This is a genomic window from Rahnella sp. NRRL B-41462, assembly GCF_003263525.1.
GTDB lineage: Bacteria > Pseudomonadota > Gammaproteobacteria > Enterobacterales > Enterobacteriaceae > Rahnella > Rahnella aceris.
Genome location: NZ_JYDF01000005.1, coordinates 57,672 through 115,342 on the forward strand (window position 1 = coordinate 57,672; position 57,671 = coordinate 115,342).

Consider the following 57,671-nt stretch of genomic DNA (forward strand, 5'->3'; position numbering starts at 1 on the left):
GAACGGATTGCGTTCACGTCGTTGCTCAGTTGGTCAACTTTAGAGTTCAGAGTAGAAACGTCTGAAGACAGTTGGTCGATTTTAGCATTGCTTGAACAACCAGCCAGCATAGTTGAAGCCAGGATTACAGCGCCCAGTACCAGTTTAGTGCGATTCATTATAAAACCCTCTAGATTAAGTTAATCTCCATGTAGCGTTACAAGTATTACACAAACTATTTTCTAATGAGAATAATTTTTTGCCGGTAGACGCTATATTTTGATCGTTCGCTCAAAGAAACATCTTTTTTTACGAAAAAGTTAAAAATTGCAGCGAAAACAGCCGTATTCCATGGGACTTATCCCAATTTTGCAGCTACTGCATTTAGCACTTTTTATGAAAGAAGATACTTTTTGAATAAATAAACGCCACATTTCGCGGCGTTCATTAATGCTCTTGGTCACGTTTTTAATTAAACAACATGCACCGATGAAGTATTGGTTGTACCGCTCTGTACCAGTGCGCCAGAAACCATCACTACGATATCACCTTTCTGTGCCAGACCGCTTTCAATCGCCGCTTCTTTACCGATACGGTAGAAGTCGTCAGTAGAAGCAATCTCTTTCACCAGTTGCGTCACCACACCTTTGGTCAGGATCAACTGACGTGCGGTGATTTCATTAGTGGTCAGGGCAAGGATAGTCGCATGCGGGAAGTATTTACGCACGGCTTTTGCTGATTTACCGCCGCTGGTGGCAACGACGATCAGTGGCGCGTCCAGTTTCTCTGCAGTTTCAACAGCACCACGACAAACCGCTTCTGTGATACGCAGCTTGCGGTTTTCGTTCTGGCCATCAATGCGGCTTTGCATTACGCGGTCAGTACGGTCACAGATGGTAGCCATGATAGTTACAGCTTCCAGCGGGTATTTACCTTTCGCACTTTCGCCAGACAGCATCACTGCGTCGGTACCGTCGATGATGGCGTTAGCGACGTCGCCAGCTTCTGCACGGGTAGGGCGTGGGTTTTTGATCATGGAATCGAGCATTTGCGTAGCGGTAATAACCACTTTGCGTGCACGGTTACATTTCTCAATCATCATCTTCTGCGCGAAGATAACTTCTTCAACCGGAATTTCAACACCCAGGTCACCACGGGCAACCATGATGCCGTCTGACGCTTCGAGGATTTCGTCGAAGTTATTCAGGCCTTCCTGGTTTTCGATTTTGGAGATGATCTGGATGTGTTCGCCACCGTGTGCTTTCAGGTGTTCACGGATTTCCAGAACGTCAGAACGTTTACGGATGAAAGAAGCCGCGACGAAGTCAACGCCTTGCTCGCAACCGAAGATCAGGTCACGTTTGTCTTTTTCAGCCAGTGCTGGCAGTGCGATAGAAACACCTGGCAGGTTAACGCCTTTGTTTTCGCCCAGGTCGCCGTTGTTCAGCACTTTACAGGTCACGTCGGTTTCGGTGACGTTGGTCACTTCCATACCAATCAGGCCGTCATCGACCAGAATGGTGTTGCCGATTTTCAAGTCAGCAGCAAAACCCTGATAGGTAACCGCAACACGTTCGGTGTTACCGATAACGCTTTGATCCGTGGTGAAAGTGTAAGTCTGACCCGCAACCAGAGAAGCGTCTTTGCCGCCTTCCAGTTTCATGGTGCGGATTTCAGGACCTTTGGTGTCCAGCAGAATTGCCGCTTTGTGACCGGTCTTCGCCATCACGTTGCGGATATTTTGAATGCGCTGACCGTGCTCTTCATAATCACCGTGAGAGAAGTTCAGACGCATAACGTTCATGCCTGCATCAAGCAGCTTGGTCAGCATTTCTTCGGATTCAGTTTTCGGTCCGATGGTACAAACAATTTTGGTCTTTTTCATGACGATTTTATCTACAAGTTGTGATGGATTGGAAAAGTGTTTGCCTGACAGCATCGCTGCCCGCGCGGAATTGAGGTGGTGCCTGATTGAAGCAAATCATTACTAAGCGTAGAAGACTGTGAAAGGAATGGTGTAGTAAGTTCAGCCAAAGCATAGCGATTTGTGCGATTTATCATCGCTACTGGAGTGGTGATGCTTTTGTAAGTGCGATATCGACAGATCAAGGGGCTGAAACCATTCAATCGAAGAGACGATGCGTATTATAGAGGGGAACAGGTTGGGAAACCAAATAAAAAACGTGATGCGGCGCAAGCTTAGGGCAGATTTTGGAACGTTGTTTTGAAATTATCCAATGCGGGCAGGGGTGAAAGCAGAAGTGATAACGGTTTGTTCACGCAAGTGTCAAAAATGATACATACGGGAAATAATCTTAAAAAATACAAACGGATGACTTAACGTAAATTTATCAGGGAAAATAAAAGCCAGCAGAGAGGTTCAGGTCGTTCCAGGGAGTTTGATGCACAAGGGAGAGTTCAGGAAGTTGCTTTGGTGCGTCCGAGTGGACTCGAACCACCGACCCCCACCATGTCAAGGTGGTGCTCTAACCAACTGAGCTACGGACGCATCGTTTTTCTTTTTCATCAGCCAGTGTTGGCGACGGGGACGAATATTAACGACCTCTCTGAATACTGGCAAGGGAAAAAAGACATTTTCCTGTCATATTGTGCGTGACTGCCGAGCTTATGTGCATTGCGTTGTTTTTTTAGACATAACAGCCAGCGCAATAGCTGAAAAATCCGCGCGCCGGAACAGATATTCACAGCACGCGGATGAAGCCGGGGGGATTAACGGCCCGCTTTTTGCAAAATGGTGTAAGACGGTTGCTTCTGTAACCAGCGCATCCGCAATGTCATCATCAGCGCTGCGAAGGTCAGCCCCAGAATAAATCCGCACCAGAAACCGCTGGGGCCCATCTGCGGAACCAGAATATCGGTCAGTCCGAGAGCGTACCCTACCGGCAGGCCCAGCACCCAGTAAGCGACAAACGTAATATAGAAGATGGAACGTGTGTCTTTATAACCCCGCAAAATGCCGCTACCGATAACCTGAATCGCATCTGAAATCTGAAACAGCGCAGCAAAGATCAGAAGATGGGAAGCCAGAGTGACGACTTCCGGGCTGTCATTATAAAGGGAGGCAATGTGCTCGCGGAAAATGATGGCCGTCAGACTGGTGCAACAGGCCATCATAATTCCCGTTCCTATACTGGTATAAGCCGCAATCTTCGCGCCTTCAACCGACGATTCCCCCAGCCGCGAACCCACTCGAATCGTGGCGGCGACACCTAAAGACAGCGGAATGACGAACATCAGGGAACCGACGTTGAGCGCAATCTGGTGACTGGCGACAGCCACGATCCCAAGTGGGGAGACGAGCAGGGCAACGATCGCAAACAGTGTCACTTCGAAAAATAATGCCAGTGCGATTGGCATACCGAGCTGGATCAGACGGCGCAATGTCGGCCAGTCGGGTTTCGCAAACCGCGAATGCGGCTGAGTATCGCGCAGGGCACGATTGCGACGTACGTAAATCCGCATGATGAAGAACATGACCCAATATACGGTCCCCGTGGCGACACCACAGCCGACGCCACCGAGCGCGGGCGCACCGAACTTGCCGTAAATAAAAATGTAATTCACGGGAATGTTCACCAGCAGACCGATAAAGCCGAACACCATGCCTGGCTTGGTTTTTGACAAACCTTCACATTGGTCACGCAGCACCTGGAAGAATAAATAGCCCGGAGCGCCCCACATAATGGCATGCAGATAGCCGACGGCTTTTGCTTTCAGTTCGGGATCAATATTATGCATCAGGCTAAGAATATGGTCGCACTGTGACAGCACCGCGATGATCAGCACCGAAACCCCCGACGCCAGCCAGAATCCTTGCTGAACCTGATGACCAATTTTATCGCGACGCCCGGCTCCATTTAAATGCGCGATGGTTGGTGTCAGTGACAAGAGTAAACCGTGTCCGAATAAAATCGCCGGCAACCAGATTGAGGTGCCGACAGCGACGGCAGCCATGTCCGTGGCACTGACCGATCCCGCCATTATTGTGTCCACAACGCCCATGGATGTCTGGGCTATTTGCGCAAGGATGACCGGGATGGCAAGCGCTAACAAAACCCGCGCTTCTGCAAGGTACTTCTGCACAGATACACCTTTTTTCTTGATTATATTGAATAAAAAACGCCACAACAGATGGCATTAAACAGAGAGAAATAGTCCGAAGATTGTACATTGTCGGTATTTTTAAGCAAACAAAGCTGTTAATAGCTGGTTAAATAATGGAATTGAAGCAGACGGTGCTATTTCTTCTTGCAGAGATTTGGCTTTCAATTAATTCTGCGGCAAACTGAACGGAGTGACGTTTTAATACAACAGATTCAAACATTGAGGAAAAGGCTATGTTTACCGGAATTGTACAGGGAACCGGCACGGTCGTATCGATCGACGAGAAACCCAATTTCCGTACCCATGTTGTTCGTTTACCTGAAGATATGCTGGATAACCTGCAACTCGGCGCATCGGTATCACACAACGGTTGCTGCCTGACGGTGACTGAAGTGAACGGTGACCTGGTGAGTTTTGATCTGATGAAAGAAACCCTGCGCCTGACAAATCTGGGCGAACTGAAAGAGGGCGACTCAGTTAATCTGGAACGTGCAGCGCGTTTTAATGATGAAATTGGCGGACATTTAATGTCTGGTCATATTATTTGCACGGCGGAAGTGGCAAAAATCCTGACGTCAGAAAATAACCGTCAGATCTGGTTCCGTATGCCGCATGAAGATTTGATGAAATATGTATTACATAAAGGTTATATCGGGATCGACGGTATTAGTCTCACCATCGGTGAAGTGACCCGCACCCGTTTCTGTGTACATTTAATTCCGGAAACCTTGCAACGCACGACGCTGGGCACGAAACGTCTGGGCGACAAAATTAATATCGAAATCGATCCGCAAACTCAGGCGATTGTCGATACTGTCGAACGCGTATTAGCCAGTCGTGAAGCGGCAATCGCTACGGCACAGGCGATGATCGATAAAGCCGAATAAGTTATCTCAGACCCTTTATTGACATAAAAAAACCGGACATTCAGTGTCCGGTTTTTTATTAGCTAACGCATACAACCATCAGCGTGGTACGCGCATTCCGCCATCAACGCCTTGCGGGCTAAAGACGACTTGCCACAACTGAATGTCCCGGGCGCGGAAAGCACCGGCGCAGGCATTCAGGTAGTAGGTGAACATGCGGTGGAAACGTTCACCGTATTTTTCCGCCAGTTCCGGCCAGTGTTTCTGGAAGCGTTCATTCCACGCCATCAGCGTGCGGTCATAATCAGCGCCGATATTGTGCCAGTCTTCCATTACAAATAATGACTCACTGGTTTGTGCAATTTGTTGAACCGACGGCAGGCAACCGTTGGGGAAGATGTATTTATCAATCCACGGATCGACATTAAGGTCTGTTTTATTAGAACCGATGGTGTGCAGCAGGAAAATGCCGTCAGGTTTGATATTGCGTTTGGCGACATTAAAATAGGTCTGATAATTTTTCGGACCCACATGCTCAAACATCCCGACAGAAACAATGCGGTCAAACTGATCATTAAGGTCACGGTAATCCTGCAGCAGGATTGTGACATCCAGCCCTTCACAGCGTTTTTGAGCCAGTTTTTGTTGTTCAGCAGAAATCGTGACACCCACAACGCTCACGCCATAATTTCTTGCCGCAAACTCTGATAATCCACCCCAGCCGCAACCGATATCCAGCAAGCGCTGTCCCGGTTTTAATTGCAGCTTGTCACAGATCATTTTGAGTTTTGCTTCCTGTGCTTCTTCAAGCGTAGTGGCCTCTTTCCAATAGCCGCAGGAATATTGCATGTACGGGTCGAGCATCAGAGTAAATAAATCGTTGCCCAGATCATAATGCTCTTTGCCAACAATCCACGCCCGTTTGCGGGATTGCAGATTGGTCAGGCGTGCTGCGGCGACACGTAAAGTATCTTTAAAATGGTGGGGGAGTTTACTTTCCAAACCGGCACGAATAACGCGCTGGAAAAAGATATCCAGACGGTCGCATTCCCACCAACCGTCCATATAACTTTCACCGAGGCCCAGAGAACCTTCCTGTAAAACACGCTTAAAGAAGTCAGTGTTTTTTACTTTAAGGTCGAAAGGACGATTACCGTTTACCTGAATATCTGCCATCGCCAGCATTTCACTGGCGATCCGGTACCACTGATTGTCCTGAATGCTTTGATCTTCTATACACGATGAACTCATAGCTTCTCCATCACTTTCTCTTCTGACTTATTAACCTGCCGGGAAAAGCAAAGGCTATTTTTGCAGGTCTTTATGAGAACAGACGACTAGCGCCTCGCCCGATATTCGACACCAACAGAGGAAATTAAGAAGAACGCCTGCGCGCCGTAAGACGTGCAGGAAAATCATCCTTGAAAAAGTACAAAAAAATAAGTGTGACACTGTCCGCGCGTCTGGCTTAAGTATGTGATAAAAGTTTTGTAAAAGTGCTATTTTATTTGGTTTTGTTGAGTATAGGCTCGCTGGCAGGCATTCTCAATAGTTAATCGTGATGAATGAAAATGCCCGTTAAGTGACTGTTACATCAGGGTATTATCACTATTAATTAGCATGCCTTGTCTGAGCTTCCTGCTCTGATTTCTGTCCATTGTCTTGCGTGATTTCATGCCGCAAAGAGAGCCAGCGACCCAAAACTACCAACAATAGTGTAGACAGCATGATCGTGACTGTCGCCATGAGCGGATGCACAATAAATGCGGAAACCAGCAAGCTGGCAAGGAAGCACAACCCGAGCTGCAGCGTATTTTGCAATGCTGCCGCCTTGCCTGTATTAGCAGGAAACGGCATTAATGCATTTGCGACAACAATTGGGTAGGTTGCACCATTCACCAAAGCCATCAGACAGAAAGGGATCAGCAGGCTAATCAGCCCGGCATCCGTGAACATGGCAACACAGAACAAAGTCACCATACTGACGCCGTAACCCGCCAGTAACCATGGCAGAATTTTATTACCGTCCAGCTTGCTGATCACAACACGGCAACCAAAACCACCAAGCAGGAAAGCAATAGTCTGCGGGACATAGCTCAGCCCGATGGCACCGGGTGAATAACCCATGTCGCTCAGGATAAACGGTGAACCCGTTAACCACGCAAAGAATCCGGCTGAACAGGCGGCATAAATCATGACATTCCCGCTGTAAACAGGCGATTTCAGTAACGTCGCAAACCCTGTTTTATCAGCCTTCGCTTGTTTTGCAGGTTTATTCTCACGCAGAGTCAGCGTCGTCAGCACCAGGACGACGGCGACTGCGGTCAGCAGAGCAAAAATGGCTTCCCAGTCAAAATGATTGAGCACCCACGCACCAAGTAATGGTGCCAGTGCCGGAGAAAGAGCTACTAACGGCATAATGCTGGCGAAGGTTTTTTTTGCCACATCGGCAGAGAAACGGTCAACAACGATTGCCTGCCAGGTGACTGCGGCGGCACAAACGCCCATCGCCTGTAAGAAGCGCAGGGCCAGAAGGGCGCGTACATTCTCAACCCAGATAACGCCCAGACAACCGACCGCAAACAGTGTCAGACCAAGAAGCAATACCGGTTTACGGCCGATCCTGTCTGACAACGGCCCCCATAACAACTGACCGAGAGCAAATCCGCCGAGAAAAATGCTCAGACTTGCGCTGATCATTCCGGGGCTGGTCATCAGACTGGTTTGCATGGCGCTGAACGCAGGCAGATACATATCAGTGGCTAAAAAGCCCAGCATGCTCAGTCCCGCAAGATAGAGCATAAATCCAAAGGAGGGTTTCATTATCGTCTCGTTAATTTATTTATTGCAGATGATGTGATGCAGATTACATACCGGAGGCGGAGTTTAACGCTTTGATAACAGGCTTGTGAAACGCTAATATTTGCACTCTGCTATCAAAAATATTGAAGGCTGAATTATGTGGTCAGAATACGCCCTTGAAGTGGTAGATGCCGTGGCAAGAACAGGTAGTTTTAGTGCGGCAGCGCAAGATTTGCACCGTGTGCCTTCTGCTATCAGCTATACCGTCCGTCAGCTTGAGCAGTGGCTGGCCGTGCCGTTGTTTGAACGTCGCCATCGTGACGTGGTACTGACGCCTGCGGGAAAGGTTTTTGTCGATGAAGCGCGGATTCTGACAAAAAAAATGATAGCCACGCGCCGGCAGTGTCAGCAGGTGGCGAACGGCTGGCGCGGCGAATTACGTGTGGCGGTTGACCGGATTGTAAAACCCGCACGGACACGGCGTCTGGTGCTCGATTTCTACCGCCATTTTGCGGACACCGAACTCATTATTCACTCAGAAGTGTTTAATGGTGTCTGGGATGCGCTGGTTGACGGGCGGGCAGACGTGGCGATCGGTGCTACACGCGCGATACCGGTTGGCGGGGGCTTCAGTTTTCGTGACATGGGATTTATGGACTGGCATTGCGTCGTCAGCCCGCAACATCCGCTGGCTCAGTTATCCGGCGCGCTGAATGATGATGAGTTGCGGCCTTATCCTGCACTCTGTCTGGAAGACACCTCCCGGACATTGCCTAAGCGGGATACATGGACGCTTGATAACCAGCGGCGGCTGGTCGTGCCAGACTGGACCTGTGCGCTGGAATGCCTGACCGAAGGCTTATGCGTGGGTATGATGCCGGTTCATCGCGTCACGCCGTGGATAGAACAGAAAAAGTTGCAGGTGCTGACGCTGGAAAATACGTTTCCCGACAGCCCGTGTTGCCTGACGTGGGATCAAAGCAATCCGTCACCCTCGCTGGCCTGGTTGCTGGAATATATGGGCGATACAGAAACCATGAATCAGGAATGGCTGCGTGATTAGAAAAAAACGCCTGCATCTGCAGGCGTTCGATATCTGTTAACGGCGGTAATCGCGGTACGGACCATCGGCTACGGAACGGCGTTCGACCAGTTTCGGATGCACCTCAATGGTCTGAGACTCTTCACGCTTACTGACAATTCTGTCCAGCAACATGGTAAAGGCCATTTCACCCAGACGTTCTTTCGGCTGATGCACGGTTGTCAGCGCGGGGGAGAAGTAACGGGCGTTACGCACATTGTCGTAACCGATCACGGAAATATCCTGAGGAACGCGCAGGCCCAGTTCGTCTGCGGCACAGATTGCGCCCATTGCCATCACATCGCCGCCACAAAATACGGCAGTCGGGCGGTGCTTCTGCATCAGAATTTTATGCATCGCCTGATAGCCCGATTCCGGCTCGAAATCGCCCTGAACCACCCATTCGTCACGCAGCGGAATATTGGCTTCAGTCAGTGCTTTCACAAAACCCTGGAAGCGGCCACCGCCGGTATTACGTGCCAGTTGGCCCGGGATCACCCCAATATCACGATGACCGCGTTCAATCAGATAACGCCCGGCCATGTAACCCCCTTCGAAAGCATTATCAATAATGCTGTCGGTGAAGTTCTTACGCGCTTCGCCCCAGTCCATGACCACCATTGGGATCGAACGGTGCTCCTCGAGCATATTGAGCAACTCATCAGGATATTCCGCGCACATCACCAGCAAGCCATCGACGCGTTTTTGCGCCAGCATTTGCAGGTAGGCTTGTTGTTTTTCCAGATTATTATGCGAGTTACACAAAATCAGCGTATAGCCTTTGGAGAAGCAGCTGTTTTCTACGGCTTCAATCACTTCGGCAAAATAGGGCGCTTCGCTGGAGGTGGCAAGCAGACCGATCGTTTTGGTGTTATTGACCTTCAGACTGCGGGCTACAGCACTCGGCGAGTAATGTAACTCTTTGATTGCAAGGAGAACCGCTTCTTTGGTTTCTTCGGCGACGAAACGTGTTTTATTGATGACGTGCGACACGGTTGTAGTGGAAACGCCAGCGCGCTTTGCGACATCTTTAATCGTTGCCATGTAAACAATGACTCCTGAACTCACGTGTTTCAGCACGTTAGCATTATGTTAATCGTTTGCTTGCGTGGATCTCACTGCTGGCTTCTAAAAGGGCAGTGAAATCGTTGGGTGGATTCTTCAGAATGAGGCGTGAAATGCTCTCGGGTGAAATCAACCGGCACACAGGCGTGTTAACCGACAATTTTCTCTTATAATGCAGGAAAGTGGAAGTAAAATTCTCAGGGATACATTGTCATTCAGCACAAGATTTTAAATGTTAATTATGCGAAAATGCGTTGGCACACAATTAGTGTGGCTTAAAAAATGCCACAATTTGATCCGAAAGGGGGGTTTGATGGACAGCAACCTGAAATTATCGTTGATCACCACGGTATGCGCTTTGCTTATGATTATCGCTTTCAGCTTCACTGCGGTGATGAACTGATTCAGTAAGTGAACCGCTATAAAAAAGGGCGATTCCTGTTACAGGAATCGCCCTTTTCAATTTTACGCAGTGGCCGTTACCGCCGATACTCTTCCCTGCAGAAACTCTTCGTTAAATGCTATTCAATGGCTGATTAGCGAAACTTCAGACTTAACGAATTGTTTATTATCGGATCGTTTTCGGCGTCATTACCCGGCGTGCACCCACATAATGATCTTGCCAGTAATCGTCGCCGAGAGAGGTGATTTTAATGTCTTCGCCCGTTCTTGGAGACTGAATAAACTTGCCGTTCCCCACGTAAACACCAACATGGTCTGCAGCGCCGCGGTTATTGATTCTGAAGAACACCAGATCACCGCTTTCAAGTTCGCCGCGTTTGACCGGAGCCGCATCGCGCAGGTGATACATTTCATTCGCTGTGCGTGGCATTTTAATACGGATCAAATCTTTGTAGGCGTAATAGACTAAGCCGCTGCAATCAAAACCGGTATTCGGCGAGGTTCCGCCCCAGCGATATGGTTTTCCTACCTGATGCATCAGTTTGGTCATCGCCGTTTGCTGGGCATGCTGATAGCGTTTTTTATGCGTTGCACTTAGCGTAATCGGTTTGCTGTCTTCTTCGGGCTTTTTACCTTTACGGTGCCGGCCATACGCTTCTTTTTTACTGACCCTTTCCGTGCTGTTTTTCGCGAGTGAACGGGTTTTGGCGTGTTTCTCTGTTTTGCTTTCGGCCCGCGTGGTCTTCAGTGTCTTTTCTTTTTTACTTTCGGCCCGGGTCGTTTTGACACTTTTCTCCGTCGTGGTCTTTCGTTTAGCCAGTTCGGTACTTTTAACTTTCTTCTTCGAATTCTTGTCCTGAATTTTTTGTTCTGTCACTGGCGCGATTTTAGTTTTTTTACTGGTTTTCGCGGCCACCGTTTTTCGCTTTCGCCGTTCTTCAGGTGCAGCCTGATTAACATGGCTTTTACGCTGATCGGCAGAAACACGTGTCTGCGGCGATGCATGTGCCATATTCAGAAATAGCTGGGTAAAGAGCAGCACAAAAAGCGTGAACAGTAAGCGCATAGCTTCGTTACCATGAGTGGTAGGTTAAACATCAGGGATGTCAGAGTATTGCCTAAAAGAACCTGACAAAAAAGCACGAATTGACTCGATTCTAGATCATATTGTGAGAAAAAGTTAATGGCTTTTTTTATGTCGAAATAACCGCCATTTTTAGTCAAAAAAATAACCACTTTTCATGGTGTTAATATTTGAGTTAAAGAATGGAATTTTGCAAATCTGGCGTTATCGGTGAACGCCAAAAATGTTATTCTCAATGAATGTTTAAAGATGTGAGCCTGAGCGCACACATTAAAGATTGTTAAACAAAATGCCAGTATTGAGAAAGACCCCACAAAAAATGGCGTTTTTATCTGATGGCTGCCATCGTTACAATAGAAGGTATTGTGATTGCGCACCGTCTCTTTATGCTGCGCGTGAAGAGTAATGATCGTGACAGCCTGTACCGGCTTGAGGAAGCAAGAAATGACCACTCCAACAATTGAAAAAATTCAGAAGCAAGTTTCTGAAAACCCGATTCTGCTGTACATGAAAGGTTCGCCGAAACTGCCAAGCTGCGGTTTCTCCGCTCAGGCTGTTCAGGCGCTTTCAGCCTGTGGCGAGCGTTTCGCTTACGTGGATATCCTGCAGAACCCGGACATCCGTGCTGAGATGCCAAAATTTGCTAACTGGCCAACGTTCCCGCAACTGTGGGTTGACGGTGAACTGGTTGGCGGCTGCGACATCGTGGTTGAGATGTTCCAGCGCGGCGAACTGCAGCAGTTGATCAAAGAAACCGCTGAGAAATACAAATCTTCTGAAGAGAGTAATACGACAGAAGACTAACGGTTTTTCGGCCGGAAAGTAAAAAGAGCGACATGATGTCGCTCTTTTTTTGTCTTCAGTTCGGTGCAAAAGTTGTTATTGCTGATTTTCTTCCGATGCTGTTTCGTCTTCGACTTCTTCGTCTGAAAGCGCCAGAGGCCAGCCGCCTAAGCGTTTCCAGCGGTTGACCAGCTCGCAGAACAACTCGGCTGTGCGCTCGGTGTCATACAACGCAGAATGTGCCTGGCTGCTGTCAAAGACGATGCCCGCGCTGATACAGGCTTTTGCCAGCACCGTTTGCCCAAGCACCAGCCCGCTTAATGCGGCGGTATCAAACGTGGCAAAAGGGTGGAACGGATTACGTTTCAGTCCGGCACGTTCAGCCGCTGCCATCAGGAAGCTGTGATCAAAATTGGCGTTGTGCGCCACGATGATCGCGCGGTTACAGTTTTGCTCTTTCATCCCTTTACGGATGACTTTGAAAATCTCGTGCAGGGCTTCATATTCACTGACTGCACCGCGTAACGGATTGGTCGGATCGATACCGTTAAACGCCAGGGCTTCCGGCACCAGTATCGCGCCTTCAAAGGGCTCGACGTGGAAATGCACGGTCTCATCGCTTTGCAGCCAGCCGTCCTCATCCATCTTCAGGGTGATGGCTGCAATTTCCAGCAGCGCATCGGTTTTGGCATTAAATCCGGCGGTTTCTACGTCGATAACCACGGGATAAAAACCACGAAAACGGCCTCTCAGGGCGTTAATGTCACTATTCTCGGCCATTAGTTTCTTATCTTCATCGAATTCAGCACGCATTATGGCAAATTTTGCCGCCACTTGCAGGGTTGTGGCAAAAATGGGTCAATAAAAAAGGGCGCGATTGCGCCCCTGTCAGTGTTCGGGGAAGATTAATTCCCCAGCCCCTGACCTGCGTGTTTGGATTCGATCAGCTCGATTTTATAGCCGTCCGGATCTTCTACAAACGCGATAATGGTAGATCCGCCTTTGACCGGGCCGGCTTCACGGGTCACTTTCCCGCCTGCATTACGGATGTCATCACAGGTTTGCGCGACGTTATCAACGCCCAATGCGATATGACCGTAAGCCGTGCCGATGTCATAGCTGTCGACGCCCCAGTTATAGGTCAGTTCGATCACTGCACCTTCACTTTCTTCGGTATAACCGACGAAAGCCAGAGAGTATTTATATTCAGTGTTTTCGCTGGTACGCAGCAAACGCATACCTAAAACATCGGTATAGAAGCTGATAGCACGTTGCAGATCGCCAACGCGAAGCATGGTGTGGAGTAAACGCATAGGTTCCTCTTTATTTGCAGGATGAGAGTTAACGGGTCAAGCCTAACTGATAGCCGCCGTTTTGTCTGTATTACGGCGACGGCTTGTTGAATGACTGACCAAAAAAAACAGCAGAAGGAGGGCCTCTTCTGCTGCAAGAAGTGAATCACTCTTTTTAATTATTACAGTGTCGGATAATCGGTATAGCCTTGCGCACCGCCGCCGTAGAAAGTTTCCGGTTTGGGTTCGTTGAGAGGCGCATGAGATTTCAGGCGCTCAACCAGATCAGGGTTCGCGATATAGCTGCGGCCAAATGCCACGGCATCGATATAACCTTTTTCGATCAGTTCTTCGCCTTTTTCTGCGGTGTAAGCACCAGCCCCCACAATCACACCCTGATAATGCGCACGGATCACCGCCCGGAATTCTGTGGAGTAAGGTTTGCCGCCAGCCCAGTCCGGTTCGGAGATATGCAGGTAAGCGAGTTTGCGCTTGTTCAGTTCATCGAGCAGGTAGATAGCCGCCTGTTCCTGATCTTCGCCGTTATCCAGCCCGTTGAAGGGACCCATCGGCGAAATGCGGATGCCCACACGTTCAGCGCCAATAGCCCCGATGGCAGCATCAACCACTTCCAGCGTCAGACGGGTACGGTTTTCAATGCTGCCGCCGTATTCATCTTCACGCAGGTTGGACGCCGGAGACATAAACTGATGCAGCAGATAGCCGTGCGCGGCATGCAGTTCGATGTAATCGAAACCAGCTTCGGCGGAGCAGGCGGCAGCATGACGGAAATCATTCACGATCCCCGGAATTTCGCTGAGCGCTAAGCGCGCGGTGTCGGGCAATCGACACGAATGGCGTGACCTTGCTCATCACGCAAGCTGGTCCGCGTGTTCGGGTTGACGGCCGAAGGCGCGACCGGTGTCTGGTTGTCAGGCTGAACGCTGTTATGCGAGATACGTCCGGTGTGCCACAGCTGAACCGCAATGCGCCCGTCTTTCTGATGTACGCCGTCCACGATTTTTTTCCATGCAGCGACTTGTTCCGGCGTATGCAGGCCAGGTGCGCCGGCATACCCTTTCGCCTGGAATGAAACCTGAGTGGCTTCAGTAATGATCAGGCCAGAACTGTGGCGCTGTGCGTAATATTCGCCCATGAGCGGTGTAGGGATGTCACCCGGTTCGATGCTGCGCAGACGGGTAAGCGGTGCCATAAAGACACGGTTAGACAACGTGTTTTTACCGACAACAATGGGGGTGAAAAGCTTGGTCATTTCAATAACTCCGACGTTAATGGACTGATCGGTAAGACGTTCATGGATAACTTTCACGTCAAACGACCCTTTCTTAATGCCACCTTTCTATCGCATCTGACCTGTTTGTGACTACGCGCACGGTGCTTTTTCACCAAACGCATCCTGATTTCAGGTTTGCATCCATACTTTAAGGGCAAAAAAGATTGAAAAAGAGCCGGCGGGTGCCGGCTGAGGTGAGGGCAAACCTCTGTTTTCTTGGTGAGGGCTTGCGAAACAGTAGGGCCATTTTCCGACAGGTGAAAACGGCTAAACGGACGGTAGCAGATCTGTGTTGCAGATATTTGAAGAATGAAACACAAGACGTAAATTACCTTGCGGGATAGCAGGAAAGCGTCTTGAATAAATGTTCACCATGATTTGCGGAGGGTGTGTGGCTCAGCAGCTCGAATTTTTTGACATCCCCAGTCCATGCCGTGGCATTTGTCAGGCTGATGAACGCGGTTATTGCCGTGGCTGCCTGCGCAGCCGCGAGGAGCGTTTCGGCTGGATAAAAATGACTGACACAGAAAAACGCCATGTGCTGCGGTTATGTCAGCAACGCCTGCTGCGCCAGCAACGTGCAGGAAAACAGCCGGACGAACCCTTGCCGCAGCAACCGGAGTTGTTCTGATTTCACCTGTCGTTTACCGCCATCGTGACGGCGGTCCGCTTCCTGACAATTCTTGCTCGTCGCATCAATACAGCACCACGGGCGTTGTGTATTCTGTGGGTCGAAAATCGAAAATATAAGGGATTCACAATGGAAGCACACACCCCGATTTCTCCGCAAGGGCCGGTATTTTCAACGCTGATTTGTGGTTACTGGCGGCTGATGGAATGGAACATGACGCCGCAACAGGTTCTGGCGTTCATGGAACAGCACATTGAAATGGGCATTACGACAGTCGATCATGCAGATATTTATGGCGGCTATCAGTGTGAAGCGGCATTTGGTGAGGCGTTGCGTCTTAACCCCTCTTTGCGCGAAAAAATGCAACTGGTCAGTAAATGCGGCATCGCCACCACGGCAGATCCCGACAACAAAATCGGTCATTACATTACGGATACGCAGTACATTGTGGATCGTGCGGAGCAATCACTGCGCAATCTGCGTACCGATTATCTGGATTTATTGCTGATCCACCGCCCGGATCCGCTGATGGATGCCGATGAAGTCGCTGAGGCGTTCACGCGGTTGCATAAAAGCGGCAAAGTAAAACATTTCGGTGTGTCCAACTTCACCCCGGCACAGTTCAGCTTGTTGCAATCGCGTCTGCCGTTTTCGCTGGTGACCAATCAGCTAGAAATTTCCCCCATTCATCAGCCCGCCATTCTTGACGGCACGTTGGATCTTTGCCAGCAACTGCGTATCAAACCGATGGCGTGGTCCTGTCTGGGGGGCGGTCGTCTGTTCAGCGATACAGAATTCCAGCCGCTGCGTGATGAACTTCAGACTGTGGCGAATGAAATTGGCGCAGACACTATTGAACAGGTGGTCTACGCCTGGGTCATGCGGCTGCCGTCTCAGCCGTTGCCGATTATCGGCTCGGGCAAAATCGGGCGCGTGCAGTCAGCGCTGAAGTCATTGTCTCTGGAAATGACCCGTCAGCAATGGTTCCGCATTCGTAAAGCCGCATTAGGATTTGATGTACCTTAATGTTTTCACGCGGGTTTTGTGGCGCTGACAGCGGGATCCGCCGGGCCATCTTCTGTTGAGATGGCCTGCTGCAATTGTGACAGCGAGCAGTATAAACGCCAGATCACGCCTGCCAGTTCACGCGCTGCAGGTTCCGGATGGTGAGCCAGTGAATTGCTCATCCGCATTAACTCAATCAACGTGGCGTCCAGATTTTCATGGCTGACGCCGCGCTCCGTCATTACCCCTTTCAGACAATGAATACACACGTCCCGCACCGCAGACAGCGGATCCGAGCGGGTTTCCCATTCGCGTAACTGCCAGACAATATGGCTGCAATTAAGCAGCACCACACCCCAGCGCAATAACCAGGTTCGTGAGAGGTGATCTTTACTTTGATTGAGCTGATTCATCCGGTGATAAATCAGGGATTCAAACTGGAAATGGCTCAGCGAGGGGTTACGGCTAAGCTGATCCATAAAATCACGACGCAGGGCGCGGATAATGCGACGGCTTTTGCGCTTATCAGAGCTGGGCCTTAACACCTGAAAGGCAATCCCGGCCAACATCACACCGGCAATTTTCGCTACGCCGTCATTCATAAAAGACTGATAGTCGTAATCCGGCGGATTCGTGACGGCTAAAAAAGATCCCATAAACACAATCATTTGCCCCCATAAACCGGCGTAACGTTTGTATTGTAGTTTCATCATCTGCATCGTCACTAACATCGGCAGGAAGAAAGCGCAGAACACCCAGAAATTGTCGATTTGGACCATCAGCCCGAATTTCAGCAGGAAACAGCCGATAAACAGTAACCCCAATGATTTTATTAACAGCGTGATACTGCTGATCGGCGAGGCCGTGGAAGAATAAAGCACGCAACTGACAGCCGTCAGCGCCACCGCACCGGCACCTGAATCCCACTGTGTCGTCATCCAGAAGGCGCAACCGATCACAATACACAAAAATGTCCGCAGCCCGTTGTACGCGGCCTCAAGGGTATCGGTGTGCTGGGCAAGATGGCTGATTTTCGGTGGCTGGAGAGTGTCGGCTTTGGCTGCGTTGGCATTTTCCACCCGCTGCAACCAACGTTCACTGCGAAGATATAGCCAGCAAAAATCGCGTAAACGGTGCCAGAAAGCCTGATGGCGGAAATCAGACGTATCCTGTGGCTGAATATGCAGCAGAATTCTGGACAGCTTGAATTTATCCGTGTCCGGCTTACGCAGTTCATCAAGCAAAACGACCAGTACCTCTTGTAAGTTTTCCGGGGGATTGGGCCAGTTCAGCAGCATCCGGCGCAGGCTGGAAATGTAGCTGGTCATGCGTAATTGCTGATGCAGTAAATAATTAACGACATTATTTTGGCGACGCAGGCGGTAATGGCTCCAGAATGCCTGGATACGCAGAAGATTCATGGTCAGGATCTGGCCGATCAATCCTTCGTGCGACGTTCTGATCTGATCTGAAATTTCCGTACGCCACAACAATTGCGCATGTTCCAGCAACCGGGTATGCATTTTGCGCAGCGAGGTGAGCAGGGCATCACTGTCGGACGTACTGGGCAGCACCATCATCATAAAACCACCGCACAAAATACCGGTGATGACTTCGCCGACACGCGCCTGTGCGATATCAAAAATCTGTGTCGCATCGGTGACGTCTACGGTGGAGAACGCAATGATTGCCGCCGTGTAACCTGCCAGGGCAAACGCATAAGAGACGTTGTTCTGATAATGGTTGGAGACGTAGGTACAAATCCCCAGCCATGCGGCAATGGCAAAAGTGAAGAGCCAGGGCTCATTCAGACAATGTCCGGCAATAAACACCGCGCCCACGGCACCCAGCAGGCTGCCCATAATTCGCCCGATACTTTTACTGATAACGCCGCCGACGGTGGGGAAACTCACCACCGCTGCCGAGGTCAGGGCCCAGTAAGGCTCGTCCATCTGAAATTCAAAAGCGATATAAAGCGCCAGTATCATCGCGATGGAATTGCGCAGGGCGTAGCGCCATTGTCCCCAACTGGCCTTTCCCCACGGAGTATTTTTCCATTCGAGCCAGGAAAGATTCACTGCGCCACCTTAATTACGGATTGCGATTGTGCAGGTGGTTCCGGCAACCAGCACCACGTGTTCCGGCACATTCTCAAGCTGAATACGCACCGGCACGCGCTGGGCCAGACGTACCCACGGCACATTGGGTTTCACATTCATCAGCAAATCTTCCGGGGCATCGAGGCTCTGGTCATAAATAGCCCGGCCAATACTTTCGACCCGACCCTGCAACGGAATATTGCCGTTAAATAGTGTGATATCCGCCATGTTGCCTTCGCGAATATTTTTGAGTTTGGTTTCTTCGAAATATCCCAGAATGTAGAAAGAATGAATATCCACCAGCCCGACCAGCGGTGTCCCGGACGTGGCATAGTTTCCACGGCGAGTTTGCAGATTGGTGATATAACCATCAGTCGGCGCAACAATTGTGGTTTTACTTAGATTCCATTTGGCCTGTTCTAATGATGCCTGTGCCGCCTGATAGGCCGCCTGCATAGCTTTGGCGCTGATATTGGATTCATCGAGGGATTCGGCGGAAATAACATTGGTACCCAGCCCTCTGCGGCGCCGGGCTTCGTGACTGGCTTTGGCTAAATCAGCCGCGGCTTTCGCTACCGCAGCTTCGGCATTATCAACAGCGATTTTAAAAGGCACCGGATCCAGACTGAAAAGCGGGTCTCCGCTTTTAACAAACTGGTTATCATGGATATTTATTTCAATAATGCGCCCCGAAACTTCCGGCGTGATATTGACAATCTCGGCGCGCACTTTGCCGTCCCGGGTCCAGGGCGATTGCATATAATAATTCCACATCCACCAGCCTGCACAAATTGCGACCGCGAAAACCAGCACGGTAGAGAAATATTTGAGTGTCTTAAATTTCATTTCAGAGGTTCACCATAAGCATCAGTGCGGCACAAATAGAGATCACAAAAAGAGATAAATCCATCAGGGTGGGATGCCAGACTTCACCGGAATAAATCCAATCACGCAGCACGCGATGTATCAAAAGCCAGAATACGAATCCCAGTAAAAATGCTTTGAACATCGGGGGGAAATAAAGTGAGGCACCCAGGACCAGATCCGGTAGCGGGAAGCCTGAGTGAAACATTTGCGCATTCACAATATTAATCTCTGCCAGTGATTGTGTTATAAACAAGCTTAACTTTGGAAGCAGAGACTCTGCTTCCGGATGCAATCGTACCTACTATTATATATAGAATTGTAATTTCTCGATTAATGTTCCTAAAACTAAGCTAAACTCTGGGGAGTTATCTTAGCATGCTAATTATAAGGAGGGGATAATTGGAATCGAATCTGGGGTCAGATCTAGCACGATTAGTTCGTGCCTGGCGTGCGTTGATTGACGATCGGTTAAAACCGTTGGAACTCACGCAAACACATTGGGTAACACTTCATAATATCAATATGTTACCTCCGGAGCAGTCTCAGATTCAGCTGGCGAAAGCCATCGGGATTGAGCAACCGTCTCTGGTTCGTACGCTTGATCAACTGGAAGAAAAGAAGCTGATCACCCGTCAGACTTGTGCGAGCGATCGCCGTGCTAAGCGCATCAAGCTGACTGAAGAAGCCGCACCGATCATTAATGAAATGGAATCAGTTATTGATTGCACGCGTAAAGAGATTTTGTCCGGCATGTCTTCTTCTGAAATCGAACAACTGGGCGGGATGTTGTCCCGGCTGGAAAAAAATATTGCTTCCCTGCAAAGCAAATCATAAAAATCGACTTTTATTACGTCACACAGCGTTGCTTTTGATCCGACAGAAAAGAATTACCCATAAAAAAAAAACCGAAGCCACTGGCTTCGGTTTTTTGCGTTGAGACCGGGAAAATCAGGCGCCAGGGGACACAGTAATTGTGCTACCGCTGCTGGCCATGCTCACACGCTGGCCGACGCTGAATTTGGTTGCTCCGACTTTCTGAACCACCTGAATGGTTGTACCGTCATCACGACGAATTTGCAGTTCTACGCCGTTTGAACGGTTAAGCGAACTTTGCACACCCTGACCTGCAACGCCACCTGCGACTGCACCTGCAGCGGTTGCCAGACTACGTCCGGTACCCCCACCGACGGTATTCCCCAGGAAACCACCCAATACCGCACCACCAAGTGCGCCGACGATGTTTGCATCATCTCCGCCCTGGATTTGTACTGCACGGGTAGACACGATGGTGCCGTAGGTCACTTGCTGAATTTGCTTCGCCTGGGATGCGGAGTAAACATCGCCAGACAGAGAGTTATCGCTGACGCAGCCAGCAAGGGAAACACCGGCAAGGGCGACGACGAGTAAACGCTTAATCATAAATAGCTCCTTTATTATGCTGCTGCATACGTTTGAGAGTAGCGGCACCAACAGAGAAAAAACAGTGCACAAGTTCAACATCAGTGTCGAAGGTGTCATATAACATACTTGTTTCACTTCCACCTAGTATACAGAAGGCGTGCTCAACTAATAATAAACGCAGGTTTACGTTTTAGACAGCAAAGTGCGCAATCAAAAATACGGGTATCCGATGTTGTTATTGGTGGTTTTTACAACACGGCTATTTTCAGGAATAAAAAACGTAACAAGAAAAACACGAAGTCATCACACCATGTAATAAAAAATCAGTAACTCATGGCGTTGCCCTTCAAATACCGATTACTCTGTGGTGATTACTTTTTCTGACGAGTTTCCTGGAGAGTTAAGGATGTTATCTATGAAGTCAGGTCGCTATATCGGTGTGATGTCCGGCACCAGTCTCGACGGTGTTGATGTCGTACTGGCCGCCATTGATGAGCACATGGTCGCGCAGCAAGCCAGCTATTCACATCCTATTCCTCTGGCTTTGAAAAATGCGATCCTCGGGATGTGTCAGGGCCAACAGGTGACGCTTGAACAGGTCGGGACGCTTGATACTCAGCTGGGTATTTTGTTCGGTGAGGCCGTATTAGGTTTGTTGAAAAATGCCAATATCTCCCCTGACGAAGTGACCGCCATTGGCTGCCACGGGCAAACTGTCTGGCACCAGCCGAAAGGTGACACGACATTTTCTATGCAGCTGGGTGATAACAACCGCATTGCGGCCATGACCGGCATTACCACCGTGGGCGATTTCCGTCGCCGGGATATGGCATGGGGCGGGCAGGGCGCGCCGCTGGTGCCTGCTTTCCATCAGGCATTGCTGGCTGATCCGGCCGAGCGCCGTATGATCCTCAATATTGGCGGCATCGCGAATCTTTCAATGCTGCTGCCGGGCCAGCCGGTGCGTGGTTACGATACCGGTCCGGGAAATATGTTGATGGATGCGTGGGTCTGGCGTCATCTGGCACAGCCATATGATAAAGGGGCTGAATGGGCAAATCAGGGGCGGGTGAACTTACGTTTGCTCCAGCAGATGCTGTCTGATCCTTACTTTGCCGAACCTGCACCGAAAAGTACCGGGCGTGAATATTTCAATATGGCGTGGCTGGAAAAGCAACTGGCGCGTGCTCCTGAAATCTCCCCGCCGGATGTGCAGGCGACGCTGGCTGAACTGACCGCAGTAAGCATCGCCGAGCAAGTGCAACTGGCTGGCGGATGCGACCGGCTGATGGTGTGTGGCGGCGGGGCGCGCAATCCGTTACTGATGGCGCGACTCTCAGCCATGTTGCCGGGCACGGAAGTTTGCACCACGGATGCCTGCGGTATCAGCGGTGATGACATGGAAGCACTGGCGTTTGCCTGGCTGGCATTCCGCACGTTATCCGGTCAGCCGGGCAATTTGCCGTCGGTTACCGGTGCAAGTCGTGAAACTCTGCTCGGCGCAATTTATCCGGTTGTTTCAACCCGTTCCTGATGCGTTCTCGGTTTTATCTCAATGTGCTGCGCCTGCGGGCGTGGTACATAAAAGAGATAATTGAAGACCATCAGGGAGCACCGAATGAAAAAGGCGATTATCGCTACGTTAGCAGGATTCACACTGGCAGGATGCAGCCAGTTCAGCCACCAGACCGAAAGTCCGACAGAAGAATTACACTACCAGTGCGGGACCTTACCGCTGACGGTCACGCTGGATAAACCGGCGCAGCAGGTCAGTATGGTTCTCGATGGTGAACAGCTGAAACTGAAACAGATTGAGTCCGCTTCTGGCACCCAATACAGCGATGGCCATTACACGTTCTGGTCTAAAGGTAATCAGGCCTTTGTGCAGCGTGGTGAGAACGTCATTATCGACGACTGCGTCCAAAAATAACCCCTTTCATACTTCGAGTTGCAGATGCGCTGGCTGCGTTTACTCCGCGCCGCGTCAGGAACATTGAGATCCTGACGCGGCGGGTGCACAATGCGCTTACCTTCCTTAGATACGCAACTTAATCCATATGTCTGATAACAAAGAGTTTGATATTGCGGACTCGCGCCGCGAATACACCCGTGGCGGGCTGCGTCGTGCTGATTTAACCCCTGAGCCGCTGCCTTTGTTTGAACACTGGCTGAAACAGGCCTGTGACGCCCGTCTGGCTGACCCGACGGCGATGGTGGTGGCGACGGTTGATGAGCGCGGACAGCCTTTCCAGCGCATTGTGCTGCTTAAGCACTACGACGAAAAGGGGCTGGTGTTTTACACCAATCTGGGGAGTCGCAAGGCGCAGCAACTGGCAAACAACTCACGCATCAGCCTGTTGTTTCCGTGGCACATGCTGGACCGGCAGGTGATTGTGCTCGGCCAGGCAGAACGTCTCTCTACGCTGGAAGTCATGAAATACTTCACCAGCCGCCCGAAAGATAGCCAGATCGGCGCATGGGTTTCGCAGCAGTCCAGCCGAATTTCGGCACGCGGCGTGCTCGAAAGCAAATTCCTCGAACTGAAACAGAAATTCAGCAATGGCGAAGTGCCGCTGCCAAGTTTCTGGGGCGGTTTCCGCGTCAAAGTGGATTCGATGGAGTTCTGGCAGGGCGGTGAACATCGTCTGCACGATCGGTTCATTTACCAGCGTGACGAAGCAGAGCCTCAAACTGGCTGGAAAATAGACCGCCTCGCCCCCTGACCACGAAAAAATACGCGATTTCCTAGCGCTCGGACGACGGGCGCTTTATTCTATGTCGTTCCCCGTAAAGGTGAGAGAAAAGGCACATGCACGGCATGATGTCAGACATGAATCTGCACACATTCAGTACATATTTCTGAGTACAAACAAACGGAGTCTTTGATGGCGAGCAGCAACCTGATTAAACAATTGCAAGAGCGGGGCCTCATTGCCCAGGTGACGGATGAAGAAGCGTTAGCAGAGCGACTGGCGCAAGGGCCAATTGCACTCTATTGCGGTTTCGATCCTACCGCAGACAGCTTGCATTTGGGACATCTGGTGCCTTTGCTTTGCCTGAAACGCTTTCAGCTGAACGGGCACAAGCCAGTGGCTCTGGTGGGTGGCGCAACCGGTCTGATCGGCGATCCGAGCTTTAAAGCCACGGAGCGCAAGCTGAACACCAATGAAACCGTGAATGAATGGGTTGAGAAAATCCGCCAGCAGGTTTCGCCGTTCCTGGATTTCAGCTGTGGCGAAAACAGCGCTATCACCGCCAATAACTATGACTGGTTCGGCAGCATGAACGTGCTGACTTTCCTGCGTGATATCGGTAAGCACTTCTCTGTTAACCAGATGATCAATAAAGAAGCGGTGAAACAGCGTCTGAACCGTGATGACAGTGGTATCTCCTTCACTGAATTCTCTTACAACCTGTTGCAGGGTTACGATTTTGCCTCCCTCTACGATCTGCACAAAGTTGAGCTGCAAATCGGCGGTTCGGACCAGTGGGGTAACATTACGTCAGGTATCGATCTGACCCGTCGTCTGCATCAGAAACAAGTGTTTGGCCTGACCGTTCCGTTGATCACCAAATCTGACGGCACTAAATTTGGTAAAACTGAAGGTGGCGCAGTCTGGCTGGATCCGAAGAAAACCAGTCCGTACAAATTCTACCAGTTCTGGATCAACACGGCGGATGCTGACGTTTACCGCTTCCTGAAATTCTTCACCTTCATGAGCATTGAAGACATCAATGCGCTGGAAGAAGAAGATAAAACCAGCGGTAAAGCGCCACGCGCACAGTACGTTCTGGCTGAGGAAGTCACCGGTATGGTTCATGGTGCAGAAGGTCTGGCGGCCGCAAAACGCATTACGCAGAGCCTGTTCTCCGGTTCCCTGAGCGAGATGACAGAGGTCGATTTCGGCCAGCTTGCGCAGGATGGCCTGGAACTGTTTGAAGTGCCTCGTGATACGGATCTGCAACAGGCGCTGGTTATCGCCGGTATGGCACCGTCGAAAGGCCAGGCGCGTACCATGATTTCCTCTAACGCGGTTTCTGTAAATGGCGAAAAACAGACGGATACAGAATACAGCTTCGCTGACAGTGATCGTCTGTTTGGCCGTTATACCTTGCTGCGTCGCGGTAAAAAGAACTATACGCTGTTGCTCTGGGCATAAGTTTTAGGCCGGTAGGACGGGGGGCTGCAAGGTCTCCCGTTTTTGTTCCCTGATATCAGTAATCCCGCCATCTCCCCGATGACGTTGCAATCGGAAATTCTTCATGAAAAGCATTCTTTCTATCCAGTCACACACAGTTTTTGGACACGCGGGTAACAGCGCGGCGGAATTCCCTATGCGTCGTATGGGCGCAAACGTTTGGCCTCTGAATACTGTTCAGTTTTCCAATCACACTCAGTACGGACACTGGACCGGCTGCGTGATGCCTGCAGCACATCTGACTGAAATTGCGCAGGGAATTGCGGAAATTGATCGTCTGAAGGATTGCGACGCGGTGCTGAGTGGCTATATCGGTTCGCCGGAGCAAGGGCAAAGTATTCTGGAGATTGTTCGTCGGGTGAAAGCTGCGAATCCCGATGCCTGGTATTTTTGCGATCCGGTCATGGGACATCCTGAAAAAGGCTGTATCGTGGCGCCGGGCGTTGCTGAGTTCCATTGCAACCAGGCGCTGGTTAACTGTGACATTATCGCGCCGAATCTGCTGGAGCTTGAACTGCTGAGCGGTCACGCAGTGGCAAGCGTTGAAGAAGCCGTCGCCACTGCGCGGGAGCTGATCAGCAAAGGCCCGAAAATTGTGCTGGTGAAGCACCTGAGCCGCGCTGGTTATCACAGTGACCGTTTTGAAATGCTGTTGGTTACTGCGAGTGAAGCGTGGCACATCGACCGTCCGCTGGTTGATTTCGGTGTCCGTCAGCCGGTTGGCGTGGGTGACCTGACCAGCGGTTTATTGCTGGTGAATTTGCTCAAGGGTGAAGCACTGGATAAAGCGCTTGAGCACGTGACCGCTGCAGTTTATGAAGTCATGCTGGCGACGCATGCGATGGGTGAATACGAGCTGCAAATCGTGGCAGCGCAGGACAAAATGGTCAAACCTGAGCATCATTTCCCGGCGGTAAAACTGTAATCACTGCCTGAATACCTCTTTTCCTGAATAAAAAAACGCCCCGCGCTGTAGCAGCCGGGGCGTTTTTGTTGGCGATCACACCACGAAAGCGGTTATTTCAGACCTTCAGCCGACAGAGCCGCATCAACAGCCGGGCGTGCGGCAACGCGGTCAAGGTAGGCGTTCAGTTCCGTCAGTGCGCTCAGATCAAATTTCAGTGCCTTCGCCCAACCCATCACGGTAAACAGGTAAGCATCTGCCACGCTGAAACGCGTACCCAGCAGGAAATGATTGTCTTTGAGGGCGGTATTCACGTAAGCAAATTTTTTGCTCAGTGCTTCGCGGGTTAATGTCTTGAACTCTTCGGGGGCTTTCGGATTAAACAATGGCGAGAAACCTTTATGCAGCTCAGTTGCAATGTAGTTCAGCCATTCCAGCGCGTGATAACGGGCCAGCGTGCCTTGTTCCGGCATCAGCTGACGGTCTGGTTTCTGGTCTGCCAGATACTGCACGATAGCCACGCCTTCGGTCAGAATACTGCCATCATTGAGTAACAGCGTAGGGATCTGCCCCTTGGGGTTCACTGCGAGGAAGTCATCACCGGTTTCTGTTTTCTTGGTCGCCAGATCAACCTTCTCAATGCTGAAGTCCAGACCCGCTTCACGCAGGATGATATGAGGGGAAAGGGAACAGGCTCCGGGTTTATAATACAGTTTCATAAACACTCCATTGGATGAGCAACCCGCCGGACCCCGCGAGACATTACCGTTTCACAGGGTGGCGATAGGGCTATATAAAAACTGCTTCTATCCTAGAACTGGCGGGAGCAAAAGTCAGTGTTTTAATTGTGACAGTGCGTCCGGTTACTCATATTCTGATCAAACATACGCTCTCAGCGCGAGTGCTGGTTCAGGAGGCCACGCACGGCCAGTTCAACGTTTTCAGGCGCGGGCAGCATAGGAGAACGCAGCTCGTTATCCATCAAGCCGTCCAGCGATAACGCGAACTTAATGGCCGCCGGGTTCGGGGCAGAAAACATCAGGCGAATCATTGGCAATAAGCCAAAGAAGGTTTTACGCGCGGCAACGATATCCTGCTCTTTGAACTGTTTAATCAGTTGAACAAACTCTTCCGTGAAAATATGCGACGAGGCAGCAATCGCCCCTTTACCGCCCAGGCTCAGGGTTGAAAATATCTGCACGTCTTCGCCACACAGTACGTCGAGTTCGCCGTCAGCAATCAGTGAAAGCGTCAGGTCTATACTGCCTCCGCAATCTTTTACGGCGGTAATGCGCGGATGTTTTGCCAGCTGGCGGAATGTGTCCAGCTCCATCTGTACGCCAGTACGATAAGGAATATTGTAAAGCACCACCGGCACCGTGGCGTGATCTGCAATTTCCGTAAACCAGGCGACCAGTGCGGCCTGAGAAGGGCGGATGTAGTAAGGCGCGGGGATCAGCAAACCGGCAACAGGACGGTGTAAAATCGCATCCTGCATTTCACGGATAACCGGCATATGCGTGCCTGACAGCCCCATGATCACCTGATGACCCGGTACCACTTCCAGCACAGCATCCAGAACCTGCAGTTGTTCTTCTTTGGTGAGCATCGGGGCTTCACCGGTCGTACCACAGACGACGACGCCGTCAATGCCCCGTTTGAGCAGCCGGGTGCACAATGATTTCAGTGCAGTAAAGTCGATCTCACCCTGATGAAAAGGCGTGACCAGCGGGACCCAGATACCTGAAAACGATGACATGATGTAGTTCCTTAAACGGCGTGATTTATCAGCCTCGGATCATGTCAGTAAAACAGGGACGAGCGCCAATTGAATGAATTAATAAGGTGTTTTGAGTTATCTATGGTGCTTATAAATAGATGGTTTACGTACTGGATAACATGTTCATTTCATTGCTCAGTAACGTGCTTAACACTTCTACCGGCACGGGGCGCGAGAACAGATAGCCCTGGAGGTGCGAGCAACCTGCTGATACTAAGAAAGTTTTTTGCAACTGATTTTCAACGCCTTCTGCAATGACGTTGAGATGCATTTTATTGCCAAGCTGAGACACGGCAGAAACAATCGCGGCGGTATCATTCACTTCTGTGACGTACTGCACAAACGAACGGTCAATTTTCACGCTGTCTACTGAGATATCTTTTAGCAAACTGAGGCTGGAATAACCGGTACCAAAATCGTCGAGCGAAATTTTAACCCCGACCTGACGTAATTTAGCGAGATGGCTGAGGCTGATCCCGTTGGCGTTCATCACTGAGGTTTCGGTCAGTTCAAGTTCGAGCCGTGAAGGCGGGAAATCTTCCTCTGCCAGAACCGCCAGAATACGCGGTCCGAAATCCGGTTCACCGAGTTGAACAGCAGAAACGTTGATCGCCAGATTGAGCCGTTCAAAATTCCTGATATCCCGACACGCCTGCCGCAGAACAATTTCACCGAGCTGAATAACCAGTCCGGTCTCTTCGGCCAGGGCGATAAATTGTACCGGCGAGACTTGTCCGAGCACGCCGTGGTTCCAGCGTGCCAGCGCTTCAACGCAAACGACTTTCTCATCGTGGCTGCGTAAAATAGGCTGATAAACACAGGTCAGGTCACCTTCTTTGGCCAGTGATTCCGCCAGCGCTTTCACCATAATGCGTTTACTGACGCTGCTGGCATCGAGCAATTCAGAATAAAACGAGAACATATTTTTGCCGCGCTGCTTGGCTTCCAGCAGCGCCGTATTCCCGCGGCGCATGATCTCGCCGGCGGTAATATTCTCTGCACCAAACATCACGATGCCGAATGAAATCGTAATCATCGGATTAGCCCGCGTCAGCGTAAACGGCTGGCGCATCATCACCAGTATTTCCAGCGCCAGATTATTGGCCATTTCACTGGTCGGATTATTGCGCAGGATAATCGAGAATTCATCGCCGCCGATGCGCGAAACGGTTCCGCTGTTGCCGACTTCATTACGCAGACGCTGGCCGAATTCGCAGAGAATGGCATCGCCCGCCTGATAGCCGTATGTGTCGTTGATGTAATTGAAATCGTTGAGATTCAACAAGAAGAGGGCGCAGGGGTCAGGGCGATACATGCGCCGGGCGGCAATCTGGCTAAGTTCTTCACTCAATGCCGTCCGGTTCGGCAAGCCGGTTAATACGTCATGACGGGCAAGGTAGCGGATCTGCGCTTCTGAACTGCGCAAAAGCGAAATATCCATAATAGAGGTCAGAATGAAATGCCGTGTCTCCAGCGTGACGCGGGATTTACGTACCAGCACATTGCGCCGCTTACCTGACGGGTCAACCAGCGTTTCTTCGTTGACCGTTTTCTCTCCGGTTTCCAGAACTTCAATATCGCGCTCACGCTGCCGGGCAGATTGTTCAGGATCTGTGAAAAAAGAAACATCCTGACCAATCAATTCTTCCCGTGGACGTCCATAAAATTCGCTGGCTTTCTGATTAAGGAATACCAGTTTACGCTCATTATCTTTAAGGACTGTCGCTTCGGGAAGAGCATCAAGAACTGCCTGGCATATCGCAATATCTGTAAGCATGAGTTAAATACCCCGAGCAGAAAATGAGTGTGATGTGGCACAGTTTGTTAGCCAGTAAACTCATCAGATTGTTTTTGCAATTATTACTCACAATCGGATGAGAATATTACCGTTGTTTTTAAATTTTAAAATTCAATCGGTTATCACGCCCTAAGTAAGGTATTCGATATATTATTCGGGTGAATAACGATCAACTCAGTTCAATGCGGTTTTTACCGGCGAATTTTGCCCGATACAAAGCATGATCTGCCTGGATTAATAAGGGCGAGACCGAATCCTGATTGGGCATCACGGAATGCCATACCGATATCGTTCGTCATCGGAATATTATTCTGCGAATTCAGAGCTAACCGAAGCAGGAGATAACCTGCCGTCAGATACGGTCCTGGGGAAATTAGCTTAACAGGACTGTGATAACAAATCGGTGAAAGAGTGTGGCGGGTATGCGAACTGTTATTGTGACTGATGATCCGTGCAGGACAGAAACACTTTTATCATATTTAGGAATTTCTTTATAAACGCTAAGGCGACGGAAGAAGAACAGCCTGACATGAAGTCTCAGGGATGCTTTTTAGTCCCAAATTTTTCATCCCATTCGCGGCGGTAACGGCGGGATTGTTTACGGCCTTTCAGCCAGAGGTAGGTGCACACCGCGCAGACACCCGCTGAGAAAACGATATTGCGCATATCCTGATCATAAAAAATGACCAGCACACAGTCGAGAGCAGCCACAATCGCGAACCACTTATGCATGTGCGACTGCCTGCGGGTTTCGGCATTCATTCTTTTAAGCTGACGTCCCTCTTCCAGAACCTTTCTTTTTACCATCGCACGCTCCCGGGATGAGTGGAGTCAATCATTTGACGTAGATTTTTTTGAAGGAGAGTAAACCGAAAAAAGCGGGTTATTATTCGCGATATTAACTGATCCTGAAATTATTATCGCGAACAACCTGCCAGCGCTATTCGTTGAATAGCGCGATTTACTGACTGATTTTACAGTCTTTTAAACGTTATAGGCTGACTAAAAAATAGTTTTTTATGATGAAAAAGTATTACCAATTACTGCTGAGGATTGATTTATCAGGCCGTGGTGGATTATCTTTTTAGGAATTATCTTAATTCTCGGTGAGTAAATGAGCGATTCATCATCACGAAAGATCGTTGATAGTGCGAACATTTATCAGGATTTCGACACCCGTTTTTACGAATGGGAAGACGGAATGTCCAGCGCAGGTTTTAAACTTGAACTGCCGGATCGCAACAGGGAAGAATTTGACTGGAGCGTCACCGGCTACAACTTCGGCCGCGTGATTGGCGGTGTGCTGACCGTCAGTGAGCACGATATCAATCGCCAGTACGGCAACCTGTTTTCGATGCCCGATCATATCGTCATTTTCATTGTGATTATCGGGGGGATGGACTGCCAGTGTTTCGGCGAGCGGTTCATGCTGAGCCAGGGGGATATCCTGATCCAGGATATGTCGCAGCCGATTAAAATCCATGTGTATCCGGGCGAGCAGAAACCGCGTCTCGGTTCTTATCAGTACATTATTATGCCCAAGCACAGCCTGCATTTTAATGTCGATATTGCCTCGTTACACGGAAAGCGTATTCCGGCAGCCTCACCGGTGAACATCATTCTGCGCAATCATTTTGCGACGATGGTGCAGGTGTTTGATCAGATGACCGAACAGGAAGTACTGAGCACTGGCGAGGGGGCGGCGTCGGTATTCCTGCAAACACTGCATCTGGTGGCGGGGAAGAAGGTGGAACATCCGTTTGAGCAAAGTGCACGTCTTGAGCGCATTTGCCTGTATATCGAAAAGCATCTCGGCAGGCCGATCAGTATTGATATTCTGTGCAAAGATTTTGCTATTTCGCGCTCAGGGTTGTATCGCCTGTTTGAACCGCTTGGCGGCATCGCGCAATTCATTCGCAGCCGGCGCTTACTGCTGGCGAAGCGCCTCCTGCGAACCTCTTCGATGTCGGATCAAAGTCTGGCCGCCATTGCGAGACAGTGTGGCCTGGAACCCAGCGCTTTACGTCGCTATTTCCATGAATTCTATGGCACCACGCCTTCTGAGATGCGGGAGAAATTCCGCCGTGATGCTGAGCAATCGGGGCAGGCGGATGCCACTCATGTGAATTGGGTGACTTCGCTTTAATGCATTGATTGCCCCATTTTTGTACGAAAAGTGTTAACCATTCACGCATTTCCTGATCTGTCATTATTCTGATTTTGCCTCTGCGAGGCGGAATCAGAGCCGTTTTCCCGGCCAAACACAGTAGACTTGGTGAAATAGTCATCAGTAATCATTGAGAGCGCATTATGTTAGTCCCTCAACCGGCAGTTGATGAACAGGCTCGTCTTGCCATACTGGCTTCTCTGGGGATCCTGGATTCCCCCGGAATTGAGGAGATCGACCGTATTACCCGGATGGTCGCCCGGCAGTTTCAGGCTAAGGCTGTCGTTGTTTCATTGATTGACGCGGACCGCCAGTGGTTCCTTTCTCACACCGGCATTGATATTCATCAGTCTTGCCGTGATACCTCCTTTTGCGGTCATACTATTCTCGAGCCCGGTCCGCTGATTGTCAGGGATGCCCGGCTCGATTTGCGCTTCCACGATAATCCGCTGGTGACCGGCGCGCCTCACATCGTGTTTTATGCCGGCTGTGCCTTGCATTCAAAAGAGGGTGTGGCGCTGGGCGCGTTATGCCTGATTGATGATCGCCCGAGGGACTGGTGTGAGGAGGAACAGCAGACTTTGCTGGATATGACGGCGCTGGTACAAAGTTATATTTTTCACCTTGAAAACCGGCAGTACACGGCGCGGGTAGAAGATAATCTGGCGAAAACTGAGGCTTTATTTGAACAGACATTTGCTCACGCTGCCGTCGGCTTCTCCTTAGTCGGACTCGACTGGCGCTGGCTGCGCATCAATCCGCAGGTGTGCAATATGCTGGGTTATGCCGAATATCAGCTGCGCGCCTGTTTGCTGCATGACGTGACCCATTCCGATGATCTTTATGCCGAAAACGTGCTGATTCCCCGTTTGCTCTCCGGTGAGATAAACAGTTTCTGCATAGAGAAACTTTTACAGCGGGCGAACGGCAGCACGCTGTGGGTGACTCTGACGGCCTCACTCGTGCGTAATGTGGCTGGTGAAGCCCATCACTACATTGTTGTCATCAGCGATATTACTGAGCGTAAACATATCGAACAGGCATTGTATTCACTGCAGGGGGATCTGGAACGCCGTGTGGCCGACCGGACTTATGAGTTGCAGGTGGCGATGGATCAGCTTCATCAGGAAATCGCCCAGCGTCTGACCCGGGAACGGGAACTGATGGAAAGCAAAAACCGCCTCAGAGCCATCACCGATAACATTCCCGCGCTGATTTGCCATGTTGATGCGAATGAACAATACACTTTTGTGAATCATTTTCACGCCAACTGGTATGGCGTCGAAGAAACACAGGTCAGCGGGAAGCAGGTCAGGGATGTGGTAGGAGATGACAGCTATCAGAAAATTAAGCCCTATATCCGCCAGGCTTTGCAGGGAATGACAGTAAGTTACGAAATCGAATTGTCGGATCACTCCCATCATGCCAAGGGCGGTGTTTTGCATACCACGCTTATCCCCTGCGACGATATTCGCAATGGTTATTACGGCCTTTCAACCGATATCAGTGAAATTAAAGCGTTACAGGCTCAGCTGGAATTTGAGGCAAATCATGACGCACTGACCGGATTACCAAACCGGCGCGCGTTCCAGCAGTCACTGATTCATGCCGCCGGAAAACAAGAAAAAGCAGATAGAGATATCGCATTGCTCTTTTTGGATATTGATAATTTTAAAGCGTACAACGACACCTACGGGCACGAATTCGGCGATTTAATCCTGAAGTTTTTTGGTTATACCTTACGTGAAAATCTGCGTTCACAAGATATTGTGGCGCGTCTGGCGGGAGATGAGTTTACCGTTTTGTTGAGCGGGCTGATGAATACTGAGAGTGACGTCAGCCGTATTTGCATCAGCCTGATGAGTGCTCTGCATTCCATCGAGTGTATCGCAGGTGTCCCGGTGGCGCTGTCTGCCAGCATCGGCGTGGCGATTGGTCGCGCGCGCCAGTCATTGCTGCCGGATGCGCTGCTGGCGCGGGCTGATGCCGCGATGTACCGCGCGAAACAAAGTGGAAAAGGCCGGTATTATTTAGGATGAAAAATTTAGGATAAAAAACCGATACAGGCCGGACACCGAGTAAATGAAACATTCCTGAGGCGATAAACGCTGTTCGCTGACGGCAGGCGTTCCTTACGTTTTGATGATTATCTTGCTGCTTTTTTCGTTATAACACACGGCATTGTCCGGGATGTTCTTATTGATGAACGACATCGCACCAATGGTGACATTGTGGCCGATAGTAATGTCATTGCCGATAATGCAGCAATTGGCACCAATATCCACATTATCGCCAATGATTATACGTCTTTTCCCCTCATCCACTTTAATGCCGATGGTGGTGTTTTGCCGGATCCGGACATTCTTCCCAATCATGCAATGAGGATTGATGACGATACCGGTGAGATGAGGAAGCCTGATGCCTTCTCCGATCTGCGTTCCCAGCATGATCTCGATGCCATACTTTCTTATTAACGAGTAGTTAATCTTACGGGCGCGGGCTTTGCAGAAATGGCTGTCCGTCGCGTATAAGTAGCTTGCGATACGCCACCAGAAAATGTACCGGTGCTGGGGTTGTTTTATGCACCTGATGATTATCCGCCGCCAGGAGAAATCCTTTTTGTTCTTAAGAATATCGGCGGATAAATAGCGGGTTAATTGCTTATATTGACTGTGATTTTCGTGCATCAGGATGGTTCCGTTTTCGTAAGTCTCGCTTACGTAATCCTAACACAACGAATACTTATCCTAAATTCCAGCCATAAAAAAACGCCTCCCGGAGGAGGCGTTCGTCAGCCCTCATCAGACGCTTGCGCGTTTACTGAGCAGAAGCCAGTTCAGGTTGTTTCTCATCAGTTTCACGATCCAGCGTCATGCGGTGCAGTTTAGATGCAGTGACCAGCATCAGCACAGCAATCACAGCCGTTGCAATACCAATCTGCAGGAACACGTGGCTATAAATTGCCAGTGAAGCATGCGCGTCATCAATGTCAGCAGGCACGGCAGTCAGATTGGCCACGTAACCCGCGATAATTGCAGCGGCTGCGGTGGTCAGGAACCAGGCACCCATGATGAAGCCCATCAGACGCTGCGGAACCAGTTGAGCAACCATCGCCAGACCCAGACCGGAAATCATCAGTTCGCCGATACTCTGCAGCGCGTAGCTCAGTACCAGCCAGTTTACTGACACAATGCCTTGCTCATTCGCCAGGCTCGCACCCCACGGCAACACCAGGAACGCACCGGAACACAGCACCATACCCATCGCAAACTTGTGCGGCATTGGCATACGGTCACCGACCTTGGTGTAGACCGCCGCCAGAACCGGGCTGGCAACCATGATCCAGAATGGATTCAGCGCCTGGAACTGCTCAGGCTGGAAGCTGATACCCAGCAAATCGTGGCCTACGTTGTGGATAGCGAAGAAGTTCAGCGACGTTGGCATCTGGCTGTACAGCACGAAGAACACCACCGCTTCCATCATCAGCAGGAACGCCACAATCATCTTCCGGCGGGCGATGCCTTTCATTGAGAACGTTTCTTTCGCAAACACAATAATGATACCGACGGAAACCACACCCAGAACCATACGTGCGATGGTTTGGTTATGCAGTAACCAGCTTGACAGGAACACCAGCGCGACAACACCGACCAGCACCATCAGCAGTTTTTTGAACTGCAGCGGCGCGAAGTCTGGTTTTGACCCCTGACGTTTGACCCATTTGCGGCAGAACAGGAAGTTCACGATGGTGATCAGCATACCCACAACGCTCAGGGAGAACGCGACACTCCAGCCGTACTTCGCGGCCAGCCATGGTGTTGCCAGCATGGAGAAGAACGAACCGATGTTCACCGACATGTAATACATGGTGAATGCGCCATCGAGACGCGGGTCATCTTTTTCGTAGCAGGTAGAAAGCAGTGAGGATGGATTTGCTTTAAACAAGCCGCTACCGACGGCGATAGTCGCCATACCCAGATAAACCCAGAAAATTTCATGGCCGGAATAGGCAACGAATGAATAACCCAGCGCCAGCACAATCGCGCCAAGCACGATCACGCGTTTTGAACCCAGCACTTTATCGCCCAGCCAGCCGCCGATAGCGACGAAGCCATAGACCAGCGCACTGAATGATGAGAACAGGGTGATGGAGTCGGCTTCACTCAGGCCAAGCATTTTGACCAGGTAAACCGCCATGATCCCTTGCAGGCCGTAGTAACCGAAACGTTCCCACAATTCGATGGAGAAGATCAGGTAAAACGCTTTTGGCTGTTTGAAGGCGTTAAGACTCACGCTTTCATTGTTTGGTGTTTTGTTTGCAGTTGACACTCGTACCTCTGTTTATTCCTTCCGGCCGTATGTGGCGGAAACGCATAAGTGGCGCGAAATAAGCACCCTTTGCATTGTTATAAGATGGGATGACGGCAAGTAATGTTCACTATCTTCGTAAATGTGGCAAGGAGTTTGACATATGCTGTTACATTTAACTTATCCGACGTGATTAAACTATGTTCGAAATGTTATGCAGAATTAATGTTTATGTTTTCTAAATAGACAATATGAATATGTTGCACGAATTGTAATCACTACTCTTATATTGCCATTGTTTTACAGGGAAATACTTAAGTAGTTTATTTGTCTGATTTGTAGTGAATATATAGTGAATATCTCTGGAGTATCGTGCTTCACATGGTGGTTTGTGAATGGCTTGTTTGCTGCTGAAGACGCAACCAGAACGGCGCACAGTGTAATGTGAGCCGTTTCTCGTTTTAACACTAAATTTTCGATTGAAAATAAGATTAATACGACTTATGCCGGTTAGGTGGCGCAGGTATTTACAATTGGCATCACCGGCAGGGGAATATCCTGCCGGAATGAGGGGAGTAAGAATGAAGGTAAACAGGTGAAGAACTACTGATTCAGGGTATCGCCCAGCGTCTGAATCAGACGGTTTGACCAGCTGAACAGCGCCGCAGTCAGCAGAATATCCAGAGATTGTGTTGCCGTATAACCTGCATCAGACAAACTATGCAGCTGGCGTGCATCAAAACGTTCCGGGGTACGGGTCAGGGCGACCACCGTTTCCAGCAAGGCAATCTCTTTTTTGTCTTGCAGATTTTTCGACAGCGTATCAACGGCATCATCGCGATGATTTTCTGCGAATAATTCGTTAATCAGCATCTCATTCCCACCCGCTTCAAGATACATACGTCCGTGGATCCCGGCGCAATACAGACAACCGTTTAGCTGCGATGTGGCTACGGCAGCCAGTTCACGCCACGCGGCTACCGGCTGCGCACCTGCCTGCATAATATTATTAAATACCGCAGAAAATTCGCTCAGCGCGTCGGCGTCATGCACCAGCAATGTATAGAAAGAGGATGAACGCGCATCCGGCGCGATTAAATCCAGTACATCCTGCTGATGCTGGCTGGCATTTTCCGGCACCACTTCAGGTAAACGCGACGTCCATTGCAACATCGCCAGTGAAAACCCTTTCTGCCCGCAACCTTCCGGCGAAGGAAATCCTGGCAATACGGCGGCGGCGCGGCCGCGTAAACCATTCAGAACCGCCAGTACGCGTGCCTGATAGCTGACAAAGCCAATCACTTGCGTAAAGGTCACGATATCGCGCGTGCTGAAACCCACGTCATAAAGCTGATGCAGCATCGGCGCAGTAATCAGTGTTGGCTGGGTTGCGAGTAATCGTGCGAACTGGGTAATGTGGGTCTGGCGGATGTTACTTTCACGGGAGGCGTCAGGGCTGGGAAGCGGGGCGAGACGGGCAGCGTAATGGCTACAAAGTGTCTGTACGCCGCTGACCTGTGCCACCGTCAGCGCACTACTGAGACGGTCATACAAGGATAATGTTTCGGTACGTGAAACCTGCAGATTGTCAGGAAACAGTACCTCATAACAGGCGCGGGAGGCCCTCAGTAGTCGCTGGCGGTCGTTAAGTAACTGGCGAAGTGTCGGGTCAAGTTGAGCATCAAGGCCCAGCAGAAAGCGATCCTGTACCAACGCAGCGTGCGGATCGAGCGGCAGATGACCATATTGGCTGGATTGTGTTTCATGATACCAGCCGCTGTGCGCGGCCTTGCGTTGTTGTTCCATGAACGGGTCCTTTCTTCAAGCCTGCTACTCAGGCAAATTATCAGACCCTATCGTTGCCGATACTGCTGCCGATATAAAATAATGTTAAGCGATAAATCATATCGAAAAGGAATAGAAGAGGGTGGATTTGCATAATAAAGAAAACGGCATCAGTTTCCTGACACCGTTCAGGGGGTGAATCTGCCCGTTTATTATGCAGAAGGGGCGTTAATTACCGTCACGACGCCAGGCATCAGCAGTCAGCGCTTCGCCAAAGTGACTCGAAATCAACCGTTTGGTGAGGTCATGCAGCGGTGCCGCCAGAACTTCGGCCGTATTTCCGCGTTCCACCACCTCGCCTTCGTGCATCACCAGTACCTGATCGCTGATGTGTTTCATCATGCCCAGATGCTGCGTCACGTAGATGTACGAGATGCCCTGTTTTTCCTGTAATTCGAGCATCATATTGATGATTTGTGAACGCATCGACATATCCAGAGACGCCAGCGCTTCATCAGCCACGATCACTTTGGGTTGCAGGATAAGTGCACGTGCCAGTGCCACGCGCTGCTTCTGACCCGACGCCAGCATATGCGGGTAATAATTGGCGTGATCGGGCAGCATGCCGACCAGCCGCAATGTCTGGTTGATGCGTTGTTCGCGCTGTTGTGCATCCATTTCGCTGTTCAGTCGCAGGGGCGCTTCGAGTAACTGCCCGATACGCTGACGTGGATTAAGTGAGGTGCTCGGGTCCTGAAAAATCATGCGGATTTGCTGGCTGCGGAAACGATAATCACGAAACGTCAGCGGATGATCATCAATCAGAATTTCGCCGTCGCTCGGCTCGACCATGCCGGAAAGCATTTTAGCCAGCGTCGATTTGCCCGAACCATTCTCGCCGATGATCGCCAGCGTTTGTTTTTCGCGCAGGGTAAAGCTGACCGGTTTCACGGCCTCGAGATTCATCTTGCGGAACAGTCCGGTGCGATAACGGAACGTTTTGCTCAGATTACGGACTTCGAGCAGGGTTTCGCCCATTATTGCTCCTCCATGTTCAGCGGGAAGTGGCAGGCGTAAGCATGTGTTTTTGCCAGACGCAGACGTGGCGTTTCGATGCATTTTTTCTGCGCGTAAGGGCAGCGTGGCCCCAGACGGCAGCCAATCGGCAAATGTTCCAGCGAAGGAATGGCACCTGGCAGCGTATTCAGACGGCTTTTATGTGGCAGTGAGCGGCCAAAATCAGGCATCGCGCGGATGAGCGCCTGCGTATAAGGATGATGCGGCGTGGCCAGCAATTCTTCACACGCTGCGCTTTCAACCGTTTGTCCGCAATACAACACGTTGATACGGTTCGCCCATTTGCTCATCATTTGCAGGTCGTGGCTGATCAGTAAAATGGTGGTGTTATTGTTCTGGTTGAGTCGCGCCAGCAGGCGGAAAATCTGCGCCTGCGTCGTCGGCTCCATGGCGTTAGTCGGTTCATCGGCAATCAGCAGACGCGGCTGATTCGCCAGCGCGATGGCGATCATCACTTTCTGGCACTCGCCTTCGGTCAGTTCATACGGATAACTGGCCATAACGTCTTTGTGATCTTTAATACCGACGCGGTGCAACAGCTCGATGGCGCGTTTTTTGCGCCACTTCCAGCGCTGATACCAGCGGCCTTTGTAGGTCCAGCCGGGAATGGCCTGAATCAGCTGGCGGCCGATGCTTTCAGAAGGATCCAGACAGGACTGCGGCTCCTGAAAAATCATCGACACATTTTGCCCGACCAGTTTACGTCGTTCGCGTGGCGTCAGTTGCAACAGCTCGATGTTATCAAAGCGCATCCGGTCCGCCGTCACGCGCCAGTTGTCTTTGGTAACGCCACAAATCGCCTTGGCAATCAGGCTTTTACCCGAACCGGATTCGCCCACCAGCCCGCGGATTTCCCCAGCGTTGAGCGTCATACTGACGCGATCCACAGCTTTGACCGGGCCATCGGCGGTCATAAATTCAATGGTCAGATTGCGGATATCGAGTAACGGCATTATTCCACTCCCGCATTAATCGCCCGACGCACACCGTCACCCAGCAGGTTGATCAGCAACACGCTGATAAGAATGGCGGCGCCCGGCAGCATGACTGTCCACGGTGCGACATACACCAGCTCCAGCGAATCGCCGAGCATAGCTCCCCATTCCGGTGACGGCAGTTGTGCGCCCAGATCCAGAAAGCCTAACGCGGCGATATCCAGAATCGCCATCGACAGTGCGCGGGTAAATTCCGTTGCCAGCACCGCAACGATATTTGGCAGAACGGCATAACGCAGAATCTGCCAGGTGGAGGCACCATCGAGTCGTACGGCGACCACATACTCTTTTTCCAGCTCATCATGCACAGCGCTGTAAATCGTGCGCGAAATGCGTGGCAACAGCGCCAGCCAGACGGCCAGCATCGCATGCTCAAGTTTCGGCCCGATAAACGCGACGACGACAATCGCCAGCAGCAGGGAAGGGATAGACAGCAGGGTATCGAAAATATGGTTCAGAATGGCCGATTTCAGGCCACGGCTGATCCCCGCCAGTACGCCGATGATCACACCACATAAAGATGCCGCGAGGGTTATCACCAGTGCGCCGCCAATCGTCGGCGCAGCGCCTGTAAGCATCCGGCTGAGTAAATCGCGGCCAAGATCGTCGGTGCCGAGGAAGAACGACACGTTGCCGTAGCGCGACCAGGAGGGCGGCAACAACTGATAACCAAGGAATTGTTGATCGAGCGCGTAAGGCGCTAACAAATGGCCAAATATGCACAGCAATAACAAGCCGAGCACGCCGTAGAAACCGATCATCGACAGTGTGTCGCGATAGAAAATCCCCCACGTATGGCGCAGAGGACTCGGGACCTGTTTTTCGCGGTATACATTATCGAAGGGCATACCATTCCTTATGTTTCAATGGATTCATCAGTGCGCCCAGAATGTCTGAAAGCACGTTAACCACAATTACCAGCGAGCCAACGACCATCACCCCGGCTGAAATCGCCGCGTAATCCTGCTGGCGGATGGCGTTAATCAGCCATCGCCCGATGCCTGGCCAGTTAAAGACCACCTCAGTAATCATCGCCAGCGTCAGCATGGTCGAAAATTGCAGGCCGAGCTTGGGAATGATCGGCGGCAGCGCGTTGTGTAATACATGGCGACGGATAATCGTAAAGCGTGATAAACCGCGCGTTGCGGCGGCTTTCACATAGTTTTTCTCCAGCACATCGTCGGTGGAAATGCGCATCAGGCGGATCACTTCGGTCGTCGGCGCCACGGCCAGCGCGGCGATCGGTAAAATCATATGGCGGATAGCGCTCATGATCATCTCATGGCGGTATGGCGAATCAGAAAGCCACGCATCAACCAGCGTCAGGCCGGTGACACTTTTCAACTGATAGAGTAAATCCAGGCGACCGGAAACCGGCAGCCAGCCCAGTTGCAGCGAGAAGAACAGCATCAGCAGTACCGCCAGCCAGAACACCGGAATGGAAAAGCCGAGCAGGGCGATGCTGCTGATGGCGACATCCGGCCATTTTCCACGCATCACTCCCGCCAGAATGCCCAGCGGGATCCCGACGACTAATGCCAGCGCAAAGGCCAGCACGCACAATTCCATCGTGGCCGGGAAAACCGCTTTCAACTGATAAGAGATGCCTTCGCCGTTGATACTCGACACACCGAAATCAAACTGGCAAAGACCCGCAAAATAGAAGTGGTAGGCGTCCCACAAGGACGCGCCGCGCAGTGGCGCATTCGGCGTGAAATAGCTCAGGCTGAACGCCACAAGGCTCAGGAAGAACAGGGTCACCAGCAGCAGCAAAATGCGGCGTAACGTAAAGATAATCATGGAACTTTCCTTCCTTCATTATCACGACTTTTTTCATCATCACGGAAGACGCCGGCAAACGAGGAGTTGCCAAACGGGCTCAGTACCAGCCCTTTGATGTCGTAACGGTAAGCCTGAAGACGCAGGGAAGACGCCAGTGGCAACACCGGCAGTTCCTGCTCAAGGATTTTTTGCGCCCGCTGATAAAACTCAATACGCTGGGAAAGTTGCTGTGACAACAGCCCCTGACGCAGCAATTCATCAAATTCCGGGTTACACCAGTGAGCATAGTTGGTCTGCGAATGAATCGCTGCACAACTGAGCATGGGGCGGAAGAAACTGTCCGGGTCATTACTGTCCGTTGACCAGCCAGACAGCGTCAGGTCGTGATTCATCTCCATCAGCTTGGCTTCCTGGAAACGTCCCTCGACCGGGACAATGGTGACTTTAATCCCTACCTGTCCCAAATCGGCCTGGATCAGTTCGGCGGTTTTCAGCGGGCTGGGGTTAAAGGACTGCGACGCCGTCGGCACCCATAAATGCAGGTTGAGCTTTTCCTGCCCGAGGTCTTTCAGGATTTGCTTCGCTTTATCCGGATTGTATTCCGTTACCTGCGCGTTGCTGTCATAAGCCCAGGACGCACGCGGCAAAATAGACGCAGCGGTTTCAGCGGTGCCGTAATAAATCGACTGCATCAGGCGCTGATTGTTGATCGACAGCGCCACCGCCTGACGGATACGCGGATCATTGAGCGGGGCTTTGTTGGTATTGAAAGCCAGGTAGGCAACGTTCATCCCCGGGCGCAGGGAAAGACGCAAGCGCGGATCCTCACGTAGTATGGACAGCTGACTGGCCGCCGGATACGCCAGCACATCACATTCACCGGTCAGCAATTTCGACAAACGCCCGGTGCCGCCAACGCCCATATCAATCACCACCTGTGCCATACGCGGTGTGCCTTTCCAGTACTGTCCGTTGCGCGCCAGCCGCACATATTGCCCGGTACGGTATTCACCAAGCTGGAACGGGCCGGTGCCTACCGGCTGGCGATCAATCTCTTCTTCGTTGCCGGATTTGATGAGATTCGCGGCATATTCAGCCGAAAGCACCGGTGCGTAATGCGTGGCAAGATGCCAGAGAAAAGAAGCGTCAGGATTATTGAGGCGAAACTCAACGGTATAGTCGTCCAGTTTTTTGATGCTTTTCACCGCATGGGCAAACTGCAGGCTGTCGAAATACGGATATTCTTCACCGTTTACAGCATGGTAGTGATTATTCGGGTCGATGATGCGCTGGAAGCTGAACACCACATCGTCGGCGTTCATCTTGCGCGACGGTGAAAACCAGCCGGTTTTCTGGAAAGGCACATCTTTGCGCAGATGGAAACGGTAGGTTGCGCCATCATCCAGCACTTCCCAGCTTTGTGCCAGTTCGGGGATCAGGCGATAGGTATAAGGGTCGACATCCAGCAGGCGGTCATATAACTGTGCGGCCAGCGTATCAATGATCAGCCCGCTGCTGGCTTTCTGCGGGTTAAAGGTATTGACCATGCCGTTAACACAATAGACAAAGCCGCTCTGGCGAATATCTTTCACCGGCGCACTGACGACTGGCGGGCTGGCGTGTGTTGGAGCAGTCTCAGCAAAAACTGTCGTGGACAAGCCACTCAGTAAAATCATCCACAAAGTTAGACGACGCATAAAGGCTTCAAAGTTAAGGTGCAATAGCTTAAGTGTACCGTACTCTGCGAGGTACCCCAATCCATTGAGCAAATCAGCGTGCGGGACTGCGGCACTTCGCGCAAAAACCGTTCGTTTTCCGGCAAAAAAAGAGCATGTATCAATAAAACCCTTGAAATTGGATTGCTATTGTTATGTTATATTATAACAATAATCGCAGGCGAAGTATTCCTGCACTGTCCTGAGATATGAGGTTAATGATGTCCTTACTCCCTGTTACCGTGCTGTCCGGTTTTCTTGGCGCAGGTAAAACTACCGTTCTCAACCATATTCTGAACAACCGTCAGGGATTGCGCGTGGCGGTGATCGTCAATGATATGAGCGAGGTGAATATTGACGCCGCACTGGTCGCCAGTGAAATCACGCTCGACCGTCAGCAGGAAAAACTGGTGGAAATGAGCAACGGCTGCATCTGTTGCACGTTGCGGGAAGATTTGCTGATTTCCGCGCGTGAGCTGGCGCAGGCCGGACGTTTTGATTATCTGCTGATTGAATCGAGTGGTATTTCAGAACCGCTGCCGGTGGCGGAAACCTTCACTTTCGAAGATGAAAACGGTGAAAGTCTGTCGCAGTTCGCACGACTGGATACGCTGGTGACCGTGGTCGATGGCGTCAACTTTATGCAGCAATATCAGGAAGCGCGCAGTGTGCAGGAGGCTGGTGAAAGTCTCGGCGAGGACGATGCGCGTAGCGTGACGGATTTGCTGATCGACCAGATAGAATTCTGCAACGTGCTGCTGGTGAGCAAAACCGATCTGCTCGACAGCCTGCAACAGCGGGAAGTGATTGCATTGCTGAAAAGCCTCAATCCCGATGCGCACATTATACCGATTTCCCCCGGCAGCCTGCCGCTTGAAGCCGTGCTTAATACGCACCGGTTTGATTTCGCCAAAGCACAGCAGGCGCCGGGCTGGCTGAAAGAGTTACGCGGTGAACACACACCGGAAACCGAAGAGTACGGCATCAGCAGTTTTGTCTACACCGCACGCAGGCCGTTTGATCCGGATAAGTTTTACCGCGTGGTGCACGGCGACTGGGGGGGCGGTACCTTACTGCGTTCCAAAGGCTTTTTCTGGCTGGCGTCGCGTCCGCGCTATGCCGGGCAGTGGAGTCAGGCGGGCGGCATAGCGCATTATGGCATGGCGGGTATTTTCTGGCGTTCGCTGCCTGAAAGCGACTGGCCGCAGGACGAGGAGACCCGTGAACACATTATGGAGAAATGGGTTGAGCCGTTTGGCGATATGCGCCAGGAACTGGTGTTTATCGGCCAGCACCTGAATAAAGAAGAGATTATCCGGCAGTTGGATGCGTGCCTGTTAAGCGAAGAGCAGATGGCAGAAGGCATCGAACACTGGGTCAACATGGCCGATCCGTTCCCCGAATGGTAGTCCTTAGTGACCTTAAGGTGTTCATAAAGTAGCCATAATATCAGTGTGGTAATGAGAAATATTCTCAACAAAGTGCTTTACAGACGATACTGAGAACTATTATCATTCTTTTCACCGGACGAGAGACGACCCGCCAGGGACGTTAATCGCGAGGTACGACATTGCTCACATTGCTTCCAGTATTACTTAGCCAGCTCGGGTGCTGGCTTTTTTTTGCCTGTTATTCAGCCCCTTCCTGCGAATTGACCTGAATTGCGTGTTTCTTCAACATTCCGCGCAACTGATGATAAGTCACGTTCAGCAACTCTGCGGCTTTACGCTGATTAAAGCGTGCCTGCCGTAAAGCCTGCTCAATCAGATTTTTTTCCTGTCCGGTCACCCATTGCTTAAGATCCAGCGGTAACGTCGGCAGCGTGTCGTGTGGACTGACGTCAGCCGTTTCCACGGTGGCAGTGCGCTGTGCAAACGGGTTCAGGATAATATTATCGAGCGGAAAATCGCTGGTACCATGGCGGTACATCGAGCGTTCGACGACGTTTTTCAGCTCGCGGATATTGCCCGGCCAGCGGTAGGCCATCAGCGTCTCACGCGCATAGTCGGTAAAGCCGGGGAATAACGGGAGAGACAGTTCGCGGCACATCTGAATGGCGAAATGTTCCGCCAGCAACATGATGTCCTGCTGGCGTTCACGCAGCGGCGGCAGTTGCACCACATCAAACGCCAGCCGGTCCAGCAGGTCGGCGCGAAATTTTCCTTCAGCGGCCAGCACCGGTAAATCATCGTTGGTCGCACACACCAGCCGGACATCCACCTGTAACGGCTGGCTGCCGCCGACGCGCTCCAGATGACCGTACTCAATCACGCGCAGCAGTTTTTCCTGCACCAGCATGGGCGCTGTCGCCAGCTCATCGAGAAATAACGTGCCGCCATCCGCACGTTCAAAGCGTCCGAGATGACGTTTCTGTGCGCCGGTAAACGCGCCAGCTTCATGGCCGAACAACTCGGAATCCAGCAGGTTTTCATTGAGCGCCGCACAGTTGAGCGAAATGAACGGCCCCTGCCAGCGGGGCGACAGATAATGCAGACGATGCGCAATCAGTTCCTTTCCGCTGCCGCGTTCGCCGGTGACCAGAACCGGCTTATTCAGCTTCGCCAGTTGTGAGACCTGTTCCAGCACTTCGATGAAGGCGTTGGCTTCACCGAGTAAATTGTCTGTGTTATCCGTCATTTGGCTTTCCTTGTGTGGTGAAACACACTAACACTTAGTGAAAATAATCATCTCGAAAAATAAGCATAGCAGAGACAAAAGTAAAAAATTCAATTTATTCATGCAGATAATGATTTTAAAAAGTTGGCACGGATCCTGATATAGGTTTATCGCCGCAGTGAAAAATTTTCCTGCGGATTTAACCGGTAATCATTTGGCCGGAAACCAACAGAAACAAAGAGGAATTTCGATTATGGGTATTTTTTCTCGCTTCGCTGACATCATTAACGCCAACATCAACACCTTGCTGGATAAAGCAGAAGATCCGCAAAAACTGGTTCGTCTGATGATTCAGGAAATGGAAGACACGCTGGTGGAACTGCGTTCTACCTCCGCCCGTGCGCTGGCAGAAAAGAAACAACTGATCCGTCGTATCGATCAGGGTGAATCCCAGCAGAGTGAATGGCAGGACAAAGCCGAACTGGCGTTGCGTAAAGATAAAGACGATCTGGCCCGTGCGGCGCTGATCGAAAAGCAAAAGCTGTCCGAGCTGGTGACCACGCTGAAAAACGAAGTGAACGTGGTAGAAGAAACGCTGGATCGCATGAAGTCAGAAATTGGTGAGCTGGAAAGCAAACTGACCGAAACCCGTGCGCGTCAGCAGGCGCTGACCTTACGTCATCAGGCCGCAGCGTCCTCGCGTGACGTCCGCCGTCAGCTCGACAGCGGTAAAATTGATGAAGCGATGGCGCGTTTCGAGCAGTTCGAACGCCGCATCGATCATATGGAAGCGGAAGCAGAAAGCGTCAGCATTGGTAAAAAGAAATCGCTGGATCAGCAATTTGCCGAACTGAAAGCCGACGATGAAATCAGCGCACAAATTGCTGCGCTGAAAGCTAAAATGAACGGCAATCAGGACGCATAATGTTTGCCATTAAACCTGCCTGTTCGCAGGCAGGTTGTTGCAGGATTAACGCCGTAACCGGTAATAAATAAGACTCATAAGGAGAGACAATGAGCTTCCTGTTTTTAGCTATTCCGCTGACTATTTTCGTTTTATTCGTGGCGCCCGTCTGGTTGTGGCTTCACTACAGCAATCGCCAGCAAAATGGCAGTCAGCTCAGTCAGCATGAGATACAAAATCTCACCAGTCTGACTCATGAAGCGCAACGTATGCGCGAACGTATTCAGGCACTGGAAGAAATTCTTGATGCCGAACACCCGGGCTGGAGGCAATCATAATGGCGACCCGTCTGTCTGAGAAAAAACTCTACCGCGTGCCGGAAGAGGGCGTAATAAAAGGCGTTCTGGCCGGGCTGTCGCACTATCTGGGCGTGCCGGTAAAATTGCTGCGGATTATGGCCGTGCTGTCGATTTTCTTTGGTTTGTTCATGTTCACTGTCGTGGCGTACATCATTCTCAGCTACGTGCTTGACCCTGTTCCGGCCAGTGAATATGACGATGAAACTGCGCCATCGCCGCGTAACTTGCTGGAAGAAGCCGACCGCGAACTGAAAGCCAGCGAGCAGCGTTTACGCCAGGTCGAACGCTATGTCACCTCTGAAACCTTCGGCGTACGCAGCCGGTTCCGCCAGCTTTAATTCTTTATTCACCGCTTTGCCTCTGGCCGCCGGACGTTGCTCCGGCTGCTGTTTTCCTTCTCATCTCCCGCTTAAGGAATCTTTATGACCCGTTACCTGAATTCCTCGCTGCCGGGTAAGCGCAGCCTGTTTTCGAAAATTTTCAGCGTGATCATTACGCTGGCGCTGACCTTTGGCCCTGCCGGGCTGGCAGCGCGTGTGTTGGGCGTGGTGGGAAAAGGGCCAATGAGGTATGTTTTAGCACTATTATTAGAACCATTATTCAAACGTATTTTGACCGCGCTGTTTGGGCGCTACGCCAGGGAGAGCAATGAAAAGACTACAAAATGAGTTTAATTCACTGATCAATCGCGGCATGGACAGACATCTGCGGCTGGCTGTCACCGGTTTAAGCCGCAGCGGAAAAACCGCTTTCATCACCGCCTTCGTTAACCAGCTTTTACATATGCACAGCGGCGCACGTTTACCGCTGTTTTCGGCTGCCCGCGAGGAGCGTCTGCTTGGCGTGAAACGCGTCCCCCAGCGTGATCTGGGTGTGTCGCGCTTTGCCTATGACGAAGGTCTGGCGGCACTCTACGGCACGCCGCCCGCATGGCCGACGCCGACCCGTGGCGTCAGCGAAATCCGTCTGGCACTGCGTTACCGATCCAACGATTCCCTGCTGCGTCACTTCAAAGACACCTCCACGTTATATCTGGAGATCGTCGATTATCCCGGCGAATGGCTGCTGGATTTGCCAATGCTGGAGCAAAACTATCTCGACTGGTCGCGCCAGATGGCGGGGCTGTTGCAGGGCGATCGTGCAGAATGGGCGAAGCCGTGGCTGACGCTGTGTGAACAATGTGATCCGCTGGCCCCGGCGGATGAAAATCTGCTGGGCGCGATTGCGCAGGCCTACACCGATTATCTGGTGCGCTGCAAAACCGAAGGTTTGCACTTTATCCAGCCGGGGCGTTTTGTTCTGCCGGGAGATATGGCCGGTGCGCCTGCGCTGCAATTTTTCCCGTGGCCGGAGCTGAACCGCTATTCCGATGCGCAACTGGCGCAGGCGGATAAAAACAGCAATCTGGGTATGCTGCGTGCGCGTTTCGACTATTACTGCCAGCACATCGTGAAAGGTTTTTACAAAGATCACTTTGTGAAATTTGACCGCCAGATTGTGCTGGTCGATTGTCTGCAGCCGCTCAACAGCGGACCGCAGGCGTTCAACGATATGCGCCTGGCGCTGACGCAGCTGATGCAAAGCTTTCACTATGGCAAGCGCACACTGTTCCGCCGTCTGTTTAATCCGTGCATCGACAAACTGATGTTCGCCGCCACTAAAGCCGACCATATTACCGGCGATCAGCACGCTAATCTGGTGTCGCTGTTACAGCAACTGGTGCAGGAAGCCTGGCAGAATGCGGCGTTCGAAGGCATCAGTATGGATTGCGCCGGGCTGGCTTCGGTGCAGGCGACGGAAACCGGCATGGTGGAATATCAGGGGCAAAGTCTGCCCGCGCTGAAAGGTCACCGGTTACAGGATGGCGCGCCGCTGACCGTGTTCCCCGGCGAAGTGCCGGCGCGTCTGCCGGGACATGCGTTCTGGCAAAAACAGGGATTCCATTTTGATGAGTTTCGTCCGCGTGAAATGAGCGTGGACACGCCGTTGCCGCACATCCGTCTGGATGCGGTGATGGAGTTTTTACTGGGAGATAAAATGCGATGAGCGAACCGATTAAACCGCGTATCGATTTTGAAACGGAATTAAAAGCCCCGGCTGAACCGGTGATCAAACCGGCGCTGGCGTTTGACGAACAAATTTCAGAGCGCTTTATTGCGGTATCCACCGAAGCAGACGAACAGCAGGAAGAGGGCGAGGCCGAAGCAGTGCTCAACCGTGCGCTGAAACCGCGTCGCAGTTTGTGGGGCAAAATTGTGCGCCTCGGCGTGGCGGTGCTGGGCATCAGCGTGGTAGCACAGGGCGTGCAATGGGTACACGAAGCGTGGATCCAGCAGGACTGGGTGGCGCTTGGTGCCTGCACCGCAGGCGGGCTGATTATTGTCGCCGGTGTCGGTTCCGTCGCGACCGAATGGCGACGCTTGTACCGCCTGCGTCAGCGCGCCGACGAGCGCGATACGGCACGCGAATTAATGCACAGTCATGGATTAGGGCAGGGACGTGTATTCTGCGAAAAACTGGCGGCGCAGGCCGGGCTGGATAACAGCCATCCGGCGCTGCAACGCTGGCAGGCTTCACTGCATGAAACCCAGAATGACCGGGAAGTGGTTGAACTGTATGCCCGTCTGGTTCAGCCGGTTCTCGATGCGCAGGCCCGGCGTGAAATCAGTCATTCAGCAGCCGAATCCGCGCTGATGATCGCTGTCAGCCCGCTGGCGCTGGTGGATATGGCCTTCATCGCCTGGCGCAACCTGCGGCTGGTTAACCGTATCGCAGTGCTGTACGGCATCGAACTTGGCTATTACAGCCGTATTCGTTTGTTCCGTCTGGTGCTGCTGAACATGGCATTCGCCGGTGCATCCGAACTGGTGCGTGAAGTGGGCATGGACTGGATGTCACAGGACCTTGCTGCCCGTCTTTCAGCCCGTGCGGCACAAGGCATCGGTGCCGGTTTGCTGACTGCACGTCTGGGCATCAAAACCATGGAACTCTGCCGTCCGCTGCCGTGGCTGGAAGGCGATAAACCTAAACTCGGTGATTTTCGCCGTGAGCTTGTCGGCAAGCTGAAAAACAGCATGGTGAAAAGCGATAAAACTAAATCAGGCGTCTGATATTTCTTCAGTTTTAAACTGCCAATAAAAAAGCCCCCAAATTAACGGGGGCTTGTATTACTCTGACTAAGTTGCTTATAAATTAACTTTCGGTACAACAAAAGCTGTTTATAAACTAGGTTGTCAGATAGTTCTGTGCTTTAGCAAGACCATCGGAAATTTGTGAATACGCCTTGTTCACCGCATTACTGGTGTCACTCACCGCGTCCTGACCAAAGTTTGATAGGCGATCGGCAACCTTATTAACATCTTCCGACCAACCCGCACCATTAACCATTTCAATATCATGTTCTGTTAATTGTTTCATCTTAGGCCTTCCTTTTAATCTGTTAAAGCAAGTCCCCTTAAATAACGGGGGCGATGAAAACATTGAGTAAGTCTATGGAGATAATTTCTACGCAATGTCTTCACAGGGATTAAGCCTAGAGTACTGCGGACGGAATTTGACTAGGAATAATCTCCTATGTGGATTTAGATATGTAACTCATTGTTTGAAATCGTTATTAAGATATTTTTAAATCTGAATAATTAATGCAATGTGCAAAAAATAATCGAACCAGAGGCCAGGTGGTTATTTTTTATAAGACATTGAAATTAATATTACTGCGCAATTATCCCTGCGTGGTAATAACTTCATCCGGTGTTTCAGAGTAATCGCGGTGGCAGCGTGATTATGTGCTGCTATCTTTCAAAGATTCTGTTTTTACAGCCGGTTTTTCTGGAACGCTTAAATATGCTCTTTCGTAAAGAGGTCAATGAACATCAGCAAAGTCACTGGGCGGGTAAGGCTTTATTGCTCTCCGGCTGGCCTTTATGGATTGTCACGACACTCACGGCCCTCTTCCTGTTTGCTTTACTGATATTCCTGATCTTCGCTAACTACACACGTCGCATCAACGTCAGCGGTGAAATCATTACTCAGCCGCACAGCATTAATTTATTCAGCCCTGAGCAGGGCGTGGTCACCAAATTGTATGTCGATACCGGTAAACCCGTAAAAAAAGGCCAGCCTTTATATGAAATCGACGTCAGCCGCGTGACGCAGGCGGGGAATGTCAGTACCACCACGCTCGCCGCTATTAAAAAGCAGCGCGAGCAAATCGATTCCATTATTGCCCAGCTGGAACACAATAAGCAGGAAACCCTGCAAAACCTGCAACAGCAACTCGATCAGTATCAGAAGGCGCATGAAGTCTCACAAAGCATGGTGGATTCGGCGCAGGAAGGGCTGGATGCCATGAAAAAGAGCATGCAGAACTACGGGGCATATCAGAAGAAGGGCCTGATCAATACTGACCAGTTGAATAATCAGCGCTACCTGTTTTACCAGCAGCAGACATCGTTCCAGAGCCTGAACACCCAGGCGATTCAGGAAGCATTACAAATCACCAATCTGCGCAGCGAACTGGTGACACGCGCCGCCGAGTTTGATAACCAGATTTCACAGTACGGCTACCAGCGCAATGACCTCGAACGCCAGCTGGCGCAGGCCGATGCCAAAGGCTCATTGCTGATCACCGCGCCGACCTCCGGCAAAATCTCTTCGCTGAGCGTCACGCCCGGACAGATGGTCAACGCCGGTGACAGCCTCGCGCAACTGGTGCCAGCCAGTAATTCCCCGTTCTTTCTCGTTGCCTGGCTGCCGAATGAAAGCGTGCCTTACGTGAAAGCCGGCGAGCACATCAATATTCGGTACGAAGCCTATCCGTTTGAAAAATATGGCCAGTTCCCCGGCAAGGTGGAATCGATTTCCTCTGCGCCGGTTTCCGAACAGGAGCTGAATTCTTACGCCAGCGCGCCGAGAACGGCCAATGGCACGATCAGCGGGCCGTATTACAAAGTGATTGTTTCACTGGATAAAAAAGCCATGAACTGGCACGGCGAAACGCTGAATTTATCCAGCGGCATGAAAGCCGAGTCGACGTTATTCCTGGAGAAAAGGCCGCTGTATCAGTGGATGTTGTCTCCGTATTACAGCATGAAGAAAAGCGTGGTGGGGCCAATCAATGAATCTCGATAACGTACGGGAGCTGGCTGACCGCCTGCACTTTAGCTGGCGCCACCGGGTGCCGCAGATTATTCAAACCGAGGCCGCCGAGTGCGGACTGGCCAGTCTGGCAATGGTCTTTGGCTATCACGGCAAACACGTCGACTTGCAAAGCCTGCGTCAGCGCTATGGGATATCTTCACGGGGCGCGACGCTGCGCACGCTGATGGATATCGCGGCAGCGAATGAGATGAAATCCCGCGCGTTAAAGCTGGATATCGATGAGCTGAACGCGCTGAAAACGCCGTGTATTTTGCACTGGGATCTCAATCATTTCGTGGTGCTGGTTGGCGTTAAACAGGGCAAAGTGATTATTCACGATCCGGCCTTTGGCCGCCGTTCGCTTGGCATGCGCGAGGTGTCCGAGCATTTCACTGGCGTGGCACTCGAGCTGTGGCCGGACAACGGTTTTACCTCGGAGAAACCGCGCGTACGGCTGGATCTGCGCAAAATGATGGGCAATGTCAGTGGCCTTATTCCGGCGCTGACCAAAATCTTCTGCCTCTCGCTGATGATTGAATCGGTCAACTTACTGCTGCCGGTCGGGATGCAACTGGTAATGGACCATGTGATCCCGGCGAAAGACCCGGATTTACTGACCCTGATTTGCCTCGGGTTGCTGTTCTTCATCATTTTCCGCACCGGCGTCAGCATGTTACGCGCCTGGACATCGCTGGTGATGAGTACGCTGATTGATGTGCAATGGAAAGCGCGGCTGTTCGATCATCTGATGAAACTGCCGCTCGATTATTTTGAGAAACGTAAACTCGGGGATATTCAGTCGCGTTTTACTTCGCTCGATACGCTGCGCACCACGCTGACCACCAACGTGGTCAACAGTATTATCGACGGCATTATGTCGGTCGGGTTAATCGTGATGATGGTGCTGTATGGCGGCTGGCTGATTTGGGTGATTCTTGGCTTCACGGCGATTTATGTCATCTTCCGCCTGACGACGTATAACGCTTACCGCCAGGTTTCCGAGGAGCAAATCGTTAAAGGTGCGCGTGCCGGTTCGCACTTTATGGAAACGCTCTACGGCATCAGCACGCTGAAAGCACTGGGTTTATCGAAAGCCCGCGCCAATTTCTGGCTCAATCTGAACATTGATAACGCCAATGCGACGGTGCGTAAAACCAGGTTTGAGATGATGTTTACCGGCGGCAACACGCTGATCGCCACGCTCGATCAGGTCGCGCTGCTGTGGCTGGGGGCGACGCAGGTAATTGACGGCCATATGACGCTGGGGATGTTTGTGGCCTTCAACACCTATCGCGGGCAGTTCTCCGAACGTGCTGCCAGTCTGCTGAATATGGTGTTGCAACTGCGGATGCTTTCCCTGCACCGCGACCGTATCGCGGATATCGCGCTGACCGGCACCGAGAAATCACTGCCGGAACGTGAGTTGCTGCGGGCGGGCGAGGCAGCGTCGCTGGAGGTGCGGGATCTGGTGTTTCAGTACGACAGCCTTTCCGCACCGCTGATCAACGGGCTAAACCTGTCGGTGGCGGCGGGCGAAAGTGTGGCGATCACCGGGCCGTCGGGGCAGGGTAAAACCACGCTGATGAAGATCATGACCGGTTTGCTGACGCCCACCGAAGGTCGCATTCTGATTAACGGTATGGATATCACCACCGCCGGACTGAACAATTACCGCAGTTGCATCGCCTGTGTGTTACAGGATGACACGTTGTTCGCCGGATCTATCGCCGAGAACATTGCCAGCTTTGATGAGCAGAAAGATGAAGCGCGTATTATTGATTGCGCCCGCCGTTGTAACATCCACGACGATATCGAACGGATGCCGATGGGCTATGAAACGCTGATCAGCGAACTGGGCGGCAGCCTGTCGGGTGGTCAGAAACAGCGTTTGCTGATTGCCCGCGCACTGTACCGCCGTCCGGCGATACTGTTCCTCGACGAGGCCACCAGCCATTTGGATCTGGACAATGAAATGCGCATCAATCAGGCGATCAGCGAACTGGATATTACGCGGATATTTATCGCCCACCGTCCGTCTACGATTGCCTCAGCAGATCGCGAGATCAAGCTCGGTTAAATCCTTCCTTCAGGCGATCCCTGTTCCGGGATCGCCTTTCAAAAATTGCGGCCTCTGTTACATCTCCTCACGGAAAGTTCATCATTTGTTTAAAAGTTATTATAAAATGCGGGCTTCATCGTCTGACGGCGCTGCATCGCCTCCTGCCGTCTGAACTGTCTGTGCTCCTGTTTCTAAAAAATATCAGCGCAACAGATTAATTTTTAGGAGTTTTCATGTCGAATCAGTTCCCGAGCTCACGCCTTCGCCGCCTGAGACAGTCCGAATCCCTGCGCACTCTTTTTCAGGAAACTGAATTTAGCGTCAACGATCTGGTACTGCCGATTTTCGTAGAAGAAGAGACCTCTGAATACGTACCCATCGAAGCCATGCCGGGTGTGTTGCGCATCCCTGAATCCCGCCTGGCATTTGAAATCGAACGTTACGCCCGCGCCGGTATCCGCTCTGTCATGACGTTCGGTATTTCGCATCACATGGATGCCACCGGCAGCGATACCTGGAACGAAAACGGTCTGGTCGCGCGAATGGCGCGTATCTGTAAAGACACCGTGCCCGAAATGATTGTCATGTCCGACACCTGTTTCTGCGAATACACCTCACACGGCCATTGCGGTGTGTTGCACGACCACGGCGTGGATAACGACGCAACCCTGGTCAACCTCGGTAAACAGGCTGTCGTGGCGGCTGCCGCCGGTGCAGATTTCATCGCGCCATCCGCCGCGCAGGACGGTCAGGTGCAGGCCATCCGCAGTGCCCTGGATGAAGCCGGATTTATCGATACCTCAATCATGGCGTATTCCACCAAGTTTGCATCTTCCCTGTACGGGCCTTTCCGCGAAGCGGGCGGCAGTGTACTGAAAGGCAACCGCAAGCAATATCAGATGAACCCGATGAACCGCCGCGAAGCCGTGCGTGAATCGTTGCTGGACGAGCAGGAAGGCGCCGATGCGCTGATGGTGAAACCGGCCGGTGCGTATCTGGACGTGATCCGCGATATCCGCGAAGCCTCCCGTCTGCCACTGGCGGCGTATCAGGTCAGCGGTGAATACGCGATGATCAAATTTGCTGCACAAGCCGGTGCTATTGATGAGCGTGCCGTCGTACGTGAAAGCCTGGGCGCGATTAAACGTGCTGGCGCAGATATTATCCTGACTTACTTCGCGATGGATATTGCCGAAAACGGGCTGTAATTTTTGTTCTCGCTGCAAACCAAAACCGGGCTTCCGCCCGGTTTTTTTATGTCCTCGCGTCGGAAGCTGATACTGCGCGATGTATGTTCAGATAACGTCTTTAATATTTAAGAGTGGCAGAAAATTAAAATAATGCTTTTTTATAGAGAATTACCTCACCATTAATAGGGTGTAATTAATAAAAAAGTATTCATACAAAGAATAAGGTTTTATAGCGGTTAAATTACTGACTTTTGTAACTTAATAAACTGAGTTTTTTATTAACTAATTTTTATAGCCTGCCGATACCCCATGTGCTTCACATACAATTGTATTTATAAAAATAATGGAGAGCCATGCGCTATGAAAATATTTATGTCATATTTTGAAAATCTAAAAGTCGGGAAAAAATTAGCATTAGGTTTCGGACTTATCTTATTGCTGAGCATTGCAGTTGCTTTATGTGGTATTAAAAATCTGAATGATATTTCCATTCGAGCTGAGAAAATAAGCCAGCTTAAAGTGATAACTGACCAGTTTGCTATGGCGAAAGCTGAAAGACTGGAATATGTGAAAACGCACGATGAAAAATACATCACAATGAATGAGGTGAACTTACAGCAGGTTGATAAAAAAATTGAAAGTCTCAGGTTGCTTCGTTGGGATACAGAGCACCTGAAGATGCTTAATGAAATGTCAGAGGTCATGAAGACGTATCGTGACAAGCGTGCTCAAACGGTCCGCGAGACCCAACAACGTGATCTTGTTGTCAGTAGTTTTGTGCTGACACGCGAAGAATCTGAGATTAACAGTCTGGCTCAGTCCTATGCACGAGATCCCGCACGTGCTGTCACCGCGATCGCGTTAGGGGATATCGTCAGACACATTGATGGGGTGGCGACACGTGTAAAACTCCTCCAGTTTGAGAATACTGAGGAATCCCTTCAGGCTTTAACAGGTTTTATGAATGAATCGATTCAGCAAATGGATGCCGTCAAATCCCAGTTAAATCCGGCTGATGTCAGCATACTTGAAGAAATTGAACGCTCGGTCTCGGCCAAAAAGGCGAGTGCCGGAAACTACCTCCAATCCTATATTGCTGAGCAGGAAGTGACTCAGTTGCTTGCGAAAGCAGGCGGCAAGCTGACTACCCTGAGTGACAATATATTTGAATCGGAGCTGAGCGCGGCGCATGACGATATCAGAAATGCAGTTATATGGATGACTTCACTCCTGGTAGCAGCAGTCTTATTAAGTATTGGCATTGCACTGATTATTTCCCGCCAAATTGTGAAGCCTCTGGCTGACACGCTTGACGTCGCCAGACAGATAGCGCGCGGTGATTTAAGAGCCCATCTCAATACCACGCGTCGTGATGAGCTGGGAGAACTGATGCAAGCTGTAGATGAGATGAACACCGATCTCCGCCGTATCATCGGGGATATTCGTACCGGTGTGACGCAGGTGAGCCATGCCTCCGCAGAAATTGCGGCAGGTAATAATGATTTATCCGCACGCACTGAGGAACAGGCTGCTGCGCTTGAAGAAACGGCAGCCAGCATGGAGCAGTTAACTGCGACGGTTAAACAGAACGTGGACAATATTCATCATACCAGCCGCCTGGCGGGCAGTACTTCAGAAACGGCGAATAAAGGCGGGCAACTCGTCTCTCATGTGGTGAAAACTATGAATGAAATTACTGCAAGCTCAGCAAAAATTGCTGAGATTACGACGGTAATTAATAGCATCGCTTTTCAGACCAATATTCTGGCTCTCAATGCGGCTGTTGAAGCGGCGCGTGCTGGCGAACAGGGGCGGGGATTTGCTGTTGTGGCAAGCGAAGTGAGAAGCCTTGCGCAGAGAAGCGCTCAGGCTGCAAAAGAAATAGAAGGTTTAATTGGTGAATCGGTAGAGCGAATTAATGCAGGGTCAGATCTGGTAGAACAGGCGGGGACTACCATGCATGACATTGTGACCAAAGTCGCTAATGTTACCGAAATACTGAATGAAATTACTCAGGCATCGGATGAACAGAACAGGGGAATATCTCAGGTAGGGCAGGCAATAGTGGAAATGGACAGCGTGACTCAACAAAATGCGGCCCTGGTGGAAGAGTCTTCT

The 57,671-nt window shown here is 51.0% G+C and carries 53 protein-coding genes, 1 tRNA gene and 1 pseudogene (2 of these 55 cut by a window edge); 26 read left to right on the forward strand and 29 right to left on the reverse strand.

Annotated elements, in window-relative coordinates:
* The 4 genes from UC14_RS01670 to UC14_RS01685 form a co-directional block, all read right to left on the reverse strand.
* Window positions 1–158, reverse strand: the 5' portion of a protein-coding gene (locus UC14_RS01670) for a major outer membrane lipoprotein (protein ID WP_013576093.1). 79 nt of this gene lie to the left of the window's left edge; only the first 158 of its 237 coding nucleotides appear in the window; it begins with the start codon at window positions 156–158; its stop codon lies off the left edge, out of view.
* A 293-nt stretch (window positions 159–451) separates the two neighbouring features.
* Window positions 452–1,864: a pyruvate kinase PykF gene (pykF, locus tag UC14_RS01675; protein ID WP_037035301.1), complete on the reverse strand. Its 1,413-nt coding sequence runs from the start codon at window positions 1,862–1,864 to the stop codon at window positions 452–454.
* Window positions 1,865–2,411: 547 nt separating this feature from the next.
* Window positions 2,412–2,488: transfer RNA gene (locus UC14_RS01680), tRNA-Val, on the reverse strand.
* Between the two features lie 221 nt (window positions 2,489–2,709).
* Window positions 2,710–4,083, reverse strand: a complete 1,374-nt coding sequence (locus tag UC14_RS01685) for an MATE family efflux transporter (protein WP_013576091.1) — start codon at window positions 4,081–4,083, stop codon at window positions 2,710–2,712.
* A gap of 254 nt (window positions 4,084–4,337) precedes the next feature.
* On the opposite strand from UC14_RS01685, the gene UC14_RS01690 reads away from it, so the two are divergent.
* Window positions 4,338–4,991, forward strand: coding sequence for a riboflavin synthase (locus tag UC14_RS01690; protein WP_013576090.1), 654 nt, complete (start codon window positions 4,338–4,340; stop codon window positions 4,989–4,991).
* 78 nt (window positions 4,992–5,069) lie between these two features.
* Here the strand turns inward: UC14_RS01690 and cfa are convergent, their stop codons facing one another.
* Window positions 5,070–6,221 (reverse strand): cyclopropane fatty acyl phospholipid synthase, encoded by a 1,152-nt coding sequence (gene cfa, locus UC14_RS01695; RefSeq protein WP_013576089.1) that lies wholly within the window; start codon window positions 6,219–6,221, stop codon window positions 5,070–5,072.
* 360 nt (window positions 6,222–6,581) lie between these two features.
* Window positions 6,582–7,793, reverse strand: a complete 1,212-nt coding sequence (gene punC / locus UC14_RS01700; protein ID WP_112197127.1) for a purine nucleoside transporter PunC — start codon at window positions 7,791–7,793, stop codon at window positions 6,582–6,584.
* Between the two features lie 136 nt (window positions 7,794–7,929).
* On the opposite strand from punC, the gene punR reads away from it, so the two are divergent.
* On the forward strand, window positions 7,930–8,835 hold the full coding sequence (gene punR / locus UC14_RS01705; RefSeq protein ID WP_013576087.1) for a DNA-binding transcriptional activator PunR: 906 nt from the start codon (window positions 7,930–7,932) through the stop codon (window positions 8,833–8,835).
* A gap of 36 nt (window positions 8,836–8,871) precedes the next feature.
* Here punR and purR read toward each other — a convergent pair whose 3' ends face one another.
* Window positions 8,872–9,897 (reverse strand): HTH-type transcriptional repressor PurR, encoded by a 1,026-nt coding sequence (gene purR / locus UC14_RS01710; protein WP_013576086.1) that lies wholly within the window; start codon window positions 9,895–9,897, stop codon window positions 8,872–8,874.
* Window positions 9,898–10,231: 334 nt separating this feature from the next.
* Between purR and UC14_RS27260 the strand changes: the two genes are divergently transcribed.
* Entirely contained in the window at window positions 10,232–10,321 is a 90-nt protein-coding gene (locus UC14_RS27260; RefSeq protein WP_122095584.1) for a YnhF family membrane protein, read from the forward strand.
* Window positions 10,322–10,486: 165 nt separating this feature from the next.
* Here the strand turns inward: UC14_RS27260 and UC14_RS01720 are convergent, their stop codons facing one another.
* Window positions 10,487–11,386 (reverse strand): C40 family peptidase, encoded by a 900-nt coding sequence (locus tag UC14_RS01720; protein WP_112152179.1) that lies wholly within the window; start codon window positions 11,384–11,386, stop codon window positions 10,487–10,489.
* A gap of 353 nt (window positions 11,387–11,739) precedes the next feature.
* On the opposite strand from UC14_RS01720, the gene UC14_RS27265 reads away from it, so the two are divergent.
* Window positions 11,740–11,868, forward strand: coding sequence for a hypothetical protein (locus UC14_RS27265; protein ID WP_255347866.1), 129 nt, complete (start codon window positions 11,740–11,742; stop codon window positions 11,866–11,868).
* Window positions 11,849–12,208: a Grx4 family monothiol glutaredoxin gene (locus UC14_RS01725; RefSeq protein ID WP_013576083.1), complete on the forward strand. Its 360-nt coding sequence runs from the start codon at window positions 11,849–11,851 to the stop codon at window positions 12,206–12,208. The genes UC14_RS27265 and UC14_RS01725 overlap by 20 nt, the downstream gene beginning before the upstream one ends.
* A 75-nt stretch (window positions 12,209–12,283) precedes the next feature.
* On the opposite strand, the gene rnt is transcribed toward UC14_RS01725, so the two are convergent.
* The 3 genes and pseudogenes from rnt to UC14_RS01740 all read right to left on the reverse strand — a co-directional run bounded on the left by rnt (window position 12,284) and on the right by UC14_RS01740 (window position 14,758).
* The gene (gene rnt, locus UC14_RS01730; protein ID WP_013576082.1) at window positions 12,284–13,000 is read right to left on the reverse strand and encodes a ribonuclease T; all 717 of its coding nucleotides are present in this window, start codon (window positions 12,998–13,000) and stop codon (window positions 12,284–12,286) included.
* Between the two features lie 92 nt (window positions 13,001–13,092).
* Window positions 13,093–13,500, reverse strand: a complete 408-nt coding sequence (gene gloA / locus UC14_RS01735; protein WP_013576081.1) for a lactoylglutathione lyase — start codon at window positions 13,498–13,500, stop codon at window positions 13,093–13,095.
* Between the two features lie 161 nt (window positions 13,501–13,661).
* Window positions 13,662–14,758: pseudogene (locus UC14_RS01740) on the reverse strand (alkene reductase).
* A gap of 406 nt (window positions 14,759–15,164) precedes the next feature.
* Between UC14_RS01740 and UC14_RS01745 the strand changes: the two are divergent.
* Together UC14_RS01745 and UC14_RS01750 are read left to right on the forward strand one after the other, a co-directional pair.
* Complete coding sequence (locus UC14_RS01745; protein ID WP_013576079.1) at window positions 15,165–15,404, forward strand: DUF1289 domain-containing protein; 240 nt, start codon at window positions 15,165–15,167, stop codon at window positions 15,402–15,404.
* Between the two features lie 129 nt (window positions 15,405–15,533).
* Entirely contained in the window at window positions 15,534–16,430 is an 897-nt protein-coding gene (locus UC14_RS01750; protein WP_013576078.1) for an aldo/keto reductase family oxidoreductase, read from the forward strand.
* A gap of 5 nt (window positions 16,431–16,435) precedes the next feature.
* Here UC14_RS01750 and UC14_RS01755 read toward each other — a convergent pair whose 3' ends face one another.
* Genes UC14_RS01755 through UC14_RS01765 form a run of 3 tightly spaced genes read right to left on the reverse strand, consistent with a single transcriptional unit; the run spans window position 16,436 to window position 19,580 of the window.
* Complete coding sequence (locus UC14_RS01755) at window positions 16,436–18,487, reverse strand: FUSC family protein (protein ID WP_112197128.1); 2,052 nt, start codon at window positions 18,485–18,487, stop codon at window positions 16,436–16,438.
* Between the two features lie 9 nt (window positions 18,488–18,496).
* Window positions 18,497–19,354 (reverse strand): HlyD family secretion protein, encoded by an 858-nt coding sequence (locus tag UC14_RS01760; RefSeq protein WP_013576076.1) that lies wholly within the window; start codon window positions 19,352–19,354, stop codon window positions 18,497–18,499.
* Window position 19,355: 1 nt separating this feature from the next.
* Complete coding sequence (locus UC14_RS01765) at window positions 19,356–19,580, reverse strand: DUF1656 domain-containing protein (RefSeq protein WP_015690122.1); 225 nt, start codon at window positions 19,578–19,580, stop codon at window positions 19,356–19,358.
* A gap of 194 nt (window positions 19,581–19,774) precedes the next feature.
* Here UC14_RS01765 and slyA point away from each other — a divergent pair, with 194 nt between their 5' ends.
* Window positions 19,775–20,209, forward strand: coding sequence for a transcriptional regulator SlyA (gene slyA, locus UC14_RS01770; RefSeq protein ID WP_013576074.1), 435 nt, complete (start codon window positions 19,775–19,777; stop codon window positions 20,207–20,209).
* A 114-nt stretch (window positions 20,210–20,323) separates the two neighbouring features.
* Here the strand turns inward: slyA and UC14_RS01775 are convergent, their stop codons facing one another.
* Complete coding sequence (locus UC14_RS01775; protein WP_013576073.1) at window positions 20,324–20,794, reverse strand: glycine zipper 2TM domain-containing protein; 471 nt, start codon at window positions 20,792–20,794, stop codon at window positions 20,324–20,326.
* A gap of 397 nt (window positions 20,795–21,191) precedes the next feature.
* Here UC14_RS01775 and anmK point away from each other — a divergent pair, with 397 nt between their 5' ends.
* The 5 genes from anmK (at window position 21,192) to pdxY (ending at window position 25,900) form a co-directional block, all read left to right on the forward strand.
* Window positions 21,192–22,310, forward strand: a complete 1,119-nt coding sequence (gene anmK / locus UC14_RS01780) for an anhydro-N-acetylmuramic acid kinase (protein ID WP_015690121.1) — start codon at window positions 21,192–21,194, stop codon at window positions 22,308–22,310.
* An 84-nt stretch (window positions 22,311–22,394) separates the two neighbouring features.
* A complete protein-coding gene (locus UC14_RS01785; protein ID WP_015690120.1) occupies window positions 22,395–22,706 on the forward strand; it encodes an MliC family protein in 312 nt (103 codons plus the stop codon).
* A 127-nt stretch (window positions 22,707–22,833) separates the two neighbouring features.
* Window positions 22,834–23,499, forward strand: coding sequence for a pyridoxamine 5'-phosphate oxidase (gene pdxH, locus UC14_RS01790; protein ID WP_013576070.1), 666 nt, complete (start codon window positions 22,834–22,836; stop codon window positions 23,497–23,499).
* A gap of 162 nt (window positions 23,500–23,661) precedes the next feature.
* Complete coding sequence (tyrS, locus tag UC14_RS01795; RefSeq protein ID WP_013576069.1) at window positions 23,662–24,936, forward strand: tyrosine--tRNA ligase; 1,275 nt, start codon at window positions 23,662–23,664, stop codon at window positions 24,934–24,936.
* 103 nt (window positions 24,937–25,039) lie between these two features.
* On the forward strand, window positions 25,040–25,900 hold the full coding sequence (gene pdxY, locus UC14_RS01800) for a pyridoxal kinase PdxY (protein WP_037035268.1): 861 nt from the start codon (window positions 25,040–25,042) through the stop codon (window positions 25,898–25,900).
* Window positions 25,901–25,992: 92 nt separating this feature from the next.
* On the opposite strand, the gene gstA is transcribed toward pdxY, so the two are convergent.
* The 4 genes from gstA to UC14_RS01820 form a co-directional block, all read right to left on the reverse strand.
* Window positions 25,993–26,598 (reverse strand): glutathione transferase GstA, encoded by a 606-nt coding sequence (gene gstA / locus UC14_RS01805; protein WP_013576067.1) that lies wholly within the window; start codon window positions 26,596–26,598, stop codon window positions 25,993–25,995.
* Window positions 26,599–26,771: 173 nt separating this feature from the next.
* Window positions 26,772–27,638 (reverse strand): 4-hydroxy-tetrahydrodipicolinate synthase, encoded by an 867-nt coding sequence (gene dapA / locus UC14_RS01810; protein WP_013576066.1) that lies wholly within the window; start codon window positions 27,636–27,638, stop codon window positions 26,772–26,774.
* Between the two features lie 124 nt (window positions 27,639–27,762).
* Window positions 27,763–29,436 (reverse strand): bifunctional diguanylate cyclase/phosphodiesterase, encoded by a 1,674-nt coding sequence (locus UC14_RS01815; protein WP_013576065.1) that lies wholly within the window; start codon window positions 29,434–29,436, stop codon window positions 27,763–27,765.
* Between the two features lie 558 nt (window positions 29,437–29,994).
* A complete protein-coding gene (locus tag UC14_RS01820) occupies window positions 29,995–30,264 on the reverse strand; it encodes a hypothetical protein (protein WP_013576064.1) in 270 nt (89 codons plus the stop codon).
* A 307-nt stretch (window positions 30,265–30,571) separates the two neighbouring features.
* Here UC14_RS01820 and UC14_RS01825 point away from each other — a divergent pair, with 307 nt between their 5' ends.
* Window positions 30,572–31,603, forward strand: coding sequence for a helix-turn-helix domain-containing protein (locus UC14_RS01825; RefSeq protein WP_013576063.1), 1,032 nt, complete (start codon window positions 30,572–30,574; stop codon window positions 31,601–31,603).
* 164 nt (window positions 31,604–31,767) lie between these two features.
* Window positions 31,768–33,663 (forward strand): diguanylate cyclase domain-containing protein, encoded by a 1,896-nt coding sequence (locus tag UC14_RS01830; protein ID WP_112197129.1) that lies wholly within the window; start codon window positions 31,768–31,770, stop codon window positions 33,661–33,663.
* A 93-nt stretch (window positions 33,664–33,756) separates the two neighbouring features.
* Here UC14_RS01830 and UC14_RS01835 read toward each other — a convergent pair whose 3' ends face one another.
* The 8 genes from UC14_RS01835 to sapA all read right to left on the reverse strand — a co-directional run bounded on the left by UC14_RS01835 (window position 33,757) and on the right by sapA (window position 43,268).
* Complete coding sequence (locus UC14_RS01835; RefSeq protein ID WP_037035265.1) at window positions 33,757–34,311, reverse strand: serine acetyltransferase; 555 nt, start codon at window positions 34,309–34,311, stop codon at window positions 33,757–33,759.
* Between the two features lie 130 nt (window positions 34,312–34,441).
* On the reverse strand, window positions 34,442–35,953 hold the full coding sequence (gene dtpA / locus UC14_RS01840) for a dipeptide/tripeptide permease DtpA (protein WP_013576060.1): 1,512 nt from the start codon (window positions 35,951–35,953) through the stop codon (window positions 34,442–34,444).
* A gap of 582 nt (window positions 35,954–36,535) precedes the next feature.
* Entirely contained in the window at window positions 36,536–37,738 is a 1,203-nt protein-coding gene (locus UC14_RS01845) for a peroxidase-related enzyme (RefSeq protein ID WP_112197130.1), read from the reverse strand.
* 207 nt (window positions 37,739–37,945) lie between these two features.
* A complete protein-coding gene (gene sapF / locus UC14_RS01850) occupies window positions 37,946–38,755 on the reverse strand; it encodes a putrescine export ABC transporter ATP-binding protein SapF (protein WP_013576058.1) in 810 nt (269 codons plus the stop codon).
* Window positions 38,755–39,747 (reverse strand): putrescine export ABC transporter ATP-binding protein SapD, encoded by a 993-nt coding sequence (sapD, locus tag UC14_RS01855; RefSeq protein WP_013576057.1) that lies wholly within the window; start codon window positions 39,745–39,747, stop codon window positions 38,755–38,757. Before sapD ends, sapF begins: the two co-directional genes overlap by 1 nt.
* Window positions 39,747–40,637, reverse strand: coding sequence for a putrescine export ABC transporter permease SapC (gene sapC / locus UC14_RS01860; protein WP_013576056.1), 891 nt, complete (start codon window positions 40,635–40,637; stop codon window positions 39,747–39,749). The genes sapD and sapC overlap by 1 nt, the downstream gene beginning before the upstream one ends.
* On the reverse strand, window positions 40,624–41,589 hold the full coding sequence (sapB, locus tag UC14_RS01865; RefSeq protein WP_013576055.1) for a putrescine export ABC transporter permease SapB: 966 nt from the start codon (window positions 41,587–41,589) through the stop codon (window positions 40,624–40,626). The genes sapC and sapB overlap by 14 nt, the downstream gene beginning before the upstream one ends.
* Complete coding sequence (sapA, locus tag UC14_RS01870) at window positions 41,586–43,268, reverse strand: ABC transporter substrate-binding protein SapA (protein ID WP_037035550.1); 1,683 nt, start codon at window positions 43,266–43,268, stop codon at window positions 41,586–41,588. Before sapA ends, sapB begins: the two co-directional genes overlap by 4 nt.
* Window positions 43,269–43,507: 239 nt before the next feature.
* Between sapA and zigA the strand changes: the two genes are divergently transcribed.
* Window positions 43,508–44,695, forward strand: a complete 1,188-nt coding sequence (gene zigA / locus UC14_RS01875) for a zinc metallochaperone GTPase ZigA (protein ID WP_112197136.1) — start codon at window positions 43,508–43,510, stop codon at window positions 44,693–44,695.
* A gap of 220 nt (window positions 44,696–44,915) precedes the next feature.
* Here the strand turns inward: zigA and pspF are convergent, their stop codons facing one another.
* Window positions 44,916–45,923, reverse strand: a complete 1,008-nt coding sequence (pspF, locus tag UC14_RS01880; protein WP_112197131.1) for a phage shock protein operon transcriptional activator — start codon at window positions 45,921–45,923, stop codon at window positions 44,916–44,918.
* A gap of 232 nt (window positions 45,924–46,155) precedes the next feature.
* Between pspF and pspA the strand changes: the two genes are divergently transcribed.
* The 6 genes from pspA to UC14_RS01910 all read left to right on the forward strand — a co-directional run bounded on the left by pspA (window position 46,156) and on the right by UC14_RS01910 (window position 50,275).
* Window positions 46,156–46,827: a phage shock protein PspA gene (gene pspA / locus UC14_RS01885; RefSeq protein WP_013576051.1), complete on the forward strand. Its 672-nt coding sequence runs from the start codon at window positions 46,156–46,158 to the stop codon at window positions 46,825–46,827.
* Window positions 46,828–46,916: 89 nt separating this feature from the next.
* Complete coding sequence (gene pspB, locus UC14_RS01890) at window positions 46,917–47,144, forward strand: envelope stress response membrane protein PspB (protein ID WP_112152186.1); 228 nt, start codon at window positions 46,917–46,919, stop codon at window positions 47,142–47,144.
* Window positions 47,144–47,503: an envelope stress response membrane protein PspC gene (gene pspC, locus UC14_RS01895; protein WP_013576049.1), complete on the forward strand. Its 360-nt coding sequence runs from the start codon at window positions 47,144–47,146 to the stop codon at window positions 47,501–47,503. The genes pspB and pspC overlap by 1 nt, the downstream gene beginning before the upstream one ends.
* Window positions 47,504–47,587: 84 nt before the next feature.
* Window positions 47,588–47,833 (forward strand): phage shock protein PspD, encoded by a 246-nt coding sequence (locus UC14_RS01900; RefSeq protein WP_037035548.1) that lies wholly within the window; start codon window positions 47,588–47,590, stop codon window positions 47,831–47,833.
* On the forward strand, window positions 47,814–49,211 hold the full coding sequence (locus tag UC14_RS01905) for a YcjX family protein (RefSeq protein ID WP_013576047.1): 1,398 nt from the start codon (window positions 47,814–47,816) through the stop codon (window positions 49,209–49,211). Before UC14_RS01900 ends, UC14_RS01905 begins: the two co-directional genes overlap by 20 nt.
* Window positions 49,208–50,275 (forward strand): YcjF family protein, encoded by a 1,068-nt coding sequence (locus UC14_RS01910; RefSeq protein ID WP_112152188.1) that lies wholly within the window; start codon window positions 49,208–49,210, stop codon window positions 50,273–50,275. Before UC14_RS01905 ends, UC14_RS01910 begins: the two co-directional genes overlap by 4 nt.
* A 115-nt stretch (window positions 50,276–50,390) precedes the next feature.
* Here UC14_RS01910 and UC14_RS01915 read toward each other — a convergent pair whose 3' ends face one another.
* Window positions 50,391–50,582: a hypothetical protein gene (locus tag UC14_RS01915; protein ID WP_013576041.1), complete on the reverse strand. Its 192-nt coding sequence runs from the start codon at window positions 50,580–50,582 to the stop codon at window positions 50,391–50,393.
* A gap of 426 nt (window positions 50,583–51,008) precedes the next feature.
* Between UC14_RS01915 and UC14_RS01920 the strand changes: the two genes are divergently transcribed.
* The 4 genes from UC14_RS01920 to UC14_RS01935 form a co-directional block, all read left to right on the forward strand.
* Entirely contained in the window at window positions 51,009–52,295 is a 1,287-nt protein-coding gene (locus UC14_RS01920) for an HlyD family secretion protein (RefSeq protein WP_232829627.1), read from the forward strand.
* Window positions 52,282–54,381: a peptidase domain-containing ABC transporter gene (locus UC14_RS01925; RefSeq protein ID WP_013576039.1), complete on the forward strand. Its 2,100-nt coding sequence runs from the start codon at window positions 52,282–52,284 to the stop codon at window positions 54,379–54,381. Before UC14_RS01920 ends, UC14_RS01925 begins: the two co-directional genes overlap by 14 nt.
* 215 nt (window positions 54,382–54,596) lie before the next feature.
* On the forward strand, window positions 54,597–55,571 hold the full coding sequence (hemB, locus tag UC14_RS01930) for a porphobilinogen synthase (RefSeq protein WP_013576038.1): 975 nt from the start codon (window positions 54,597–54,599) through the stop codon (window positions 55,569–55,571).
* Between the two features lie 342 nt (window positions 55,572–55,913).
* Window positions 55,914–57,671: the 5' portion of a methyl-accepting chemotaxis protein gene (locus tag UC14_RS01935; protein WP_112197133.1), read on the forward strand. Its footprint extends 72 nt past the window's final position; the window shows 1,758 of its 1,830 coding nt (coding positions 1–1,758); it begins with the start codon at window positions 55,914–55,916; its stop codon lies beyond the right edge, outside the window.

Bases quoted from the DNA above. Each gene is read 5' to 3' on its own strand.
- UC14_RS01820 (WP_013576064.1), bottom strand. From the start codon at position 30,264: ATGGTAAAAAGAAAGGTTCTGGAAGAGGGACGTCAGCTTAAAAGAATG.
- UC14_RS01720 (WP_112152179.1), bottom strand. From the start codon at position 11,386: ATGCGCTTACTGTTCACGCTTTTTGTGCTGCTCTTTACCCAGCTATTT.
- UC14_RS01725 (WP_013576083.1), top strand. From the start codon at position 11,849: ATGACCACTCCAACAATTGAAAAAATTCAGAAGCAAGTTTCTGAAAAC.
- punR (WP_013576087.1), top strand. From the start codon at position 7,930: ATGTGGTCAGAATACGCCCTTGAAGTGGTAGATGCCGTGGCAAGAACA.
- UC14_RS01845 (WP_112197130.1), bottom strand. From the start codon at position 37,738: ATGGAACAACAACGCAAGGCCGCGCACAGCGGCTGGTATCATGAAACA.
- gstA (WP_013576067.1), bottom strand. From the start codon at position 26,598: ATGAAACTGTATTATAAACCCGGAGCCTGTTCCCTTTCCCCTCATATC.
- UC14_RS01690 (WP_013576090.1), top strand. From the start codon at position 4,338: ATGTTTACCGGAATTGTACAGGGAACCGGCACGGTCGTATCGATCGAC.
- hemB (WP_013576038.1), top strand. From the start codon at position 54,597: ATGTCGAATCAGTTCCCGAGCTCACGCCTTCGCCGCCTGAGACAGTCC.
- punC (WP_112197127.1), bottom strand. From the start codon at position 7,793: ATGAAACCCTCCTTTGGATTTATGCTCTATCTTGCGGGACTGAGCATG.
- UC14_RS01910 (WP_112152188.1), top strand. From the start codon at position 49,208: ATGAGCGAACCGATTAAACCGCGTATCGATTTTGAAACGGAATTAAAA.
- UC14_RS01775 (WP_013576073.1), bottom strand. From the start codon at position 20,794: ATGATTAAGCGTTTACTCGTCGTCGCCCTTGCCGGTGTTTCCCTTGCT.
- UC14_RS01765 (WP_015690122.1), bottom strand. From the start codon at position 19,580: ATGTTTCACTCAGGCTTCCCGCTACCGGATCTGGTCCTGGGTGCCTCA.
- sapA (WP_037035550.1), bottom strand. From the start codon at position 43,268: ATGCGTCGTCTAACTTTGTGGATGATTTTACTGAGTGGCTTGTCCACG.
- sapB (WP_013576055.1), bottom strand. From the start codon at position 41,589: ATGATTATCTTTACGTTACGCCGCATTTTGCTGCTGCTGGTGACCCTG.
- UC14_RS01825 (WP_013576063.1), top strand. From the start codon at position 30,572: ATGAGCGATTCATCATCACGAAAGATCGTTGATAGTGCGAACATTTAT.
- pdxH (WP_013576070.1), top strand. From the start codon at position 22,834: ATGTCTGATAACAAAGAGTTTGATATTGCGGACTCGCGCCGCGAATAC.
- UC14_RS01835 (WP_037035265.1), bottom strand. From the start codon at position 34,311: ATGCACGAAAATCACAGTCAATATAAGCAATTAACCCGCTATTTATCC.
- UC14_RS01785 (WP_015690120.1), top strand. From the start codon at position 22,395: ATGAAAAAGGCGATTATCGCTACGTTAGCAGGATTCACACTGGCAGGA.
- rnt (WP_013576082.1), bottom strand. From the start codon at position 13,000: ATGCGTGCTGAATTCGATGAAGATAAGAAACTAATGGCCGAGAATAGT.
- zigA (WP_112197136.1), top strand. From the start codon at position 43,508: ATGTCCTTACTCCCTGTTACCGTGCTGTCCGGTTTTCTTGGCGCAGGT.
- anmK (WP_015690121.1), top strand. From the start codon at position 21,192: ATGAAGTCAGGTCGCTATATCGGTGTGATGTCCGGCACCAGTCTCGAC.
- gloA (WP_013576081.1), bottom strand. From the start codon at position 13,500: ATGCGTTTACTCCACACCATGCTTCGCGTTGGCGATCTGCAACGTGCT.
- cfa (WP_013576089.1), bottom strand. From the start codon at position 6,221: ATGAGTTCATCGTGTATAGAAGATCAAAGCATTCAGGACAATCAGTGG.
- UC14_RS01900 (WP_037035548.1), top strand. From the start codon at position 47,588: ATGACCCGTTACCTGAATTCCTCGCTGCCGGGTAAGCGCAGCCTGTTT.
- dapA (WP_013576066.1), bottom strand. From the start codon at position 27,638: ATGTCATCGTTTTCAGGTATCTGGGTCCCGCTGGTCACGCCTTTTCAT.
- sapD (WP_013576057.1), bottom strand. From the start codon at position 39,747: ATGCCGTTACTCGATATCCGCAATCTGACCATTGAATTTATGACCGCC.
- UC14_RS01905 (WP_013576047.1), top strand. From the start codon at position 47,814: ATGAAAAGACTACAAAATGAGTTTAATTCACTGATCAATCGCGGCATG.
- UC14_RS01760 (WP_013576076.1), bottom strand. From the start codon at position 19,354: ATGAAATTTAAGACACTCAAATATTTCTCTACCGTGCTGGTTTTCGCG.
- UC14_RS01750 (WP_013576078.1), top strand. From the start codon at position 15,534: ATGGAAGCACACACCCCGATTTCTCCGCAAGGGCCGGTATTTTCAACG.
- UC14_RS27265 (WP_255347866.1), top strand. From the start codon at position 11,740: ATGGCTGCCATCGTTACAATAGAAGGTATTGTGATTGCGCACCGTCTC.
- purR (WP_013576086.1), bottom strand. From the start codon at position 9,897: ATGGCAACGATTAAAGATGTCGCAAAGCGCGCTGGCGTTTCCACTACA.
- pykF (WP_037035301.1), bottom strand. From the start codon at position 1,864: ATGAAAAAGACCAAAATTGTTTGTACCATCGGACCGAAAACTGAATCC.
- UC14_RS01815 (WP_013576065.1), bottom strand. From the start codon at position 29,436: ATGCTTACAGATATTGCGATATGCCAGGCAGTTCTTGATGCTCTTCCC.
- UC14_RS01925 (WP_013576039.1), top strand. From the start codon at position 52,282: ATGAATCTCGATAACGTACGGGAGCTGGCTGACCGCCTGCACTTTAGC.
- UC14_RS01920 (WP_232829627.1), top strand. From the start codon at position 51,009: ATGCTCTTTCGTAAAGAGGTCAATGAACATCAGCAAAGTCACTGGGCG.
- tyrS (WP_013576069.1), top strand. From the start codon at position 23,662: ATGGCGAGCAGCAACCTGATTAAACAATTGCAAGAGCGGGGCCTCATT.
- pspF (WP_112197131.1), bottom strand. From the start codon at position 45,923: ATGACGGATAACACAGACAATTTACTCGGTGAAGCCAACGCCTTCATC.
- sapC (WP_013576056.1), bottom strand. From the start codon at position 40,637: ATGCCCTTCGATAATGTATACCGCGAAAAACAGGTCCCGAGTCCTCTG.
- UC14_RS01915 (WP_013576041.1), bottom strand. From the start codon at position 50,582: ATGAAACAATTAACAGAACATGATATTGAAATGGTTAATGGTGCGGGT.
- UC14_RS27260 (WP_122095584.1), top strand. From the start codon at position 10,232: ATGGACAGCAACCTGAAATTATCGTTGATCACCACGGTATGCGCTTTG.
- sapF (WP_013576058.1), bottom strand. From the start codon at position 38,755: ATGGGCGAAACCCTGCTCGAAGTCCGTAATCTGAGCAAAACGTTCCGT.
- UC14_RS01830 (WP_112197129.1), top strand. From the start codon at position 31,768: ATGTTAGTCCCTCAACCGGCAGTTGATGAACAGGCTCGTCTTGCCATA.
- pdxY (WP_037035268.1), top strand. From the start codon at position 25,040: ATGAAAAGCATTCTTTCTATCCAGTCACACACAGTTTTTGGACACGCG.
- pspA (WP_013576051.1), top strand. From the start codon at position 46,156: ATGGGTATTTTTTCTCGCTTCGCTGACATCATTAACGCCAACATCAAC.
- pspB (WP_112152186.1), top strand. From the start codon at position 46,917: ATGAGCTTCCTGTTTTTAGCTATTCCGCTGACTATTTTCGTTTTATTC.
- pspC (WP_013576049.1), top strand. From the start codon at position 47,144: ATGGCGACCCGTCTGTCTGAGAAAAAACTCTACCGCGTGCCGGAAGAG.